We start from the raw sequence: 55519 nt of genomic DNA on the forward strand, positions 1-55519 counted from the left end.
GCATGTATTAGGCACGCCGCCAGCGTTCGTCCTGAGCCAGGATCAAACTCTCCGAAAAAGTACAAAACCGAAGTTTTGTTTTTCGTCAGCGTTTGACTGACTACCTATGAAGTATCATAGGATTTTTTATAAAAACTCGAATTAACAGGTACGTTTTGTCTTGTTTAGTTTTCAAAGATCATTTTCGTTATCGCTCGTAAGCGACTTTAATATCTTACCATTTTACATCAGTTAAAGTCAAGAACTTTTTTCAATTTCTTTTTTTAACCTCGTTGCTGTTTTGCGGCAACGAATAATAATATACCATCTGGATTCTTTCCTTGCAATAGTTTTTTTAAAAAAAGTTTCATTTTATGAAAAATAAAAAGCGCCATAGATAAAATGGCGCTTTGGTTGATGTATTAGCGGTTTCTCATTTGCGGGAAAAGCAGTACATCTCTGATTGATGGAGAATTTGTTAAAAGCATGATTAATCGGTCGATCCCGATTCCAAGACCACCTGTTGGAGGCATACCGTATTCTAACGCTTCAACAAAATCGTCATCCATTAGATGTGCTTCGTCGTTTCCTTCTTCACGTTCTTTTAATTGAGCTTCAAAGCGTTCTCTTTGATCGATTGGATCGTTTAGCTCTGTGAATGCATTTGCATGCTCGCGGCGTACGATAAACAGCTCAAAGCGATCAGTAAAGCGAGGGTCTTCAGGATTTTTCTTAGCTAATGGAGAAATCTCCACTGGATGTCCGTAAATGAATGTAGGCTGAACCAATGTTTCTTCTACTTTTTGCTCGAAGAACTCATTGATAATATGACCTACTGTCATATTTTTCGTGATTTCAATACCATGATCAGCCGCATGCTGTTTTGCTTCTTCAACAGACATCTCCTGCCAGAAGTCTACACCTGTTGCTTCTTTGACCGCTTCAACCATATGAAGTCTCTTCCATTCAGGTTTGAGATCAATTTCATCTTCTCCATATTGAATGGTTGTTGTTCCTAACACCTCTTGGGCAATATGAGCAATCAGGTTTTCAGTCAGATTCATGATGTCTTTGTAGTCTGCGTATGCTTCATACAGCTCGATCATAGTGAATTCTGGGTTGTGACGAGTTGATACACCTTCATTACGGAATACGCGGCCAATCTCGTATACTTTCTCTAGACCACCGACAATTAGGCGTTTTAAGTGCAGCTCGATCGCAATACGCATATAAAGCGGCATATCAAGTGCATTGTGATGAGTAATGAAAGGACGCGCTGATGCACCACCAGGGATGCTGTGCATTGTTGGTGTTTCAACTTCTAAGTATCCTTTAGAATCTAAGTATCTTCTCATGGATTGAATGATTTTGCTTCGCATGATGAACGTCTGCTTACTTTCTGGATTTACAATGAGGTCAAGGTAGCGCTGACGATAGCGTTGTTCAACATCTTTTAATCCATGATATTTATCAGGAAGCGGTCGAAGTGCTTTCGTAAGAACCTCAAAGCTGGTCGCTTTAATAGAAAGTTCTCCTACATTTGTTTTAAAAACAGTCCCTGTTACACCGATGATATCGCCTAGGTCTGAGCTTTTGAATAATTCGTAAGCTTCTTCCCCTACACTATCTTTACGAACATAGATTTGAATTTGTCCTTCTAGGTCTTGAATATGTGCAAAGCCAGCTTTTCCTTTTCCGCGCTTTGTCATCATACGTCCAGCGATTGTTACTTGAGCCGCTTTTCCTTCTAAGTCTTCTTTAGAATACTCGTCATATTCAGCGATAATTTGCGCAGATTGATGAGAACGGTCATATCGTTCACCGAATGGATCGATACCCTCTTCTCTCATTTTATTCATTTTGTCACGTCTGACCTGGAATTGGTCATTTAATTCTTCGTTATTAAGCCCTTCATTACTCATTTATATCACTCCAATAATGTATTTTGCAGAGAAAAGCAGAAAAACTGCCAGTACATGCACTAGCAGTGAGCTACAAAAAGAAAGATAGTCTTATCCTACTTTTATACTTTGAAGCTCTTTTGCCTCGGCTTCGATCGTAAAGTCATCAAGAACTTGTACAAGCTCCGCTCTCGTTTCACTTTGATTGATTTGATTTCTCACGTCCGCATTGCCTCGGACACCTTTTAAGTACCATGCTGCATGCTTTCTCATTTCTCTGACAGCCACATGCTCGCCTTTCAGGTCAATGAGTCTGTCTAAGTGAAGTTTGCACACTGACATTTTCTCACGCACGTTTGGCTCTTCTTTCAGTTCACCCGTTTCTAAATAATGAACCGTTCGATAGATCATCCACGGGTTTCCTAGTGCGGCTCTTCCGATCATGACAGCGTCCACACCCGTTTCATCAAGCATACGTTTTGCATCTTGAGGGGTTTTGACATCGCCATTGCCGATGACAGGAATGGATACAGATTGTTTAACCTCTTTCATGATATCCCAATTCGCTGTTCCTTCGTACATTTGCACGCGTGTCCGTCCGTGAAGCGCAACCGCTTGTCCACCTGCTCGTTCAACAGCACGGGCATTATCAATAGCAAAGATATGGTCTTCGTCCCAGCCCATTCTCATTTTCACTGTAACTGGTTTGTCTACAGCTTCTACGACAGCAGAGACCATTTCATAAATTTTGTTTGGATCAAGCAGCCATTTCGCTCCTGCATCACATTTCGTAATCTTCGGCACAGGACAGCCCATGTTGATATCAATAATATCCGCTGTGGTATTCTTGTCTACAAACTTTGCCGCTTCGACGAGTGTGTCTTTTTCCCCTCCAAATATCTGAAGGCTCAAAGGCTTTTCCCGTTCATCAATGTATAGCATACCCATTGTTCTTGCATTGTTGATCAGGATCGCTTTGTCACTGACCATTTCAGCGCAGACTAAGCCCGCTCCAAACTCTTTCACCGTCAGTCTGAAGGCAGAGTTGCACACACCAGCCATTGGTGCGAGCACTACTTTGTTTTTAATCTCGATATCTCCGATTTTAAACATTTTTCCCCCTCCTTTCTTCTTCAAGAATTGGCGAAAGTTCTTCCACCGTTATATTTAAAGCATCTGCTATTTGACCAACCAATTGGTTTGTTGGTAATCGATTGCCTCGCTCAATTTCTCCTAAGACAGAGACAGAGATGCCCAGTCTTTTCGCGAACCCTTCCTGAGTATACCCTTTTAGCTTTCGGTATGCACGAATTCTTCTACCCCACATGTCTTTTTCCATATGCTTACACCTTCTTGGTCTGTTACGGCATTTATTTGCACTTCGCCGATTTCTGGGCAAATCTCACTCATCGGAACAAGAACGAATAAACGTTCGTACATTCTAGGATGCGGCACTACAAGTTGTTCTGTTTCAATATTTTCACGATTATAAAGTAAAATGTCAAGGTCAGCCGTTCGCGGACCCCACCTCACTTCTCTTGTTCTGCCTAACTCTTGCTCAATTTTCTGAGTAAGAGACAGTAGTTCCTCTGGACGAAGTGAAGTGACAATTTTCACGGCCATATTTAAAAAATCATCTTGGTTTTCGTAGCCTACAGGTGTTGTTTCATATATCGATGAAATTAATTCCACTTGAACCTCTGGATGTTCGTGCAGTTTTTTGACGGCTTCTTTTAAATAGGTTTCTTTTTTACCTATGTTTGAGCCTAGTGCGATGTATGCCGTGTTATTCATGTGCGTGATCTCGTCATTTCAATTGCAACGGACTGATAGTGACCTGGAATTGGCGGATCTGGCTTGATCACCTTCACTGTACATTCCTGGACTGTCGGAAAGTCCTTTAACACTTGGTTTGCAATTCTTTCTGTCAGTGTTTCAACGAGATTGACCGGCTCACCTTCTACGATGCTTTTGCAGATTTGGTAGAGCTCTGCATAGTTGATCGTCTCATTGAGGTCATCAGTTTGTCCGGCTTTACTTAAATCAAGTGAAGCTGTTAAGTCCACGCGGAATCGCTGCCCTAGTTTGTTTTCTTCTGCAAATACACCATGGTACCCGTAAAATTCCATTCCGTTTACATATACTTTATCGATGATAAGCGCCTCCCTTATTCAGCATGGCATCCATCATTTTTGCCATTCTTGCAATTTCTTTTACATCATGTACACGGACCATCGCACTGCCCTTTTGAATCCCAAGACAGACCGTCGCACCTGTTCCTTCAGTACGTTCTTCAGGCGGCAGATCTAAGACAGCACCAATGAATCGTTTTCGAGATGTAGCTAACAGCAGTGGATACCCAAGGTGACAAAAATGTTCGAGCTCATTCATGACCTTCAGGTTGTCCTCTTTATTTTTCGCAAATCCTACACCTGGATCTAATATGATCATGTCATCGCGGACACCCGCTTGCTGGGCAATTTGGACACTTTCTTTCAAATCGGCGATCATATCTGAAATCAGATGTGTGTAGTTTCGTTCTGGCCGATTGTGCATTAAAATGATTGGGACATTGTGCTTCGCTGCCACATGTGCCATTTGGGGATCTGCCTTTGCTCCCCATACATCATTAATGATGGAGGCTCCAGCTTTCACCGCTTCATCTGCAACACGGGCTTTATACGTATCAATAGAGATGGGTACATCTAATTCTTTTGTGATCTTCTCAATGACCGGAATGACTCTTGAAAGCTCCTCTTCTTCCGAGACAAGTGCCGCTCCCGGTCGAGTCGATTCTCCGCCAATATCAATAATATGTGCCCCGTCTTCTATCAGCTGCGCTGCATGAGCCAGCGCTTTATCTACTTGATTAAACTTTCCTCCATCTGAAAAAGAGTCAGGTGTGACATTTAAAATGCCCATGACTAATGTCTTTTCTTCATAACTAAGGGTATGGTGCTTGGCCTGTATGATTTTAGGCTGTTTTATCAATTGTTGTGTCATTGTGTCCACCTACTCTTTATGGTCTTGACGTTCTTTAGTGTATTGCATTCTTAACTTTGTTGAAATTGTCCAGCTGTTTTTGGGATAGTGGGTTTCTCCAATACCCCTGAAAGGTACAACCCCCTGAACAGAATTGGTCATCCATGCCTCATCAGCAGAAAGCAAATGTGAGACTGGGTATCGCCCTTCCTTTAGCGAAGCCCCCATAGCGCGGAGCGTTTCCATACAGTATCGACGCGTGACCCCATTTAAAATGCCTGTATCAAGTGACGGTGTATAGATCACATCATCTTTTCGCCAAAATATATTCGAGGTAATGCCTTCTGCCACATCATCTTCTTTTGTTAAAAAGATGCCTTCTAACGACGGGTCATTCCCCACTTCTCTTTTAGCGAGCAAGTTGTTCATATAATGATGAGACTTGAGGCGTCTTGGGCCTTCCGGTGTATTTCTTCTCGTTTGAAGAATGACTCCCTTTTTCTCATCCAAAATAGATTCTGGACGGAAAGGAGAAATCATGACAAAAACGACAGGCTCTTCATAAGGATCTGCAGAGAATCCGTTTCCTCTGCCCGCAGAAACATTCAAGCGAATTCTCGCATGGCCGCCGGCTATTTGGTTGTTATTCAGTAAGGTATGAATGATGTCGAGTACAAATGGTTTCTCTATTGTGGATTCGATGCAAAGGTCACGTAATGATTGATTGAGCCTTTCAAGATGCCAATCCAACAGGAAGACTTGTCCTGCCAGGCTGGTAAATGTTTCGAATACACCGATGCCATATAGAAAACCATGATCAAAAGGAGAAAGAGTCGCGTCTTTCTCCTCTATATACTGACCGTTCAGATAAATGATCATGCGTTTACTTCATGCCCCTTTTTACGATAGGTTTCAATGAAATTTTTCAGCATTTCTTTTCCGAAGGACGTCATAATTGATTCAGGATGGAATTGCACACTTTCAATCGGCAATTCTTTATGGCGAATCGCCATGAGCTCGCCTTCCTTTGTGCTGGCTGTTGCGTCAAAGCACTCTGGCAGCGTCTCGTTTTTGACAATTAATGAGTGATATCTCGTTGCAACGAGCGGATTTTGAAGTCCTGTGAAGACACCTTTTCCGTCATGTTTAATCTCTGACGTTTTACCGTGCATTAAGCGCTCTGCTCGAACAACATCCCCGCCAAAGACTTGTGCGATGGATTGATGGCCTAAACACACACCGAAGATCGGAATACTTCCTGCAAAGTGCTTGATTGCCTCCATACTAATTCCCGCTTCATCAGGACTGCATGGCCCTGGAGAAATCATGAGAAAATCCGGCTTGAGCTCTTCGATTTCTTGAATGGTGACTTGATCATTCCGTTTCACGATCAATTCTTCTCCAAGCTCACCTAAATACTGGACCAGGTTGTACGTAAATGAATCATAATTATCAATCATTAAAATCATACTCTGCTCACCTCTAACTCAAAATAGTCTCTTCTTTGCTCAACTGTATTGCTTTTTTCACTGCATAGGCTTTTTTAATGGATTCTTTGTATTCGTGTTTTGGGACAGAATCTATGACGATCCCCGCACCTGACTGCATAAAGGCTTTTCCTTCTGTACAATACGCAGTCCGAATAACGATATTAAAGTGCATATCTTGATTGAATCCAAACCAGCCTATAGATCCAGTATAAAGCCCACGTCTTGTTGGCTCAAGTTCTTCTATGATTTCCATTGTTCTCACTTTTGGAGCACCTGTAATCGTTCCACCTGGGAATACAGCTCTCATGACATCTACCGCGTCACATTCATCACGCAGCTCTCCTTGTACATTGGATACAATATGCATCACGTGTGAATATTTCTCAATCGCCATAAATTCGTTCACTTTTACGGATCCATAAGTAGATACTCGTCCAAGATCATTCCGCTCAAGGTCAACGAGCATCACATGCTCTGCGCGTTCTTTTTCATTTTCAATCAGTTCTTTTGCCAGCGCTTGATCCTCAGCGTCGTCTTTGCCTCGTGATCTTGTTCCAGCAATTGGTCTTGTTTCTAGCTGAGTTCCTTTTTTCTTAATAAGCAGCTCTGGAGATCCACAAACAATCTGGAAGTCAGGCGTATGCAGGTAAGACATATAAGGAGATGGATTCACTTGACGTAACGTTTTGTATAAATCATACGGATGAGTGTGAAGCGGTTCATCTTGTCTGATAGATAAGTTCACTTGGAACACGTCACCGTTTGCGATATATTGCTTAATTTTCTCTACTGCTTCCCCAAAGGTTTCTTCAGTAAAAGGTGCTGCTGGTACAAATTCCGTGGAAGATTCATTGACAGGTGATTGTGCTGATTCTTCAAAAGAGCTTGTCCACTTTCGCTTCCATTCTTCAAGCCTTTGATTCGCTTCACTCATTGGTTCTGCTTCCTCTGTGTGAGTAATCAGCCACAGTGCGTTCTCTTCATGATCAAAAACTGCAACATCGTTAAACACGAGGAAATAAAGGTCTGGTGTTTTAAGATCATCAATTGCCAGCATCTTAAAATGCTCGATGTATCTAGCATAATCGTAGCTTAAAAACCCAATCGCTCCGCCTTGAAAGTCGGGGTATTCGTCGATTGTTTCGGTTTGAAGGGTTTGAAACCAATCCGTAAACGCTCTGAATGGATCACCTTCTTTGAACAATACCTCATCTTGATAATGGATGGTCGTCATCCCATCTTTCCCCTTCGCTTTAGCGATCGAGTGAATACCAGCAATGCTATATGAACCGCCGCGTGCACTTTCTAGAAGCACATGATGTGTTTCACGAGCAGTTAATTGTTCGTATCTTTTCAAGAATGCATCTTTCGTAAAAGGAATTTTGATGCCCATCGGCCTGCGTTGTGTCATGTTATCATCCTTTTTCATTTTCATTAATCTTATTGTAATGCAATCCAATTTATTTAGAAAATAGTATTTGCTTTCCATCTTCAGAATTCATGAAAAAACCCCAGCAAATGCTGGGGTGATTGGTTTAATCAAATTGATAAAGAGGTGTACTGAGGTAACGCTCACCGTTACTTGGGATGATTGCGAGAACCTTTTTCCCTTTACCAAGCTTCTTCGCTGTTTGAAGTGCTGCGTAAATAGCTGCTCCGGAAGAAATACCGCCAAGGATTCCTTCTTCTTTCGCTGCTTTTCTTGCAAGCTCAAATGCATCTTCGTTTTTCACTTGGATGATACCGTCATATATTTCTGTGTTCAGGATTGAAGGAACAAAACCTGCTCCAATTCCTTGAATTTTATGCGGCCCCGGCTTTCCGCCTGATAATACAGGGGAATCTGTCGGCTCTACCGCATAAAGCTGGATCGATGGGATGGCTTCTTTTAGGACTTCACCAGCACCTGTAATCGTACCGCCCGTACCGACACCTGCAATAAATGCATCAAGTTCGCCGTCAAACTGTTCAAGAATTTCTTTCCCAGTTGTACGACGGTGAATCTCCGCATTGGCTTCGTTGCTAAATTGCTGAGGCATGAAGTAACCATGCTCTTCTGCCAATTCTTCCGCTTTTTTGATGGCACCTTTCATTCCTTCTGCACCTGGTGTTAAGACAAGCTCCGCACCATAAGCACGTAAAAGGTTGCGGCGCTCCTGACTCATTGTGTCTGGCATAACCAAAATCGCGTTGATTCCTTTAGCAGCTGCTACCATCGCAAGGCCGATCCCTGTGTTTCCACTTGTAGGTTCAATAAGCGTATCGCCAGCTTTTAGCGTACCTTTTGCTTCAGCATCTTCGATCATCGCTAAAGCAATACGATCTTTGACACTGCTGCCTGGGTTCATATATTCAAGTTTCAAGTAGACATCCGCACTGTCTTCATCTACTAAACGGTTTAATTTAACGACTGGTGTATTTCCTATTAGTTCAAAAACTGAATTTGCAATACGAGCCATCACTAACACCTCTATCTCCGAGTAATTTTATTGTATTAATATTAAATTATCAATTTCAAAAAATTTTGTCAATGCTTTTAGTCCTGCTCGCCATCGTAAAACCATGTGACTTTTGCTTCCTTCCACAGGGTTTTGACATTTGCCTTTTCACCTAGATCTTCCATCGCAATCTGCCTTTTAATCTGATCTTTGACTTCGTCATAGGAGAAAGAGCGGCCATTTAATTTTTCTTTTAACTGAATAATGGCATACCCGTTTTTGGTCTGAATCGGCTCTTTCGTCCATTCATCTGGCTGAAGCTTTTGAGCTTCTTGTATGTATAGGGCTGGGATACTTTCCTGCTCTTCTGTCACAAATCCAAGATCTCCGCCGTATGGTGAGGTGTAACGGTCGATTGAACGTTCAGCCGCTACGGCTTCAAAGCTGGATCCACCTTTTAAATCTTTCAATACATTTTCAGCCTCGTCCTTTGTCTTCACGACAATATGGCGAATGCGGTATGAATCATCATATTGATATAAGTCCTTGTTTTTTTCATAAAACGATTTCGCTTCTTTTTCAGAAACGACGGCATCTCTTGTTAAAAGCTGCTCTAATAAAATTTGATAACGAATCTGTTCTTTCCATTCCTTCTCACTTGTATGTCCATCTTCGTAGAAATTATTAGATACTGCTTTGAGCATAAGCAATTCACGATTGATCTCTTTCGAAGACACGTCCAGCTTGTTTTGCTTGGCAAGCTGATTGACCACCTTCTGATTGATCATTTGTTCAAGTGTTGCCTTTCCGTAGCGGTCTTCCATCTTCTTTAACCATTCTTGACGCGTTACCTTCTCTTTTCCAATCGATGCAATTTCTTCACCGCTCTTCCCGTTAGAAGAAGCCTGTGACATTTGTGACTTTGTTAATACATATGCAATGACAACGGCATTAATCATGAGCAACACGAGGATAAATGTCCATACCACTCTTGCTTTTAATCTCATCTTTCGTCTCCTTTCCATTCTAAAAAGAAAACCCGCTGCTTAGAGCTTAGCGGGTTAATTCTTCACGTAGCTCTTCTAGCTCTTCTTTTGTAAATACATACGTTTCGTTACAAAAATGGCATTGAGCTTCTGCTTGTCCGTCTTGTTCAATCATATCATCAATTTCGGCTTTCCCTAGGCTGATAATGCCATTTGCAAACCGTTCTTTTGAGCAGTTACAAGAAAATTCGACGGGTACAGTTTCTAAAATTTGAGGCTTTTCACCGAGTACTTCTTCTAATATTTCTTCTGGTGTCATCCCTTTTTCAATGAGTTTAGAGATTGGTTCAATGGTTGACAGGCGCTTTTCTAGTCTTTCAATAACAGCATCTTCTGTACCAGGCAGCAATTGAATGATGAAACCGCCTGCTGCGAGAATCGAATTATCTGGATTGACAAGGACGCCTACGCCTACAGAGGAAGGCACTTGCTCAGAAGAAACAAGATAATATGTGAAGTCATCTCCAATTTCACCCGATACGATTTCAGTTTGACCTGTAAAGTGGTCCTTCAGCCCGATATCTTTGACAACACTTAACGTTCCAGATGTTCCGACTGCACGTCTAACATCCAGCTTGCCATGTTCATTTAAGTCAAAGTGAACTTGTGGGTTTGAGACATATCCTCGCACCTGACCTTTTGCATTTCCATCAGCAATAATGGCGCCGATTGGTCCACCGCCTTCTATTTTGACAGTTAGCTTATTCTCACCTTTCAGCATAGCACCCATCATGACGGTTGCTGTCATCGTTCTGCCGATGGCAGCTGATGCAGTCGGCCACGTATGATGTCTTCTTTGTGCTTCGTTGATTGTATCTGTTGTGTTTGCAGCATATGCGCGGACTTTTCCGTCATATGCTAACGCTTTAACTAAGTAATCCATTTGATTTAAACCTCCTATAATACACCGACACGATTACGTTCATAAATGAGCTGCAGTCCTTTTAATGTGAGGAACGGATCGACAATATCAATGCAGTCTGATTCATTTCCAATCAATGTAGACAAACCGCCTGTTGCAATGACTTTCGGTGTTTGTTTGGCTTGCTGCTTCATCCGTTTCACTATTCCCTCGACTTGACCAACATATCCATAAAGGATGCCGGATTGCATCGCACTGATGGTGTTTTTTCCAACAATGTGATCAGGACGGACAATTTCAATTCTCGGCAGCTTCGCCGCTCTTGTATATAAAGCCTCAGTTGAGATGGTAATACCAGGTGCAATCGCTCCACCCATGTATTGTTTTTGTTCATTGATATAACAGTAGGTTGTTGCTGTTCCAAAGTCTACCACAATAAGAGGCGCCCCATATAGATGAATTGCTGCTACTGCATTGACAATTCGATCTGCACCGACTTCCTTTGGATTGTCACACATAATGTTTAATCCAGTCTTCATTCCAGGCCCTACAATTTGGGGTGTTAGGTGAAAATACTTTTCGCACATTCTTTCAAGTGCAAACATCATTGGCGGGACCACAGACGAGATGATAATCCCTTCTATTTGATCAAACATCAGCCCCACATAATCGAATAAGGCCCTAATGGACATACCAAATTCGTCTTCTGTTTTATGACGGCTTGTTTCAATTCGCCAATGGTAGTTTAGATCGCCATTATGATAAACACCTAAAACGGTATTTGTGTTTCCTACATCTATCACGAGTAACAACTTCATCACCACTTTGAATAGTTTCTCAAAAAGAGCATTTTTCGACTTTCTATCATACCATACACGAATTGAGTTCCATTTGTAAACAATTCGAAACCGATCCATTCATGAATCGAAATAAAAAAGCTGCCGGTGATCCCGACAGCTTTCACAGAAGGAGATTAGATCTCCTCATCTTCTTTTTTCTTGATGTTTACTTTCACATCATCGTTTTTCTCTTCGTCATCTGCGTATACACGCTCTGGAAGCTTTCCAGTTTCGTAAAGAGATTTAATTTGTTCAGCATCTAATGTTTCAACTTCTAGAAGGGCTTGTGCGATGATTTCTAACTTATCTTTATTCTCAGTGAGAATTTGTTTCGCACGTTCGTAGCTCTCCTTAATGAAGCGCTGAACTTCTTGGTCAATTTCGTAAGCGATCGCTTCACTATAATTCGGCTCATTGTTGAAATCACGGCCAAGGAATACTTGACCTCCTTGTGATTGACCGAATTGAAGCGGACCAAGTTTATCAGACATACCGAACTCTGTGACCATTCTTCTTGCAATGCCTGTTGCACGCTGGAAGTCGTTGTGAGCGCCTGTACTTACTTCACCAAACGTAATTTCCTCTGCAACACGACCGCCGAGCAAGCCGACAATCTTATCAAGAAGCTCTGGCTTCGTTTGGAAATAACGGTCTTCTCTTGGAAGCATGACCGCATATCCACCTGCCTGACCACGAGGAACGATCGTTACTTTATGCACCATGTCCGCTTCGTCTAAGATAAGACCAATGACGGTATGACCTGCTTCATGGTAAGCCACGATATTACGTTCTTTTTTCGAAATGACGCGGCTTTTCTTCGCCGGCCCAGCGATGACACGGTCAGTCGCTTCGTCGATATCACGCATATCGATTTTCTTTTTGTTTTGACGGGCAGCAACAAGTGCTGCTTCGTTTAGTAAGTTCTCAAGATCTGCTCCAGAGAACCCTGGTGTTCTGCTTGCAATGGCTTTTAAGTTGACTGACTCGTCAAGCGGTTTGTTTTTCGCATGAACTTTCAGTACTTCTTCACGGCCAATAACATCTGGGCGGTCAACCGTAATTTGACGGTCAAAACGTCCCGGACGCAGCAATGCAGGGTCTAGAATATCTGCACGGTTCGTCGCAGCAATGATAATAATACCTTCGTTGGCACTAAAACCATCCATTTCGACAAGAAGCTGGTTAAGCGTTTGTTCACGCTCGTCATGACCACCGCCAAGACCGGCTCCACGCTGACGCCCCACTGCATCAATCTCATCAATAAAGATTAAGCAAGGTGCATTCTTTTTCGCATTTTCGAATAAATCACGTACACGTGATGCACCGACACCGACGAACATCTCGACGAAGTCAGAACCACTGATGCTGAAGAAAGGAACGCCTGCTTCTCCTGCAGATGCTCTCGCAAGCAATGTTTTACCTGTACCTGGAGGTCCTACTAGTAAAACCCCTTTAGGGATTCTTGCGCCAAGCTCCGCAAATTTACGTGGATCCTTCAGGAATTCCACCACTTCTACAAGCTCTTGCTTTTCTTCATCTGCACCAGCAACATCTTTAAATTTCACACGTTTCTTCTCTTCTGTGTAAAGCTTCGCCTTACTCTTACCAAAGTTCATGACTCGGCTTCCGCCGCCCTGAGCTTGGTTCAATAAGAAGAAGAACAGGATAAAGATGATGATAAACGGAATGATGGTTGTCAGAACTTGCAGCCATCCATTTGTTTCAGGTGCTGGTTCTACTTTTACATCTGTATTCTTCAGTGCACTGTAAATTTGGTCAACACCTTGACCATCTGGAACATGGGTAATGAAGAATTGATCTTTCTTCGCGCCATCTAATTGACCACGAATTTCATAAACCCCTCTTACAGGCTGAATGGAGATACTCTCCACTTTTCCCGCACTTAGATTTTGCGAAAATTTGCTGTAAGACATGTTCTCAGGCTTTTGATTTGGGGATCCTAACCAACTAACGACCCCTATCACAAGTAATAAAATAAGTATATAAAAAATCGTATTACGAAAAACCCGATTCATTCCTTACCTCCTCCCACAGTAAGCACAACTATGTTCAATAGTATCATAGAAAATCATTCCAACACAACCAATAACCTCATGTATACGTATGCTGATCAGCCTTCGTAAACAGATGGTTTTAACACTCCAATATACGGGAGGTTTCGGTAACGTTCAGCGAAATCCAATCCATAGCCGACAACAAATGCATCTGGTACTTCAAATCCAACATAATCTGCTTTGATGTCTGCTTTGCGGCCACTTGGTTTATCAAGCAATGTCACAATTTTAATGGAATTTGCTTTACGGTATCGGAAAAGCTCTACCAGATAGCTCAAAGTTAACCCACTGTCGATGATATCTTCCATAATCAAAATATCTCTTCCTTCAACAGAAGTATCTAGATCCTTAATGATCTTTACTTCTCCAGAAGATACGGTAGACTTTCCGTAGCTAGATACATCCATAAAATCAAGTTCTAAATATGTATCAATGTGTTTGATCAGGTCTGCCATGAATGGAAGAGCCCCTTTCAAAACACCAATAGCCAGGGGAAATTTACCATCATAATCGCTGGTTAATGTTGCACCCAGTTCCTTCACTTTTTGCTGGATCTCTTCTTCTGAGATCAAAATCTTTTCAATATCTTGTTTCATGCTTTTGCTTGCCCCCTACAAATTTTCGTGCTGTCTATATTGTAATACAATGAGATCGCTGTTTGTCATATCAATTTCTTCAAAAACAGATTTTTTCAGACCTGGGATCCAGATGATTTGATGATCCGAGTCAGTGACGATCGGCCAGCTGTCTCTTTCTGCAAGAGGCACTTTTTTATCAATAAATATATCCTTCACCTTTTTTGATCCATTCATCCCTTTAAGTTTGATTCGATCACCATTTTTTCGTGAGCGAATGATCAAAGGGAGACGAACATGATCTTTTTGAAGCAAGAAAAAATGATTTCCGTTCCGTGCATCCTTCGGAACATGATTTGATACGACGATAGACTGTCCATTTGGGAGAAAAAGCTCTTCTCCAAGCTCAACCTTTAAGTGAAGAGCATAAGACTGGTCTAATACATGCGATCGTTCAAAGGTAAACATACAGTGATCATAAGACTTGACAGCTTGTAAACCTTTTGGCAAATCTAATGATCCAGACGGTTGATCGGTATGAGATAACCAGTCCAAAGTCCCTAGAATATGCTGGTTTGAAAACGCTGATTGAGTGTTTTCATAAAGATAGTTTAATATTAGTTGAATGCCTCTTCTTTGTAAAGGCAAAGGCAGGTCAAGCAAAGGCTTCGTTTTGATCTCAATTTGCTTAGGCGATTGACTCATTATCACTTGGTTCATTTGTTCCTTTGTTAAAGCCTGCAAGTATTGCTCATCCTCAGTCAGCATGTCACTTACAAACTGAAAGCTTTCATGTACATGAGGTGCCTCTTCTTTTAACACGGGAAGAACGTGTCTTCTTACCCGGTTTCTCAAGTAGTCATCTGTATGATTGCTTTGATCAATGACATAGGGAACATGTTCTTTTTCACAAGCTTTTAGCACGTCGTCCTTAGAGTATCCAATGAGCGGACGAATCAGCCATCCATTTTGAAAAGGACGTTTTGCTTGGATACCCGCGAGTCCTATACCAACAGTTCCTCTCGCAAGTCTCATCAACATTGTTTCTACTTGGTCGTCTCCATGATGTGCAAGCGCTATAAATTGAGCGTTGTATTGCTCCATCAATTGACGAAAGAAAGCATATCTGCACTCCCTTGCAGCTGCCTGTTTGTTTAAGCGGTTTTCTTTTGCATATTGGGTGACCTGTATGCGGGACGATTCAAAAGGGATTTCGTGCTCCTTACAGTAAGCCTCAACAAATGCCAAATCAGCAAAGGACTCTTCTCCTCTGAACATGTGATCTACATGGGCTGCAATCAGCTGATAGGAACCTTTGCGACGCTTGTTAAGTTCATGCAGTAAGAGCATAGAATCCGGTCCGCCGGAAACCCCGACAATGACTGTCGTATTTTCAAGGTAAACATCATGTTTTTTCAAAAAAGATTCAATTCTATTCACAACTTCCTCCTCACAAAGAGCAGGTAATTTAAAGATATACATATCCTATCACTTTCAGTAGCTCCAAGCAAAGAAGAAGCCTGCTTTTTTACAGCTCTACAACAGGAACAAAACCACATATGCACAGTAAAGGGCGAGTACACTGCACACGATAAGAATGGTTTCAAAAAGTCCGCCTGATTTTTTACGTACTGACGTTCTTTTTGCTGCTGCAGCCCGCGATCGTGAAGCCACTTGTTGATTTTGATTAACAGCGGGTTTTGGCGCGTTTTTTTGCTGTTGCTTCTTTTGGCGCGTTTTTCTTGATTCAATCAGCTGTCCTTCTTTCAGCATCGCACTTTTCATGTCTGCTGCTGATTGATATTTACCTTGTAAAGCAGCCTTTAACACCCTTTCATATCGCTTTAATAAAGGATGTCCTTCAATGGCTCGATAAAGCTGCTTTTCTGGTTCTGCCCCTTTTTTGAATTCTTTCTTATACGCACAGTTAACCATCACCATGGCTAGGGCAAATAAATCATAAGCTGGTTCAGCTTTTCGTGAGCCGAATCCCCAATAGCCTCGATCAAAAAACTCGGTATACTCCTTAATTGCCCTGCCCGCTTTTGTCGTTCCTCCCACATCAATGCACCGGATCGTGGCCGGGGGACCAGAAACAATGAGATTATCAGGCTTTAAGTCACCAAAAATCCATCCTTCCTGATGTAAATGAGCCAGGCTAGATAAAAGCTGAATCATCAAAACAACGATCCATTCATCACCCTTTTGTTTCACAAATTCAAGCAGTAATGGGCCTCTGACATATTCCATCACGTAAAAGGAGCGTTTTTGAGGCATACCGGGATAAATCGCATCATCCATATCATAAAAAGAAGGCCCCATGGTTTTCACAGGAGCCTTTGAAAAGGATTTTAATACATTGACTTCAGATGCAATGAGCATACTGTCATCACTCACTTTAAGGGCCGCTTGCCCATGTGGCGATTCGGCCAGATAGACAACACCGTTCGCCCCTTTTCCAAGCTCTTTTACAATACGGTAATGATGGTGGTGCCATTTCCCTTGAATCACCGTGCCTAACGGGATGTTAGAAACCGAATTCATCATCATGCTCTTCCTTTGCTTCAAGTAGCCCTTTACGTGAGCGAACTGACTTGAAATGCTGAAGTGCTTCCCGAAGTGCTGGTCCCGTTGGGGTGATTCCTCCAGTGGTCAGTTTCGGAAAAATAGATGATAATGAATCGAATCGAGGCGTCCAATTCAACACAATTTCAGCATCTGAGTTTTTCCCGGGAAATACACACATCCCAAACTGATTTTCTCCAATTCTTGAATTTAAACTGATGGAAAGGTCGATAAGTGCTTCTTTGACAGTCGGCAGCTTTGGTTTCATACTTGCACTTGTATCAACAAGCACGAGTACTTGAAGGTGAACCGTCTCTCCTAACTCATCAACAACCTCCATTACTTCCCCGCGCTTATCAGGTGGAAGCTCTTCAATTTCAGTGTCTTTGCCGAGTATTTGCTGCAATTCTTTATTCACAACACCTTGTAAGGTTTGTGTCATCGCTTTTTTCGTGACCATTTGTACTGTTTGAGATAATTGCTGGACGTAGACAACTTGATGGATGCCTCCGCCTGCGAGAGCAATCCCCTCTACTTCTTTCATCGCTTCATGATCGTGTCTGTTTTCTTCCATAATGCCAATGACATTGACTGTAATCCCTTGTTCCTTTGCCAATGAGGCAATCGCAAGCGGATCTTCCCCGTGATTTGAGCAGCCATCTGTAATCAATAAGATTTGGTTGACGTGACCTTTTCGCATCTTCATTCCTCCTGGGATTGTAACTGAATGCCTATATCCCCATCATCGCCAGAAGAAATTCATATTATACGATATTTTAAGAAATCTCTTGTTTCTCAAGATAGAATGTACCTGTCGGAATGGAAGCCCATTTTGGTGTGTTGTGGTCGAGCCTGATGACAACAACCGTCATATCGTCATCAATTTGGCCTGCTCTTGTTCGAATGACCTCTTCCATTAATAAATCAGCAATTTCTTGTGGATCTTCTGTTTTAAAGCTTTTCATTTTCCGTTTCACCCACAGATCATGATTTTCAATATGCTTTGGCCCTTCAAAAATGCCGTCACTCATCATAATCAAGAGATCTCCTGCTTTCATCTGTTCGCTCACAACCTCGACTTCGAATTCATCAATAATGCCAATCGGCAAGTTGCTTGCTTGTACCTTCATCACCTGATCACCCCGTTTAATAAAGCTGGGTGTTGAACCAATCTTCAGGAACTTACAGCTTGCATCCTGTAAATCAATAATCGATAAATCCAATGTTGAATAGATCTCGTCCGTCGTTCGTAAAGATAAAATACTATTAATGGTTTTAATCGCTACTTTTTCATTGATACCTGACGCCAATATTTTTTCTAACAGCTTAATCGTCTCATTGCTTTCAAAATGAGCACGTGCTCCGTTGCCCATTCCATCACTAATAGCTGCGGCATACTTGCCTGCTCCAAGCTCCATCATGCTGTAGCTGTCTCCAGATACCAGTCCTCCGCCTTTTGCTGCATGTGCCACGCCTGTAGCCACTCGATATGATTTGGCAGAGCCAAATACAACGTGACAATAGCCTGTTGGATGCTCTGCACACTGCTCTGCTTTGACTAAAATCTGTTCTTCTAAAATATCTGAAAGCATTGGAGCAATGATTTTTTCACATTCCCCATGCCCTTGGCAATATGGGATTCTCATTTCAATATCGACATTTCCCTGCTCCAAGCTATAGATTTCTACTTGCTGAATTTCAATACCAAAGTGCTGAAGCGCTTCTATCATCTGCTCTTCTTGAATAAAATGCTGTTCTCTTTCTCGTTTTATTTCCCGGGAAAAATCCTCCATCACTTGTGAGACACCCATCAGCTGTTCAGCCACAAGACGCCTGCTGTCTTGGACTTTTTTCTTCAGTGTCTGGTTGGCTTTATAGTAAGCGATCTCCTCTTCAATCAATTCCTCGACATGTTTTGATTTTGAGCAGTGCTGACTAAATTTCTTTTTCAATTTTCGGTTATGCTCATACGTTTTTTCATCAGATTCATGCATAACTTGTTTCATTAGTTCATAGGTTGTATCAAAGTTCTGCACCCAGCATTTATTTTTCTTATAGCACGTTTGACAGGATCGTTCTGTGATCGTACTTAAAAAAAGATCTACATCCTCTTCCTGCTTCTTCTCTTCAGGAATGGATTCGTAAAATGTCGCAAAACTCTCAGACAGCGCATGAAATACATTAGAGAATTGGTCTACCTTTTTTGCTGTCACGTCTCGTACTTTCCGAGCATATTGCTGCTGTTCTTGTACATGTTCTACCGTACCAGGAATGTATTTCGCTACCTTGGAGGTGACTGATTGTGGCGTGAGCAAAAAAAGTGCAACCGCTATAAGTGATTCATACAATGTGGTCATGAGACCTGCTGACCCTTCCCCATACAGTGAAATGAGTAAGGAACCCACAATTAAGCCGATGGCCGCCCCTGCTTTCTTCCCTTCTTTCAGCAATCCGCCTAATAAACCTGAAAAGGCAAGAAGACTCATCTGATAAAGGTTTCCAATGTTGGCGAGACCGAGAATTAATCCTGTCACGACACCGACCGTACAACCAATACTGGCTCCGCCAATAAAAGCAAAGGTCAGCACTACATAACGTGACAAAATATGCTCTGCCTGCATCCCTTGAAAAGAGATCCCAGCAAGTCCAGTTAAAACTGAGGCAATTAAAATCATAAAACAAATAATTTCTTCGACCTTTAAAGAGTGTTTAATTTTCCTGACTGTAAAAATCGGCAGGCTTTGAAGAAAAATCAGTGTCAAAATGAAGGCAAGTCCTGCTTCGACACCCGCCATGACGTAATCATAGCTTTGCACAGCACCTTGCTCTAGGTAAACAAATGCTCCTCGGGTGATCAGCATCGAGAGAACAATGACAACCGGTAATGTTTTCACTGGGTCTTTAATGATGAAAGAAACCACCTTTGACATAAGGAGAAACATAAGTAGCGATGCAAACACAAACAATGCATTTTGAGGTGATATCGTCATCGCCCCAGCGAGTAAAGCGAGACAAGCAAGCATTGCCTTATCTCTTTTAATAAGCAGCATGGAACCAAAGAAAGGCAGAGCAAACGGCATAATTTCAGATAATATAAAGGCTCGTCCCAATAAAAAGCCTAGAACAACATAAATAAACCCTTTATAGAAAAAAAGAGAATGCGTGTGATGAAGAAACAGGTTTTTCAATTTTTTTAACCCTGCACTGATTCTTTCAAACCCCGCTCCTGTTAAATCAGTTCTTCTTTCTAGTTTTTCCATCTTCTCATCCCCCACCTGATATTCGTTGCTTGTCATTATAGCGAAGGTGAAAAAGAAATTTTGTCAAAAGAAGTTGTCGTTTCCATAAAACGTTCGACGCTTTATTCGTCAAAGAGGCATACTTTCATGAAAGTCGATGTCTTTCATCAGAATTTTACGAAAGCACAAAAAAACAGCTTTCCTATAGAAAGCTGTTTCGAAGATGACCCGTACGGGATTCGAACCCGTGTTACCGCCGTGAAAGGGCGGTGTCTTAACCGCTTGACCAACGGGCCTTGCTTTATGTTCTAGTTAAAAGGATAGCGGCGGAGGGGATCGAACCCCCGACCTCACGGGTATGAACCGTACGCTCTAGCCAGCTGAGCTACACCGCCATAATGATAATGCGCTAAGAAGCACAAGAACTATAATACAAAGGATTCGCTTGTCCGTCAATAGAAAGTTTTAAATTAAATGACGAAATCTCAAAAAATGTAGGATAGGTCATGAAAAAAAGCACCTGCTGAACAGCAGATGCTTTGTTGTAAAAATATATAGAAAGCAGCAACAAGTTAACCTCTTCTTGCTCCGCGCCCCCCACGTTTTGATTCCGTGTTACGTTTTAAAGATGTTAAGCGATCTTCGCTATCTTTTAAGAATTTGTTCATTTTTTGTTCAAACGATTCCTTCGGACGGAAATCATTTCTGCTTGGTCTTGATTGTTGTTGAGGACGATCTTTTGCTTTTTTAATGGACAAGCCGATTTTACCGTCTTTTTCAACGTTAATCACTTTCACTTCAACTTGTTCACCGACTTTTAAATGCTCATTAATATCTTTTACATAGTTATCGGCTACCTCACTGATATGAACGAGACCAGTTGAACCGCCTGGCAACTCCACAAAAGCTCCAAAATTTGTAATGCCCGTAACTTTCCCTTGTAACTTGCTGCCAACTTCAATCGACATAAAAAAAGTGCTCCTCCTTAGACTTATAAAAAAATCTCATTTGTTCAATTATACATAAACTGAATTTTAAGTGTCAACAAGGCTAATCGCTCTTATTGCCCACATCAAAGATTTTTTCGCCTTTTTTGGACATATAATAGTCCCGTCGTGCCAGTTCGAGTACGTATTCCTTGCTTTTCAGCTTCTTAATTTCATCAGAAATATCTTCCTGCTTTGTTTGTAATTGCTTCAACTCTTTTTCGAGCGCAACCTTCTTCTCTTCTTTTTCCTTTAGTGAAGACGATTGCGACCAGAGGGCACTTGTCACCAAGACAGCAAACATGAGCACGATCACACCAAACACGGTAAGCCTTCTAAGGAGTCCGCGACGTTTGCGTTTTAAGCGCTGTGCTTGCTGTTCCATTTGTTTTTGGTAATCATTTTGAATTTGTGCGATATTTCTTTTTCTCTTGTTCAAGGTTGAAGGCCTCCTCTCTTACTTTGTCCAGAATTGTTTCCATTTCGTTTTGATGGTACCAGATAATTTCTTGGCCCCTTGTAAAATTCCTGCTCCTTTTGAGAAAAACAATCTCATTGATGTTCGCCATTTTTCGGGAATCCGATGAATAATGGTCACATTGAGTAACCAGATGAGCGGATAACAAACAATCGACAGCACCTTCCACACGAGCCGAAACGTAAAACGAACTAGACGTAAGAGCGAGTGGAGCAAGAACAGAATAGCACTTATGACCAATGTGATCATCCAGCGGATCGGCTGGAAGACAATCGACATGACCAGCCTTTTCAGGAAGAGAACGGTCTGATATACACACATCATGATAAACTTGAGAATCTTGAGATACAGCTGTTTCATCAATGCCTGATACATCGAGAAACCTAGAGCAACGGCTAGAAAAATATAAAGCCTGAATTCTCCCTCATTTGTCAGCAGCAGGACGTAAAAGAATAAGAGACCCTGCACCATCCAAAAAAGGAGATCGTGTATAGCCAAAAGCCATTTTGCTGTTTTTTCCCGGTTCACAAACAGCTTGTACGTATCAAGCGATGCGCCCAGCCAGATGCCCATCGCCGCCATGGAAAGCATCGTATAAAACTGGACTGTCAGCGTCATTTAAACAGCTTGCTAAAAAATCCTTTAGCTTTCTCCCCGTGCTGCTCATCAACATAGATTAAATCAAAGACACGCCCTTTGATCGACACAACGCCCTTTTCGACGTCTAGATTCTTCATTTGCAGATTTTCTCCGCGGATGGCGAGAATCCCCATGACCGTCTCTAGCAGAAATTCCTCACTATCAAAGCTTTCCACTTGTTTGACACCAGTGATATCTAAATGCTTTCTGTTTCGCATTGTGACATTGTGCTCAGCGTCTGATGACAGCTTCGTGCCTTGAGGTTGATTATAATATTGATTCATTTATACATCCCCCATATCTCATACTTGCATGTTACTGCATTGTATGTGATAAGAGGGTCATTTAGAACAAGCCCTATTCTGCTGTTTTTTCTTCTTTTAGCACAGTATACATGCCAGCCGCTTCTTCTTTTTTCGTCGTGTCCTTTAACTCGTTGACTTGAACAGTCACTAGTTTTTGACCAAAGCGGATTTGCAGCTCATCTCCTTCTTTCACGTCAGAGCTTGCTTTCGCCTGTGTTCCGTTAATAGAAATTCTGCCTTGATCAGCTACTTCTTTTGCCAATGTTCTTCTTTTAATTAAACGGGACACTTTTAAAAACTTATCTAGTCTCATGTATGTTCACCTCTTTCTATACGTTTCGCATCGTTCCAGAGATCGTCCATTTCCTCTAGCGTTAAGTCATCTAATGAACGTCCCATGTCCTTTGCTTTTTGTTCGATATGCTGAAAACGCCGCATGAATTTTGTGTTGGCAGAAGCGAGCGCCGTTTCAGGCTCTAGGTGATAGAACCGTCCAATATTGACGAGAACAAACAAAAGATCTCCAAATTCATCTTTCATCTGCTTCGTTGCACCTTCGTCTGTCTTCTCTGCCACTTCAACGAGAAATTCCTGCTTTTCTTCTTCGTATTTGTTCCAAATATCTTGAACATCTGTCCAATCAAAGCCTACCTTGGCGGCTTTCTTTTGGAGCTTATATGCCTTTGTTAGTGCTGGAAGTGTCGCCGGAATCGATTGCAAAATAGAACCGGTCCGCTCTGGCTTCTCCTGCTGCTTGATTTTTTCCCAGTTGGCCACCACATCTGCTGCCTCAGAAACATTCGTGTCACCAAACACATGGGGGTGTCGCCGAATCATTTTTTCTGTGACATGCTGAATGACGTCATCGATTGAGAAATAACCGTCATCTTCGCCTATTTGAGCGTGAAGTAATACCTGCAGCAGCACATCGCCGAGCTCTTCCACCATATGATCTGGGTCATCTTCATCTATCGCTTCAAGCAGCTCATAGCATTCTTCAATTAAATATGGTTTGAGTGACTCATTGGTTTGTTTTTGATCCCATGGACAGCCGCCCGGACCTCTTAATGTACGTATGACGTCACGGAAGGTGTCAAATTGTTGATAAAGCAGCTGTTCTTCTTGAATCGGAGGAACATAAACACTTGTTAAGTTATTTATCGACACATCTCGATCAAGTTCAAATAAAGGAACGGCAGTAATCTGTTCCTGACTGCTTCCAGCTGCAGTCACAATATAAACTTCATAATCGTCAGGGAGCTTTTCCATCAGCGTGAGCTTCACATTCGATGCTGTCATCTGATCATATACCTGACAAATCAGGACGTGCTGGGTTAATTTCAGATCATCCGCTCTCATATCCCCAGCATCAACGAATTGTAATCCTTCGATGGGGTCAATCTGCAAGGAGTTGAATGTCGCATCTAAAAAGCTTTGTCCACCAGCGACAGACACCTCAATCCCGCTCTCTTTCTGCCCGGCGACAAGCAGCTGTACGGTCTTTTCTGCCACAAATGGATGACCAGGTACTGCGTACACAATGTCTTTTTCCGCTGCCTCTGCAAATAATATTTCGGTAATTTCCTGATACACCTGATCAAACTGATCGTGCTTTTCATAAATTTCATCAAAGAAGGTGAGAGATGGGACCTCCTGCATTAACTCTGCGGTAAGCGGATGATCCTGCGTTCTCATATATACTTCTTTCGCCTGCTTCAGCTGCTTATATACACCGAGCGTCAGCTGATCCATGTCGCCTGCCCCGAGACCGACGACGGTAATCTTACCTGCCATTTTGATTCCCTCTCATCTGTTTAAAATATAAAACCTTTTTTCCTAATGGAATGAGTCTCCATTCCTCTACCGTGAATACTTCTAGCTTAAGAATACTATATAAAAAGGCGAAACCACCAATAAAAACTGATGTCAGGCTCTCTAAAACGGAAAACGGACGTTTTTCGAAAGGGATCACCCAGGAAAACAAAGCCTGATATCCCATTAAGACCACAGCCATGAAGGCGGCTGATAAAAGAATTTTCACTGGGAATAGCTCTCTCAATGAAATCCATCCTTTATGCTTCAAATAAACGGCATTGAGCACGGCTGCTGTGAGAAAACCACATACAGTTGACCATGCGGCACCGTGGATGCCAAATAACGGAACAAGCGCAATCGTTAGAATCCATTTCACCAGCACGCTGATGATCACCACAACAGCGGGATACACAGTATGTCCGAGCCCTTGCAGTAAAGCCGCCTGCGTAATGGCAATCGACGTAAACGCAATCGATATACAGAATATTTGCAGGGCATCTGTGCCTAAATCATTACGAAAAAGCATTGTATTTACTGGTGATAAAATACAAATCAGCCCAACAGCTGACCCAATCCCTAATACCGACGTGGTCTTAACCGATGACCGCACTTTTTGCCGTATCGTTTCATGCTCCCCATTTCTCATGGCTGCCGATAAAAATGGCACAAGAGAGGTTCCGATGCTGATGGCAAACACCGTCCCTAGCTGCAAGAACGGCTGACCTCGGTCATACACACCTTTTGCCGCCTTTGCCGCCGCTTCACTGAGACCCTCACTGCGCAGCAACGCATACAGATGAAAAGCATCAATCATTTGCATCCATAAAATAAGCAAGCCGCTGACACAAATCGTCAATGTATACAGCACCAAACTCTTCAAAATATCTTTTTTTCGAAGTGTCGCCTGTTTGCCTGACATACTTGCAGCAGACTGTTTTCGATAGGTCAACCAAAGGAAAAGAAGCAAAATGAGCGACGCCGCACTTCCTGCGATAGAAGAGAACACCGCGCCCGCCCCTGTTTCATAAAGCGAATAGCCGTGCCTCACGAAATAAAAAGATAAAACAAGCAGTACGCCTACCCTAATGAGCTGCTCTATCAACTGAGAAACAGCCGTTGGAAGCATCAGACCGTCACTCTGAAAAACTCCCCTCAGCATCACAGTGAGCGGCAGAAATAGAAACACAAAAGCACTCATCTGGATGAGCAGAATTAATTGACTATCTGCCATAAGGGTCGCCATTGTGCCTGCTCCTATGTAAAGACAAAGAAATAAGACCAAGCTCAGTAAAGTGATATATACCAAGGATACCCTTGTAATGATCCGCCGATTCTCTTCCCCATGCTCACTCAGAAGCTTGGACACCATGACAGGAAAACCTGTTGTACCAAGCATGATGGCAATACCAAGGAAAGGATATACCTGCTGATAAATATAAAACCCTGTGTCCCCTACGATGTTTTGAAACGGGACACGGTAAACGGCACTTAGTACCTTTGATAACAAGCCTGCGATGGTCAAAATTACCGCACCCTGGAAAAGCCAATGCGGCTGATTCACAGCATTTTTCATGGATGACTCCTTTAAAATAGATCTACAGTTAAACGAACTCATTATATCATACGTGAATGAAAAGCCGTTTCTTTCTAAGGAGTAGACGGCACATGTCCCGATTTGTTTCATCCCATATAAAAAACCGACAAAATCAAATGATTTCATCGGCATTTTTTCGTTTTATCAAAATGATATAGAGTTATTAGACCTAATGTTCCATTTGACGGGCTAAGAAGCCAGCTGCCGTTTCTGCCGCTTTATGCTCCACTTCTCCCATTGAACGCTCTTTAGAAAATAAGACGACGGCGCCAATCGGATCTCCGTTTGCAACAATAGGTGCAATGGTATAAGCAGATACGTCATCATCAATACCATCGACAAGTTGAATTTCTTTTTTGCTTTCTTCTAAGACAGAATTACGCTGATCCATTGTTCGTTCAAGTAAATCACTGATGGATTTGTTTAAGTACTCTTTTTTCGAACTGCCGGATACAGCAATATACGTATCTCGATCACAGATCAGGATGGAATGACCCAAACTGTCGAATAATGCATCAGCATATTCCTTCGCAAAGTCTCCTAGCTCACTAATCGGCGAATACTTCTTCAAAATCACTTCTCCATCGCGGTCGACGAAAATCTCAAGCGGATCTCCTTCCCGGATGCGCAATGTTCTGCGAATCTCCTTTGGAATAACCACTCTACCTAGATCATCGATACGGCGTACAATTCCAGTTGCTTTCATTCACTGCTGCCTCTCTTTCGTTTGATGATGTGTTGGGTGAATGGAACAAAAGCGTCCACTTTATGCAACATTCACCACTTGACCCTGAGTTTAGTATCCGTCACATCAAACGTAATATACACGAGAGACAAACAAAATTTTATGAAGATGGAATGGTTTCTTTTTTCACATCTTGAAGGCCTCGAAGCATATTAAGAACAACCTCAAGCCATTCCTCCGTTTTCTTGCCTTTCGTTTGGACAGAAATAATCAGCTTGCTGCCTTCCATTCCCAACCCAATTTCACGTCCATATTTACTGCCAAGCTCAAATAATTTTTGACCGTCGATTTCACTGCTTGCTTGCTCATCAAGGGTCATTCTGACAATGCCTTTCTCCATCTTGATCAGCTCGACACGTTCCTGGACAGCGTACACCTTCATTGTCGCAATCGTAAACAAGTCTGCCACTTCTTGCGGATATTCACCAAATCGGTCGATCATTTCATCCTGAAGCTCTTTTCGCTCTTCAATCGATCCAATTGCTCTGAACTGTTTATACATCTCAATCTTCTGCTTGCCATCCGAAATATAAGTGTCTGGGATGTACGCATCAATTTGCAGATCAATTTCTGGCTCGAATTTATCTTGAGCCGTTGTATCGCCTCTTCTTTCCTCAATGGCTTCTTTCAGCATTTGAGAATAGAGGTCGAATCCAACCGAATCAATGAAGCCATGCTGCTGAGCCCCAAGTAAGTTCCCTGCTCCTCGAATCGTTAAATCACGCATCGCAATTTTAAACCCAGATCCAAGCTCTGTGAATTCTTTAATGGCTTGAAGTCTTTTCTCTGCAACTTCAGAAAGAACTTTATCTTTTCGATATGTGAAATAAGCATATGCGACACGATTCGAGCGGCCTACTCGTCCTCTTAGCTGGTACAGCTGAGAAAGCCCCATTTTATCTGCATCGTGGACGATGAGCGTGTTCACATTTGGAATATCGACTCCCGTTTCAATGATGGTGGTACTGACCAATACATCAGATTCACCTTCAAGGAAATTAATCATCACTGATTCCAGCTCGTTCTCACTCATTTTCCCGTGCGCATAACTAACTTTTGCGTCTGGGACTAGCATAGAGATTTCGTCTGCTTTTCGTTCGATATCTTCAACACGGTTGTAAAGGAAGTACACTTGACCGCCGCGTGCTAATTCTCGCTCAATTGCTTCTCTGACTAAAGCGCCGTTGTACTCAACCACATAGGTTTGAACAGGGAATCGGTTTTCAGGCGGTGTTTCAATAACCGATAAATCCCGCACGCCAAGCATGGACATATGAAGCGTACGCGGAATTGGCGTAGCCGTTAATGTCAGTACATCGATATTGGCTTTCATCTGCTTAATTTTCTCTTTATGCGTCACACCAAAACGCTGTTCCTCATCAATGATCAACAGCCCTAAATCCTTGTAGACGATATCTTTTGAAAGAAGACGGTGTGTGCCGATGACCATATCAATCGTCCCGTTTTTCAGCCCTTTTAACGTTTCAGTTGTTTCTTTTCTTGTACGGAAACGGCTCAGCTGCGCGATTTTGACAGGGTAGTCTTGGAATCGGTCCATGATTGTATCAAAATGCTGCTGCGCTAAGATAGTTGTCGGAACTAGCAGGGCTACCTGCTTCCCGTCAGCAATCGCTTTGAAGGCCGCACGAATAGCCACCTCTGTTTTTCCGTAGCCCACATCTCCACAAAGCAGACGGTCCATTGGACGTTCCCGCTCCATATCCTGCTTAATTTCGTGAATCGAACGGATTTGATCATCTGTTTCCTGGTAAGGGAACGCAGATTCAAACTGGCGCTGCATCTCATGGTCAGGCGAGAAGGCATATCCTTTGCTAGCCTCGCGTTCTGCGTACAGCTTAATCAGATCATCTGCGATGTCCTGTACGGATGTTTCAACTTTTTTCTTTACACGTTTCCAATCGCTGCCGCCAAGTTTGTACAGCTTTGGTTCTTTACCTTCTGATCCTACATATTTCTGCACCTGATCAATTTGTTCAACCGGTACATAAAGCTTGTCGCTTCCTTGATAATGAATATTTAAATAATCTTTATGAATGCCGCCAATTTCAAGCGTTTCAATTCCTAAATATTTACCGATCCCGTGGTTAATGTGCACCACATAATCGCCGACTTGAAGCTCTGAATAGCTCTTGATTCGCTCTGCATTGGTCAGCTTTTGCTTACGTGCCTGCTTTTTCACACGTTTCTTGAAGAGTTCACCTTCTGTGATCACAGCAATTTTTGATAACGGCAGTTCAAAGCCTGTTTGCAGCTCACCTTGTAAAATATACACCTGTCCGCTCACAAGCTCAGCGTCCGGTTTAGCAAGAGCAGCTTCAATGTCATAATCATGCAGAACAGACGATAGCTTTTCTGTCCGCTCTTCATCCGCACCTAAGAAGACAACTGTGTACTGCTGTTTTTTATAGCGTTCAATTTCACTCGCCAGCACATTCATCTGCCCGTGGAAATTCTGCATTTGCTTACTAGATACATTGACGATATTTTGCGGATTTGTCTGCTGGACATGTCTCAGGAACAAGGAGTAGTACAGAATGGACCTTGATTGCTGATTGATCAGTTCTTGGAACGGGAAAGAAAGAGATAAATCATGAAGAATGTTCCCTTCTTCAAGCAGACTAATTGTCCAATCGGCTTCTTCCTGTTCAAGCTGTTCTTCCATCTCCTGAATTCTGCTGATTTCATCTAAAATAATAATCGTATCCTGCGATGTGTAATCTAGCAAACTAGCAGGCTTTTCATAGAAATAGGCTAGGTACTTCGTCATTTCCTGTGTCACGATGCCTTCTAGCAGCTTCTCGCGGTCAGCAGAAATATTTTGATGAAGCAGCTCTTTTTGCTGATCTGAGTTGAATTTCTTTAAGCTCTTCGCCAGCCCTTGATCAAGCTGTTCAATGGCTCTCACTCGTTCAGGACCTCTCACAATCAGCTCTTTTGCAGGACCTATTTTGATTTCTTGAAGGGTTTCTAATGAACGCTGTGTATCTGAATGAAACGTTCGAATCGAGTCTACTTCTGTATCAAACAGTTCAATACGGATTGGATGATCTTCCGTTAACGCATAGATGTCGATGATTCCTCCGCGCACACTAAAATCTCCGGGCGCTGCAACCATCGACGTCCGGTCATAACCAATTTGTACGAGCTGTTTTGAAAACGCCTCCAAATCAATTTCTTCACCGATCTTTAAATGGATCTGACTCTCCTTCCAGAGCTCAACTGGCGGAAGCATCCTGCGCACCGCAGCAGCGGGAGTGACGATAATGGGATTTTCTCCATTCGCAAGCCGGTTCAGGACATCTAAACGCTGTGCTCTCAGCTCAGGGCTTGCCACTGCAATTTCTGAAGCGATAAGTTCATTGACAGGATAAAGAAGAACCGAGCGATCCGGCATCACACTTGCTAAATCATCTGTTACCTTCTGTGCCTGATATAAATTGTGAGTCACAATAAACATTGGCCGCTTCAGTTCGTCTGATATCGCGGCTGTAAATAAAGATCTGACGGAGCCTGATAGTCCGGCAAGCAGCTGTTCTTTTAACCCTTCCTTTAGTCCATTAAAAATGGACTGAAAATCATCACTTTGTTTGATAAATGATTGTATGTTTTTCATTTGGCTCCTCCTCCCTGTTTGTTTAAAACAGAAAAACGCTTTGGTCTAATATCTACACCAAAGCTTTTTTATTGAATAAAAGTATGATACTGATGGTAATCAGGATTTCTTTCGAGCGCCTCTTGGCAATCCTCACAAATGGTTTGTACATGTAAATCACCATTTTCCCTATAAGAAATCATATCGTTTCTTTCCTCATTTGTTAAGTGATGAAATCCAAGTGCTTCACTTTGGACAGCGGATTCATCTAGACTGCCAACCTTTACACCACAGTGGCGGCAGTAATAATGCAAAGCCATACGTGATCCTCCCATGCTGAGATTTTATGATCAGTATGTGCTTTGCTTATCATTCTTATACCTTCTTGTTAAAATCATTCATCACTTCTAAAAATGGCTTTTTTAAAGCTGCTTCACAGGCCTCGACAGACGATTGAATGGCTGATGCGATATCAGGCTGTTCCTCTTCTGAGAAACGTCCTAGTACGTAATCAACGACCTTCATGCCGTTTTGAGGACGTCCAATGCCGATACGGAATCGGTCAAATTCAGGTGAACCTAAATGTTGAATCAATGATTTGATTCCATTATGCCCGCCTGCACTTCCTTTTGTACGTAAGCGAATTCGGCCAGTTGGCAAATCAAGATCATCATAGATCACTTTCAAATGTTCAAGGGGAATATCGTAATAGTCCATCAGCGGACGCACACATTCTCCTGATAAGTTCATATATGTAAGCGGCTTTACAAGTAGAACCTTTTGCCCCGAAACAAACCCAGTTCCAAATTGTCCATGGAATTTTGATTGATTTAAAGGAATGTCCCATTTTTTCGATAGTTCATCTATTGTCATAAACCCGACATTATGTCTTGTTTTTTCATATTCTTTTCCTGGATTACCCAATCCAACGAATGCAATCATGAAACCAATAACCTCCTTTGTCACACAGCACACGCCTAAAAAATGAGCCAATCAGATTGCCTCATGTAAAACGTATGAATTCTTTTCATTCTAGCACAAAAGACGCAACCGCGGGAGGGTTACGTCTCTAAATGACCAGTTATTCTCCATCGTCATCCTTTTCTTTAATAGCCTCAGGCTCTTGCGGCTCCTCTTCGCTATCTGGCTCAGGAACCTCTGATTGCTGAGGCGGCAGAATGGATGCAACGACTTCTTCTGGATCGTTATTGATTTGATAAGATGACTGAACAGGCAGATCAGCAACTGTTAAGACATCATTGACTTCTAAGTTTGTAATATCAGCTTCAATATTCTGCGGGATATCTTTTGGTTTCGCTGTAACAGATAGTTCAAATAGTGGCTGCTGAAGCACACCACCATCTTTTACCCCTTTAGACTCGCCAATCAGCTGCACTGGTACATCCGCGTCAATTTCACGCTGTAAGTCAACGACTTGGAAATCAGCATGGACAAGTTCGTTTTTCAGCGGATCTGTTTGTAACTCTGTCACCATCACAGATTTCGTTTCACCACCCACGTCTAAGGTAATGATTGTATTCTTCCCTTCATCACGTAAGGTTTTTAATAAGTCGATGCTGTCTAATGAAACAGCCAGGCTGTCTGTATTTTTTCCGTATATGACACCAGGAACGTGTCCTGAATGACGGATTTTTTGCAGTGTGGAACGTTTGAAATCAGTTCTTTTATTTGCTTTTAAAGTTGCCATATTCAGCACCATCCTATTTCTTTTTTGTCACTACTCTCATAATTACCCATAACCGAATCATTTTAAACATGTTTGCCTGTGATTGATGAAAGCAAAAAGACCCTAAGCTGATGCCTAGGGCCTTTTCCATAATAAAATTAGCTGAAAAGGTAGCTCACAGATTCTTCTTCATGTACACGGATGATGGCTTCTGCAAGCAAAGGCCCAACTGAAAGCGGAATGAATTTTCCAACTTTCTTGTCATCAGTTAATTGAATACTGTTTGTCACAACTAATTCTTTAATTTTAGAGTTTGTGATGCGTTCTACTGCTGGTCCAGACAATACTGGGTGCGTACAGCAAGCATAGACTTCAGCTGCTCCATTTTCGACTAGCGCATTTGCTGCAAGTGTAATGGTACCAGCTGTATCAATGATATCATCAATCAAAATAGCTGTTTTGCCTTCAATGTTACCAATAATGTTCATGACTTCAGCAACGTTTGGCTTTGGACGGCGTTTGTCGATAATTGCGATTGGCGCTTTCAGGCGGTCTGCCATTTTACGCGCACGCGTCACACCACCGTGGTCAGGAGACACAACAACGATATCATTCAAGTTCTTCTGTTCGAAATAGTTTGTTAAGATTGGCACAGCCATTAAGTTATCGATTGGAATATCAAAGAAACCTTGGATTTGCGGCGCATGAAGATCAAGTGCAATAACACGTGTAGCACCTGCTGTTTCAAGCAAGTTTGCAAAAAGCTTCGCAGTGATTGGCTCACGAGGTTTTGCCTTACGATCTTGACGTGCATATCCGTAATAAGGGATCACAATATTGACAGTTTTCGCAGAAGCGCGTTTTAGCGCATCCACCATAATGAGCAGTTCCATAATATGCTCATTGACTGGCGCACTTGTTGATTGAATGACATAACAATCACAGCCGCGGATACTTTCTTCAATATTGATTTGGACTTCACCGTCACTAAAACGTTTAACAGAGCTCTTTCCTACATCAACTCCGATACGATCGGCAATTTCTTTGGCAAGTTCAGGGTTTGAATTCAAAGAGAATATCTTTAAATTCGCATCAGCATAACGATTAGACATGGTAAACCTCCGGGTATTTGGATTATTTTTTATGAATATTTTTCACATAATCTTCTTTATTGACTTGTCTTGCTCTAGCAATAGACAATGCATCCTGCGGTACATCTTCTGTAACTGTTGAACCGGCTGCAACATATGCCCCTTTTCCGACAGTGACTGGTGCAACGAGATTTGAATTACAACCAATAAAGGCGCCGTCTTCAATCTTCGTTAAGAATTTGTTTTTCCCATCATAGTTGACTGTAATGGAACCACAGCCAAGATTTACATCAGTTCCGACCTCTGCGTCTCCAATGTAGCTTAAATGAGATGCTTTGCTGCGGTCTCCGAAAACTGTTTTCTTGATTTCGACAAAATTCCCGATTTTCACTTCATCGCCAATTTTCGACAACGGGCGAATATGAGCAAACGGTCCAATTGTCACATCAACTCCAACCTCACTATCGCAGACGACAGATTGCTTAATGACTGTTCGATCTCCGACGATGCTGTCAACAATTTCAGTGTTTGGCCCAATAGTGGCGTCTGCACCGATTTTTACATTCCCTTTGATGACCGTCCCAGGATAAATAACTGTATCTTCACCGATGACAGCATCTGGCGAAATATACGTGTTCTCAGGATCAATCAAGGTCACACCATTCTTCATATGCTGATGATTAATACGTCGCTTCATGAATTGCTCTGCTTGTGATAGAGCGATACGGTCATTAACTCCAAGTGTTTCTTCAAAATGCGGTGTTTGATAAGCTGCAACTGTTTGCCCTTCATTTTTTAAAATTTCAATGACGTCTGGCAAGTAGTATTCACCCTGTGCATTTTCATTCGACACTTGCTCAATCACACGGAAGAGATCTTCATTTGAAAAGCAATAAGTCCCTGTATTAATTTCATTCACTTGACGCTCTGCATCGTTCGCATCTTTATGCTCCACAATTTTTACGACAGCACCTGTTTCGTCACGAATAATTCGGCCATAGCCTGTCGGATCGTCCGCATGTGCTGTTAAAATAGTGACTTTCGCTTGATGTTTTTGATGCTCGCTTAACATGGCTTCCATTGTTTCCGCTGTCAATAATGGCGTATCACCACAAATGACAATGGTTGTTCCCTTTTCCTGCGCGAGGAACGACTTTGCTTGTTTGACGGCATGAGCTGTTCCCAGCTGTTCTTCTTGAAGTGCATACTCACTTCTGTCTCCAAGCTGCTCTTTGACGTCCTCTGCTCCATGACCGACAATCGTCACTAGCTTGGCTAAAGAAAGCTTTAACGCTTCATCTGCCACATGCTCGACCATTGGTTTTCCGCAAACTGGATGAAGTACTTTATATAGCTTCGACTTCATTCTCGTCCCTTTTCCCGCTGCTAAAATCACTGCGAACCGCTTATCCATTGATTGGCCTCCAATATCCCTATTATCCATAGAAAAATATATCCTAAATAAAGACTGATTTCAAGGATACAAAAGGAAGTACAATAATTTTCTAACAGATGAAAGACTTAAGAAACAAGAGAAAGAACGCAAAAAAGACAGCATTTAAAAGAAAACATTCATTTTCTCTTAAAGCCGTCTTTTTAGGTTTAAGTATGATTAAGAAGCTCCAGCTTCTTCATATTCAATTGTCTCTTCCTCTTCGCCTAAGCGATGATATTCATTTAATACAGCATCTTGGATTTTACCCCGAGTGCTTGAATTAATTGGATGTGCAATATCGCGAAACTCTCCATCAGGCGTGCGTTTGCTAGGCATTGCAACAAACAACCCATTGTTTCCATCAATCACACGAATATCATGAACAACAAATTCGTGGTCCAGCGTGATGGATGCAATCGCCCTCATGCGACCATCGGTATTCACGCGGCGTAATCTTACGTCAGTAACTTCCACAGTAGTTCACCACCTTTTCCCAATATAAAAGCATTACTTAGGTATTCAACGATCGTGGTGATTCTCCTGCTCTTTTTTTAAACTTTTTTTGAAATATCGGGATATTTATACATTATTTGTCATATTCGTGACGACGCTTACATCCTCAGCATGAAAAAAGACATCATGATGATGTCTTTCCCTGCATATGATGAAACCAAACGGCTTTCATCGAGAGTGCCTGTTTATTTTACTAGTGCAACTACTTCTATTTCTACAAGCGCATCTTTTGGAAGTCTTGCCACTTCCACGCATGAACGAGCTGGCTTATGTGTATGGAAATACTCACCGTACACTTCATTCACTTCAGCGAATTGTTCCATATCTTTGATGAAAACAGTTGCTTTCACGACTGTTTCAAAGGAAGCACCTGCTGCTTCAAGTACAGCCTCAAGATTACGGAATACTTGATGTGTTTGTTCTTTAATATCTCCATTAACAAAATCTCCAGCTGGGGTTAATGGAATCTGCCCTGAGCTGTAAAACATGTTATTGACAATAATTCCTTGAGAGTAAGGTCCAATGGCTGCTGGTGCATGTTTGGTTTGAACAACTTTTGTCATATCAATCTCTCCCATTCAAATACATGTTTAATTAAAACTTACGCTTTCGAATGAAAAAACTCGTGGAAATTGCCTTCATTGATCTCAATGATTTTTTGTTTCATATCAATAGTTGAAAGCTTTAACAACGAGACATATTCATCGACAAGACGTTCATCTACGCCTTCATCTTCTAAAAGAACACCGATCCCTGCAACATTTGCATTAAATTCCTCAAGCAAATTCATCATGCCGTTAATGGTTCCGCCCGCTTTCATAAAATCATCAATGATCAACACATTGGAGCCTTTATCTAAGCTGCGCTTTGCAAGGGACATGGTTTGAATTCGGTTAGAAGAACCTGACGCATAATTAATACTGACAGTTGATCCTTCGGTTACCTTATTATCTTTTCTAACGATCACAACAGGCACATTTAAATAACCCGCAACAGAATAGGCAATTGGAATCCCCTTTGTCGCAACGGTCATGACGACATCAATCGCACGGTCCGCAAAGATGGTCGCAAACAGCTTACCGATTTTCGCAAGAATCGATGGATTGCCTAAAACATCGGTTAAATATAAATAACCGCCAGGAAGTACACGTTCAGGAGTTGATAATGCCTCTCCGATATCGTTTACTACGTCATCTGCTTCTTTTAGGTGAATTTTTGGAATATATTTCACTCCGCCAGCAGCGCCAGGTACAGTAAGCAATGTGCCGATTCCCTGCTGTTCGAAGGTCTGTTTGATAATCGTTAAGTCTTCACTAATGGAGGACTTTGCAGATTGATATCGCTCTGCAAAAAAAGTTAAAGGTACTAGTACGTGCGGGTGGGCTAACAAATAATTTGTTAAGTCCACCAATCTGCCGCTTCGACGAAACTTCATGAACTTACCCCCAGAACCCGAATAATTTATGAATAATATAACTTAATATACGGATTTAATCAAGGGCATTTTGTTCGCCGATCATGCGGACAGCGTATACTTGATCACAAAATCCTCTCAGTCCGTTATATATTCTTTGTACCTTCGATTCATATTGAATCAGGCCAAATACAGTTGGGCCGCTTCCACTCATTAATACAGCATCAGCACCGAAACGCTTCATCTGTCTTTTGATCATATCTACTTCCGGATACATCTTTAATGTCACAGACTCCAGAACGTTACCGAGTGAGCCGCACATCTCTTTATAATCTTTCGCTTCAATGGCTTCAATCATACGCTGTACATTTGGGTGTTCTACTTTGCTTGCGTCATATTGTCTATAAACTTCAGCTGTAGATACCCCAATCACCGGCTTCGCTAAAATCACCCAGCAATGCGGCGGTGTCGCGATATGCTTCAGTTTTTCTCCACGTCCTGTCGCTAGTGCTGTGCCTCCGTGTACACAAAAAGACACATCTGAGCCGATCTCCGCTCCAAGCTCAGCTAGTTCATCTAACGTGAGATTTAACTTCCACAAACGGTTTAAACCGCGAAGCGCTGCTGCAGCATCACTGCTGCCTCCAGCTAAACCTGCTGCCACAGGAATTGCTTTTGTGATGACAATCGATACCCCTTTTTGAATACCGAACCTTGTTTTGAGTAATTTAGCCGCCTGATAAGCCAAGTTACGCTGATCATCTGGCACAAATCGATTATGAGATGATACACGGATTTCATCTTTGTCCAGCTCCGTCAGCTCAAGTCGATCTGCAAGGTCTATTGTTGTCATCACCATCTCCACTTCGTGATATCCATCCGGTCTTTTTCCATGAACATCAAGTGAGAGATTAATTTTTGCCGGTGCTTTTTCTAAAATACGCAAACATTTCACCTACTTCTCCATCTAAACATAAGTATCAATATTGTATCACATTTGATGGATCTGATGAATATTGGCTTTTACGCCCAGCACACTGACTTTTTCAACAAAAAAAGCCAGAGACACCCGAGGTATCCCTGACCATTTTTCTATCGTTGATTCTCATCCTGAGCCATGTGCTGCTGAGCTAATTCGATGGCACGTTTGACCATATTACCTGCGTCACGTGCACGAATTTCTCCCCAGCCTCCATTTTTGACGGTATCATAAAATCCAAGATCCTTCGCCAGCTCGTATTTGAACTCATCTGACATAATGCCTCGGCGTCTACCCAAACGAAACAGCCCCTTTAGTCGAGAATTCGAATCAGTGCCACTGCTTTTGTGGCTTTCTTATTTTGTATCGAATCCTTTCTTTTACCCCTTTCAAAAAATGGACAGACTCCCATTCAGAAAAAAAGGCAAAACAAAAAGCAGTAAACAAAAAGTTCACTGCCCATTAATAGGCGACTGAGCTAGCGGCATCATCGAACGTTAATTCGACCGTCTCAGTCAGTATATCTGCATAACTGTAAGAAACTCTTTCAAACGAATTCTCATCTTGATCTAATTGAATCACAAATACAGAAGGGTACGTTTCAGCTAAAATGCCCGAACGCTCAATTGTTTTACGGCGGCCTCCGTTAGCCTTTAACGTCAAACGTTTACCTAAGTTACCATCAAGCGATCTTTTGATGTCGGACAAAGTCTTCGCCATTGCATCCACCTCACTGAGATAATTATACAACAACGGCCCATTTTTGTCAAATAAAAATTAAATTATATCAACCAACACGAGCCATTGTCAACAAAATAATTTTGACAAACTTCTACCTTTTCTCCTCCCTATTTTTCTCAAATTCCGGTGAATTATGTATCCATTTGAAATTTCTTTTTACACATAAAAAAAACCTGACTGAAATCAGTCGGGTTATGTCGATTCATGGTCTTTTTTATATGGCATACCTACCCTTAAAACACCCTTCGTCTCGATGCCTCCGAGACCTTTTTCTCTTGTTAATGTATTACGAAGCACATCCCACACATTGATTCGATCTACAAATGGAGTGAAGCTGATCTTCGCAACGATATAGACGGGGTCGAGCGCATGGATGTTCACACGTGAAGGTGAGCTTGCAAAATTGGCACCTGCTTGAATCAATGATTCGAAATGAGATTGACAGGCGCCCGCAAAGATCACAAGCTGATCTAAATGAGGAATTTTCTTTCTTGCTTTTTGAACCGTTTCAACGAAATGACGAGAATGGCGATAAGCACCGATATCATTTACGCCGCCCTTTTGCTTGGAATACGCATCATGCCCTGTAATGACCAAAATATCAGGCCGATATTGATCAAGTAACGAGTCGATCACGCTTGGCATTTTCTTCTCATGACAATGCACTCCGTACACAGGCACACCAATTCGTTCATATACATCTAAGCATTTCTTTAAGTATGAAGCATCTCCATCTAAATGAAGGACCTTTCCAGGCATGTGAAAATACTGCTCCTGATGCTGATATTGTCCAGAAGTATAATACTCTTGTTTTTCACGCAGCAGCTGATAATCCTGTCTTAGTAAGTCGAGCGATTCATTAATCTTCCGTTCGTCGTCCTTCTCCCTTGTCAGCTGCTCCTCTTTTTGAATCAAGACGAGATCCGACATCTTAGCATCAGCAATCAGCCTCACTTCATTCCCATGCAATATGGCAGTGGCTTCGTGCTGATCTGTCTCATCAATTCGAATGATTCGAAACATAATATCCATTTGATAGGATGCCCTCGTCACCATATCTCCTATTTGAAATTGCATGTTTTTCACTCCACAATCAGGCTCATATCCTGTTGGTATCGTCTTGCCCTAAACATATTCATCTTTCATATGTGCTGTTCTTTCTAGCCTATGCCTGAACAGTTGAAGTGGTGAAGAACAAAAGAAAAAAGCCCTTACGATAGGGCTTTTTGTAAAACATTCGACAATCTGGCAAATTCCTCAATGGATAATGATTCTCCGCGGCGCTTTCCATCAATATCTGCTGTTTGAAGAGCTTCCTCGATGATCGCTTTATGTTTTTTTCCATCAGGAAAATTGTTCATCAAATTATTCATCAATGTTTTCCGGCGCTGGCCAAAGCTCGCTCGGATCAATTGAAAGAAAAACGCATCATTTTCTACTGAGACAGCAGGCGTTTCACGAACAGTCAGCTTAATCACAGCCGAATCAACATTTGGCTGAGGAACAAAAACCGTTTTAGGCACAACCATCACCGTTTTTGCTTCCGTATAAAATTGAACTGCGATAGACAATGAATTGTATTCCTTTGATGAAGGGACAGCTGCCATACGATCTGCTACTTCTTTTTGCAGCATGACCACGATCCCTTTCAATGGAAGGTTTTCTTCAAGCAATTTCATAATAATCGGTGTTGTCACGTAATACGGAAGGTTGGCTACGACCATCACTTCTTTACAGTCAGCAAAATTTTCTTCGATGACCTTTCTCACATCCGCCTTTAATACATCTTGATGAATAATCGTGACATTATCATATGGAGAAAGCGTATCGTTTAAAATAGGCAATAAACGCTGATCGATTTCAAAAGCGGTGACTTTCTTTGCACGTTTAGCGAGCTGCTCTGTCAATGCGCCGATACCAGGCCCAATTTCAATGACGCCGGTCTCATCTGTAACCTCTGCGTGATCGACAATGCGATCTAAAATATTTGTATCAATTAAGAAGTTCTGCCCTAAGCTCTTTTTAAAAGAGAAACCGTACTTCTTCAGTATTTCCTTCGTTCTGACGGGTGTCGCAATATCTTTATTCATCGGCTTCCTCCTGCATGACGGTCTTTAAGGCCGCAATAAAATCATGTTTGGTTATTTGGAACATGTGAAGGCGCTTTTGCAGCTGCTTCGCATTGGTATATCCTATATTTAAAAGCACTCCTAGTCGTTCGCGGCGGCGTTTCGATGCTTCGCCTCCGATAAGGCCTGCGTCAAATAAGTCGTCTAATGTAATGTCACTTTCTGATTCTTCCATTTCTTCATGGACATGGGCAAGACATTCACGAATACTGTCCAAGGAAGCATGCTCGACACCAATTCCTTTATCCCGCTTCGCCTTCGCAAGATGCTTTGGCAAAAAAGCGTGCTTACAGCCAGGAACCGCCTCTGCGATGGTTTTACGGATCTTCTCACCAGGAAAATCAGGATCTGTTAAAATAATGACCCCTCTCGTCTCCTGAGCAAGACGCACTTGTTGTATGACTGTATCGCCAATGGCAGATCCGTTTGTTTCGATCGTATCTGCATCCACCGCCATCTTCACTCTGGCAGTGTCATCACGACCCTCCACCACAATGATTTCTTTGATTTTCATGTATTCCTCCGCTTGCAAAAACAATCTACATTTTTTGGTTAAAAAAACGAAACCTTTCATGCTGTTTTTGCGTCTAATTAATTAGAAAACAGTGCTTCTATTATAACCAAAAAAACAGAGGGTGCGCAAAGCCCTCTGTTCATATAAATGATTTGATGTGTTTATTTGAGTACTCTAATTTTCACTCGTTTATTTCCCCATTGATAAGCTGCCGACTTACTTGGGACGAACACATCAATTTTATTCCCTTTTATAGCAGATCCAGTGTCTGATGCAACGGCATAACCATAGCCTTCCACATATACTTTTGAGCCCAGCGGAATGACACTCGGATCAACTGCTATGACCTTTGCACCCGGATTCGCTTTTAAATCAAAACCTGTAGACGTTCTGCCCGTACATCCAGCACAGCTCGCTGTATAGGCTGTTGACGCCACATAAAATTCTTTTCCTGAAGACTCATTGCTTCGTGAAACCACAGGGGACGCTGTAGGCTCCTTTTTGGTCACTTGTGTACCAATAGCCACTAAACGGTCCTTACTATCTTTTTCGGTCACTTCTTTAATCAATTCTTTAGACACCACTTTGCCGTTTTCTTTCACAATGGCATAGTGCTTCTTCAATTTACCTTCTTCACCTTTTTTAAGTACCTTCTCTTTCCCTTTTTCAAGAGAATGGTCCTTTTTATGTTTGGTATCAAAAGCAATTTTCTCTTCCACTACATCGGTGACTTTTTCCACCCGAGTGATCTTTATATCTGCGCTCTTTTTAGAAAGGTTACTATGTAACGCAGGCTTGATCTTATCGTGCTTCTTGAGCTTCAGCTCTTGTTGCTTTAAAAAGTCAGCGACCGTAGTCGAAGTGGTCCACACTTTTTTATCTTTTCCTCCATCATTTAAGCTGACCTGGAAGGCCTGCTGAACCACAAGATTCATATCCTTTGTTAACTTGTCATTCTTTCCTGGAGTGACTTGATCGTGCTTCCCAATATCTATCTTCTCATTCTTCAATAATGCTCCAACCGTCTGATCTGTTGTCCATATCGTTTTCTCTTTCCCATCTAGGGTCAGATGAACCGGTATAGCCGCATCATACACAATGTTCATGTTGTCTTGAATCTTTGTATTTAGACTTGGAGAGATATGATCCTCCGCCTTGGTCCTTATGCCAAGGTCTGAAAGCAGCTGTGCTACTGTCTCTTCATGTGTACGAATTGTCTTCTCTTTACCATTGATTGAAATGGTAATAGACTGCTTAGTGAGCTCATGCGCACCGTAAGCCGTCCCAGTTCCAGCTAAAAGCAAGCAAACAACTAGTAATAAAACCTTGCCTTTTCCTAGCTTAACAGAAAACAGATTTTTCATTTTTTGTACGATGAAAAACGCCTCCTTCTCCTCGGAGAGATTATATAGAGTATCTCAAAACCTGTCAACCCTTCCACCCACTGTACAAAAATGCTCGATTGTAAACCTATTATGGGAGATTTATGGAAAGAAGGGAAGAAAGACTTATCGACAACTTATCCTATGAGGAGGCGCAAACGTGTAGAACTTTTTCGTTATGTTTCACAATTGGACAAGCTTAAACAAGGATTGACATCATATACTGTCAGTTTATACGGAAAACTTTTTTTGCATTTTTTGTTGTCAATTCGGCAAGCTCTTCAAAGCTGATTTCTCTCAGCTCCGCAATTTGTTCTGCGATATATTTGACATAACTTGGCTCGTTACGTTTCCCCCTAAATGGTACTGGCGTTAAGTATGGGCAGTCTGTTTCAATCAAAAGCCGGTCACTTGGTATCTCTTTTACAACTTCTTTTGGCTTTTTGGCATTTTTAAATGTCACGGGTCCACCGAATGAGATGTAAAAATTCATATCCATACACACTTTTGCAGTTTCTAAGCTGCCCGTAAAGCAGTGCATAATACCTCCAACCTCAGCTGCTCCCTCTTCCTTTAAAATCGTCACGACATCTTCCGTTGCGTCACGGTTATGAATAACAATTGGAAGATTCACTTCCTTCGCAAGAGCAATTTGGCGTCTAAAGACTTCCTTTTGTACATCTTTTGGTGACTTGTCCCAATAGTAATCCAGACCCATTTCTCCAATCGCAACCACTTTTTCGTGTTGAGATAAATCTTTAATCCAAGCCAAATCTTCATCTGTCATATCAATAGCATCGACTGGATGCCAGCCGATAGCTGCATATATGAAATCATACTCTTCAATTAATTCCATCGCTCTCGTAATTGTCGGACGGTCAAACCCCACCACCACGATTTTCTCAACTTTTTCGCTTTTCGCTCTTTCGATCACCTGCTCTAAGTCTTCCTTATATTGTTCTGCATTCAAGTGGGCATGTGTATCAAATAACATTGTTGATTGCTCCTTTCGACAATTCTCCTAAAAAACAAAAGGTGTTCGACGAAATGTTACACGTGGAACACCTTTGTTGATTTATAAAATTTTTGTTCCATTTGCTAGAGATTGATCTACTTCAAGAACCTGCAATTTCCCGCCTGTTTCCCCAGTTAAAATCATTCCCTGGGAAATTTCCCCTCTGAGTTTAACTGGTGTAAGATTCGCTACGCAAACGAGCTTTTTCCCTACTAATTCTTCTGGTTGATAGTGTTTGGCAATCCCTGAGACTATTTGTCTTTTTTCAAATCCAAAATCAAGCTGAAGCTTTAAAAGACGATCCGCTTTTTTCACTGGGGCTGCTTCCAAAACCTGTGCGACTCGAAGATCGACTTTCGAGAAATCATCAAATGCAATTTCAGCTTCCAGCTCAGGTAATTCCGTTTCTTCGATTTCCACTTTCTCTTCTTCTACCTTAGGTGTACTTCCCTGCATTTTTTCTTTAATGTAGGCTACTTCTTCTTCAACCTCTAAACGCGGGAACAAAGGCTCGCCTTTTTGTACCGTCGCATGTTGAATTGCACCAAATGATAGGATACTATCCCAGCTTTTGAGCTTCTCTTCTTCAATTCCAAGCTGGAAGAAGATTTTCTCAGGTGTTTTCGTTAGGAATGGCGTTAAGAGGACTGCTGTGATTCGAAGTGATTCTGCTAAATGATACATAACAGAATGCAATTCTTTTCGTTTTGTTTCATCCTTTGCCAGCACCCATGGAGCTGTTTGATCAATATATTTATTGGTTCTGCTGATTAATGTCCAAACATTTGAAAGAGCCACAGAGAATTCAAGGTTTTCCATCGCCTCTTCATAGGCTTTGACGGTTTGCTCAGCGACTGCTTTCAGCTCTTCATCAAACTCATTAACAGGGCCCTTATAGCTGCTTAAAGTGCCGTCAAAATATTTTTGGACCATCGCAACTGTACGATTAAGCAAGTTACCTAAATCATTGGCAAGGTCATAGTTTACACGTTCCACGAATCCTTCTGGTGTAAACACACCATCCGCACCAAATGGTACTTCGCGAAGCAGATAATAACGGAGGGCATCGAGGCCATAGCGATCAATTAATGTGACCGGATCTACCACATTCCCTTTTGATTTAGACATTTTGCCATCTTTCATGAGCAGCCAGCCGTGTGCGAAAATTTGCTTCGGTAGAGGCAGATCTAATGCCATCAACATAATCGGCCAATAAATCGTATGGAAGCGTACAATTTCTTTTCCTACGAGATGTACGTTGGCAGGCCAATATTTTTTATATTTCTCATCTTGATCTGTTCCATAGCCAATCGCAGTTAAATAGTTGAATAACGCATCAATCCATACATAAATGACGTGTTTTGGATTGTTAGGAACTTTAATTCCCCAATCAAAGGTTGTTCTTGATACGGCTAAATCCTCTAAACCTGGTTTAATGAAGTTATTAATCATTTCATTCTTTCTTGATTCAGGCTGAATAAACGATGGATTCTTTTCGTAATAATCGAGCAAACGATCCGCATACTTACTCATACGGAAGAAATATGATTCCTCTTTAATTAATTCAACAGGGTGTCCGCTGTCAGGGCTTTTTCCGCCAATGACTTCCCCTTTCTCATTACGCTCAACATCAACAAGCTGTGTTTCCGTATAGAATGTCTCATCAGGAATACTGTACCAGCCCTCATATTGATCTAAATAAATATCGCCTTGATCAAGAAGTTTTTGGAATACCTGCTCGATGATTTTCGTATGTCTTTTTTCTGTTGTACGGATGAAGTCGTCATTCGAAATGTCGAGTTTCTTCCATAATGATTTAATGTCTTCAACGACTGGATCTAAATACTCGATTGGTGTGATATTTTGTTCTTCAGCTTTTTGCTGAATTTTTTGTCCGTGCTCATCTGTACCCGTTAAATACATCACATCATAGCCTTGAAGACGTTTATAACGAGCCATAGCATCTCCTGCTACTGTCGTATAAGCATGTCCAATATGTAATTTTCCGCTCGGATAGTAAATAGGTGTTGTCAGATAAAACGTTTTTTTCTTTTCTGGCATGTCGGAACCTCCTGCGTGTGTGTAAATGTCAAAAACTCCCGCCCAATGGACGAGAGCGGTTATCATCATTACATGAAAATGTGTCAGATCAATTCATTTAATTTTGCACTTGTGCTTTCTCTATGATACCATCTTAGCCTTTAAGATCAAGCATATATACATAGAACAAGATGAAATGATCGAAAAAGATGAGTTTTTCGAAAAAAACGACAAACCCGTCGACATTTTGTCGAATATTGTCGTATGAAATCTATTTCCAGATTTACAATTGGCTAAATTAGGGCAAAAGTCTTGTTAATCTGAACTCGTCATTTCTTATATTTTCATAGAAAAAGCCTACAAAATCCTTATACATCAGTAGTTTCAAGGTCTTTTGACTTTAAGAGTCATATTTTACAAACAATAGTAAACAAAATGATTGACGATTTATGGAAACCTTGTTATGCTAGGAATGTAAGGAATTTGTCGAATAATGACGAAGATAATATTATTTTAGTAATAAGAACTTTTTGGGAGGAGAATGAAGATGAAATCTACAGGTATTGTACGTAAAGTTGACGAATTAGGACGCGTGGTGATTCCAATCGAACTTCGCCGTACGCTAGGAATCGCTGAAAAAGACGCTTTGGAAATTTATGTTGATGATGAAAAAATTATCCTAAAAAAATATAAACCAAACATGACTTGCCAAGTAACAGGTGAAGTATCAGACGATAACCTTAAACTTGCTAATGGTAAATTAGTTCTTAGCCGTGAAGGTGCAGAGCAAATCATTAACGAAATCCAAAACCAACTTCAATCACAAAAATAAGTTTCATATAAAAAAGGTTCTTGCACCGTTTGCAAGAACCTTTCTTTATTGTTCAATATGATAGGCATCGTATATCGTGCGCTTTGGTACACCACGCTCGACAGCTGTACGTTTAATGGCTTCTTTCGACGTTAATCCTTCTTCTATGTAATGGATCACATGTTCTTTTTCAGATAAGGACGTCCACCATGCTTCTTCATTCATCTCTTCTTCAGCTTGATCATTTCCTTGTACCACAAGACAGAACTCACCTCGAATTTGATTCTCCGCTGCCCATGTCAGCACAGATTCTAAATCCCCACGAATAAACTCTTCGAATTTTTTCGTTAGTTCTCTCGTAATGGCGATGTTTCGATTTCCCCACACTTCCTTCATCAAAGTCAGCGTTTCTTTTAATCGATGGGGCGCTTCATAGAAAATGATCGTTTCTTGGCGTTTCTTCAAGGCTTCAAGCTGCTTTTTCTTTTCTTTTTTTTGACGGTCGAGAAAACCGTAAAAGAAAAATGGCTGAGGCGCGATTCCTGATGCAATGAGTGCCGTTAGTGCAGCATTTGCGCCAGGTAACGGAATAACATAGCCTCCGATGCTAGTAAAATCTCGAACCACTTCAGCCCCCGGATCTGAAATCGTCGGTAAACCGGCATCACTCACGAGTGCGATATTTTTCCCTTCTTTTAGCCATTCGATTAACTTGTGGCCGCTGCTGTCTTTGTTATGCTCATGATAACTCGTTAAGGGTGTATCAATTTCGTATACATGACAAAGCTTTTTCGTTTGCCTTGTATCTTCTGCGGCAATATAGTCTACATCTTTTAACGTTTGTATCGCTCGGAACGTCATATCTTCTAGATTTCCAATCGGGGTTGGGACGAGATAAAGAATGCCCATGTCAGATTGACCATCAAAGCTTTTCTGTGTCTTTTTCATGTGCCGCCTCCTTTTCCATTCGCATTTCTTCTATATACATGTCTTTCTTTTTCCGTGTCCACGTTTTGAAACGATATTCTTGCTGCATGGCTTCTCTTTTGGTTGCAAAACATTCATGATAAAAAAGCTCAACCGGCCGTCTCGCTCTTGTATACTTTGCTCCTTTTCCACTATTGTGGGTCATCAATCTTTTTTGTAAATCATTTGTATAACCCGCATACAGGCTGCCATCTGCACATTTTAATACATAGAAGTAATGATTATGCTTCTCCATACAGTATCGTCCTGATTTCATCTGTATACTCCTGGTCTTCTCCATAAACAAAAAGAGGCGGGAGAATTTTCAGATCTGGTTTTCCATCTTTTATGCCCTCTACCAAGATAGTATTGGCTTCTTTCCCTTGTTTGGGATAAACAAATTGAATACGTTTTGGCTCAATTCGGTATTTCTTCATTAATTCCACAATCTCAAGCAGCCGTCCTGGTCGATGAACCATCGCCAGTTTCCCCCCTTGCTTTAGCAGCGTGGAAGAAACACGAATAACATCTTCTAATGTACAATGAATTTCATGCCGGGCAATCGCCAAGTATTCATTTTCATTGATTTCATCCTTAGAAGGTGTTTTAAAATATGGCGGGTTACATGTAATCACATCCACTTTATGGTTGCCGTAGCGTTCCGGCATATCATTCAAGTCACCACGAATCAATTCGATCTGGTGCTCAAGTTGATTATACTCCACACTTCTTTTTGCCATATCAAACAGCCGTTCTTGGATTTCAACACCCGTAATCGAGGCCTTAGAACGAGTCGAAAGCAGCAATGGCACGATGCCATTTCCGGTACAAAGATCAATGATTTCCCCTTTTTGGATTGGCACATAAGCAAATTTAGCTAATAACACTGCGTCCAATGAAAAGGCAAACACAGTTTTACTTTGAATAATCTTCATATCTTCGGCGAGCAGGTAATCTAAACGTTCATCTTCTCTTAACGAAACCATGATGTATCCTTTCTTTTCCTGTGAAAAAGGCTCCCGATTCAGCGGAAGCCTTTTCTCATTTTTTATTTAAAAATGACAGACAGAACAAACAGTCTCCCTCTTTACGAATGCTTCCATAATGTACATTACAAATATGGAAGCCCTCCTGATATAATCGGGCCAGGTTATCATGACCTTCTCCTATATCAGAATGACTTGCCTTCTGGGCAGAATCATTCTCTGCCTCAGACGATTTGTCTCGATCGGACTGATCCAGACGTTCACGCAAGTGCTGATTCTCCATCTGCAGCTGATGATTTTCTTCAATCACTTCACCGATATGATTTTTCAAATCACCTAACTGGCGATAAAGAGAACCGATTTGTTCTTCTAAATTAATTACCGTATCAAATAGTTCCTTTTTATCCAAGGTGGCACACCTCGTTACTCAGTTGTTTGTGCAGATACAACGCCTTCTTGTAATAATTCTTCCCATGTATATTCTATCACTTTTTCTTGCCCGGTTAATTCAACTTGCAAAATTCGTTCTAAAATATTGAGCCCTACTACCTTTGCAGAGCCATTAGACGTCTGAATCGTTTCGCCGATATCCGGTAATTGTTCCTTCGCTGTTTCATACTCATCATTCTCATATTTCAAGCAGCACATCAAACGGCCGCATAGTCCTGAAATTTTTGTAGGATTTAACGATAGATTTTGATCCTTTGCCATCTTAATCGACACTGGTTCAAAATCTCCTAAGAATGTCGAACAGCAGAGCATTCGCCCGCAAGGACCAATGCCTCCAAGCATTTTTGCCTCGTCTCTTACACCAATCTGGCGAAGTTCAATTCTCGTTTTGAAGATTGATGCAAGATCCTTCACTAGCTCACGGAAATCAACTCTGCCATCTGCTGTGAAGTAGAAGATGACCTTGTTGCGGTCAAATGTAAACTCAACATCGACCAGTTTCATTTCCAGCCCATGTTCACTTACCTTCTGAAGACATGTATCAAAGGCTGTCATCGCTGCTTCTTTGTTTTCCTCAACGATGAGCCGGTCTCGTTCGTCTGCTACACGAATGACTTTACGCAGAGGGAGAACCACATCGTGTTCATCTACTTTTTTGTTGGCGATGACCACTTGTCCGTACTCAACCCCTCTGACTGTTTCTACAATGACACAACTATCATTTTCTATATGAAATCCATTAGGATCGAAATAATAGATTTTGCCCGCTTTTTTAAAGCGAACACCAATTACGTTGTACAAGCTTATCCCTCCTGCAACATCAACACCAATTGCTCCATCAGCCCTTGGGCATTCACGTTGGATTGAAGTCTCTTTTTCGCTTCTAATACAGCAAGGATCTGGCTGGTCACCATCTGCTGTGTGGAATGCAGCGCATGCTGCTTCATTGTCTGGAATAAGTCTTGATAAATGACTTTATCTTCATTTCCTATTTGAATCGACAATACATCACGATATATAAATAAAAGCATATCCAGACCTGTTTCTTGAAGGTCTTTCTCTTTGAAAAAAGGCATCCATTGATCCTGTATATAAAAAAATGCATGTTCTTTTCGCTGGTGTAAGACTTCATACAATTTTATCACTTTCGCTCTAGACTCTGCAAACTGATCATTTCGACTTAATTCGAGTGCTTCTGCTAAATTATTGGTTAAATTCGACAAAAGCCTTGCGAGATGCTGAGATACGCCTTCTTGTAAAAGCTGCTGCTCCAAGGATTGTGGCTGCAGCGGCTGAAAGCTGAGCATCTGACATCTTGAAATAATCGTATCCAGCATTTTATGCGATTGCTCAGTGATTAAAACCGCCATCGTTTCCCGATTGGGCTCCTCTAGGAACTTCAATAAACTGTTCGCGGCATTGACCGTCATTTTGTCCGCATGAAGAATAATATACATTTTCCGGTGAGATTCTACACCCGCTTTTGTAAATTCCTCCTGCAGTGCCTGCACTTGCGCCTTCTTAATTGATTGTCCGTCAGGCTGCACAAGATGTAAATCGGGATGGTTTCCTGATGCAATCCTTTTGCAGTTTTGACAGGATTCACATGGTTTCACTCCTGATTCCAAACAAAAAAAGCTCTTAGCCATCAGCATCGCTGCATCCAGCTTACCGGTTCCTTTTTTCCCTTCAAATAAGTAGGCATGCGCAAGTCGGTCTTTTTCAATACTATTAAAAATCAGCCGCATGACGCGCGGCTGCAAATCATTCATGTCATCCCAGCTAATTGCCATGTTATCACTCTCTATGTGTAAAGGTTAATCAATAAACCTTTTATTTCTCCAATACGTTCAAGCAAATCAATAGATGGTTTCTCTTGGTCCATCATTTCCTCAGTTAATTCAATCAGCTTTTCATCTAAGGCTTTGACTAAAGCAAGTGTACGTGTGTTGCCATAAATGTCAAAGCTCCTTGATGTTTCTATATTTAATCCATTATCGACTGTCTCTTTCACAAAGCGCTTCACCAGTCCTTTAAACCTAGCCAAATCCTTTAGGTTTCGTGACTTCGCCAGCTTTTTACCGAACACTTCGATATCACTGAGCATGACCGTCAGCTGTTCTAAGCGCAGTTTGCCGCTTTGCGTCTCCATCGAAGCTTTAAAGGAAGCAGATGTCTGGTTTCCTTTCAATGCTTGAAGTTCACGCTTTTCTAGACGCAGCCGCATATCTTGATTAATTTTCACAGCAACCCATCCTTAAAATTGATGAAATTGTTCAACTGGCAGAATAAATACAGTAGCTCCGCCAACTTCAACCTCAACAGGGTATGGTACGTATGAATCTGCATTTCCACCCATTGGGGATACAGGCGCGATCATTTGATCACGTTTACGGCAATTTTCTTTTATAAGCTGTAATGCTTTATCCACTCGGACATCATCACAACCAATAATAAAAGTCGTATTCCCAGACTTTAAAAACCCACCAGTTGAAGCTAATTTTGTCACGCCGAAATGATGTTCAGTCAATATTTTCAACAACTTGCTGCTATCTTGGTCCTGTACAACGGCAACAATTAATTTCATTTGATTGGCCTCCTTTATTTTAGGCACAGATGACATGCCGATGTCTTCCTCTATATTATAACAACGATTGGGAATTAGGTCATATTTGATTTTGCTTTAATGTGTCCTGAATTAATTGGAGGACTTCTTCATAGACAGCCTGCATCGGCTGAGACGCATCCACTACACGGAATCGTTCTGGTGATTGTGCAATAAGCAGTTCATAGCCTTCTCTGACCAGCTGGTGGAAATTCAGCGTCTCCATGTCTAATCGATTCTTTTCTCTTCCCTGGTTGGCATCAATTCGCTTTAGCCCTTCCTCAGGTGTAATAGAAAAATAAATGGTCATTTGCGGCATCGTGCCATTAATAGCAAAATCGTTAATTGATTTTACTGCTTCAATCCCAAGCCCTCTCGCATAGCCTTGATAAGCAAGGGAGCTATCAACAAAACGATCACATAAAACTGTCTGCCCGCGCTGTAATGCCGGTTCTACCTTCTCAGCCAAATGCTGCCTTCTTGCGGCTGCATATAGCAAAGCTTCTGTTTTCGCGTCCATTTTTGTGTTTTTTTCATTTAAAATGACTTCACGAATCTGTTCTGCAATGTCAATGCCGCCAGGCTCACGTGTCGCCATCACTTCATATCCTTGGCGTTCCATTTCTTCATACACTTTTCGAATCACTGTCGTTTTTCCGGCACCCTCTGGCCCTTCAAACGTAATAAACATACCGCTCATAGTGTCTCCTCTTCTATATAAACATATAATTTTCTCTGATGAATCACCTGACTCGCTTGAACATGAACCTGATGTCCAAGCAAACGGCTTAAAGCCGCGATTTGATCGCTTTCAATACATTCTCCCTTAACGATCAAAGGAATACCCGGTGGATAAGGAATAACCGATTCTGCACTAATCCGGCCTGCTGCATGTTCAAATGGGACGGCTTCTATATCCTCTCTATGCTCATTGTTTTCAATAGCCAGTGCCTCTCTTTGGATATGATCTTTTCCTTTGAGAAATGAATTGCTTTGATTAAGGGCCTGCTCTATTCGGTTAAAAGGAATATCCTTCTTCTGTTCTAAACCAAAGACAAGTAAAACCTGATGTTCGTCCGCAAGCTCTGGGTGAACCTCCACTGATTCAAGCACTCGTTTTAGTTCATAACCCGTCAGCCCTTTTGTTGATCGAATCACACATTTTAATGGATCGTTAAAAAGCAATTCAGACTCGACTACTTCAAGCTGAGGTATACGGTTGAACTCATTTTTCAGCTCTGCCAGCCCTTTCATCATTCCATCCAGGATCTCTTTTTTCTTGATCTCCTCGACATAGGCCCTTGCCACATCTAATGAGGCCATAATTGGATAGGATGGAGAACTGCTTTGAAGCATCGTGAGGAATGTTTTCAAACGTTTTGCATCCATTCGTCCCCCCTGAAGATGAAGGTAGGAACCCATCGTCATGGCTGGAAGGGTTTTATGTGCTGATTGTACCACCACGTCAGCTCCATAGGAAAGAGCAGATGGAGGAAAAGCGCCGCCTAATACAAAATGTGCACCATGTGCCTCATCAACCAAAACGATCATGCCTGCTTCGTGGCACATGTGAATCAGTTTTGATAAATCAGCTGCATGACCATAGTAGTTCGGATAAGTCAAAACGATCGCCCGGCAATTAGGATGTTTGGCTATGGCTTTTTTGACTGTTTCATCTGTCACATGTGTTGGAACATGTAGATGTTGATCTATCTCAGCTTCTACCATAATAGGCGTTGCTCCTGCAAGCTCAATCGCATGGTAAACAGACTTATGACAATTTCGCTGGACGAAAATCTCATCTCCCGCACGACAGGCTGTCATCACCATCGCTAAATTTCCGACAGTTGTCCCATTCACAAGGAAAAAGCTTTGATCTGATCCATATAGCTTTGCCAATAAATGTTCAGCCTCTTGAATCACACCAGTTGGATGATGCAGATCATCTAATCCTTCAAGCTCTGTTACATCCAGCTGAAGAATTGAGTCATAATAAGTCCGTGCCTCATCAAAAAAGACATCTCCATTGTGATGTCCTGGAACGTGGAAAGAATAAGGTTTCTTTTCCGCATGTTGTACTAATGCTGTATATAAAGGTGTTTTCAAACAAATCGATCCTTTTCACTTTCGATATCTTATGTCTATTATAACGTTCATACAAGGGAACCGAAAGATGGATTCTCATTCCTTTATTGGCTGGTGATTTGTCAGCTGCTGTTCTGCCTCATACATGCTGTTTTTCAATTGAGCTCGTTCTTGGCTTCCATGCTCTTTCACCTGTAACGTTTCCTGTAAGGTTTCTGCTAATTGGCGTTGAACCTTTTTCAACGTATCTATAGGTGCAAAAGCTGCTTCTTCAAGAAGTTCTCCCTGCTGCTTTGATACCTTTTCGTATGTTTTTTGGATACGATTCTGAAGAGCTGAATTGGCACGCTGCTGAATATGCGTTAACGCAATCGACATTTGGTTGATCCATAGAGGAATGGATGCAGAAACAGTTGATTGAATGTGATTGGCCAATGTATGATTCGTATGCTGGATCATTCGAATTTGGGCATTACATTGCAACGCAATTTGCCGGCTTAACAGCAAATCATATTTCCGTTCCTTCAACCTCTCCATATACTCTTCTGCATTGAATTCCTGACTCATCATTTGCTCCTCTATAGTCCGATTACCAATATGCTGTGTATCTGATATGATCTGCTTTTCTAAAGTTGTCATTTTCGCTTCAACTGCTGCAACCTGCATCGTCATCTCTTGGAAATAAGTTTGATTTTCTTCAAATAAACGCTCTAATAACATATGATCCGAGATTAATCCGCCTTTTGCGTAACGAAGTCTTGCTGATAATCTCTCGATCTGTGATTTTGCATGTTGAAAACGCGATATGATTTCCTGAGTAGAACGCTTCTCCCGCTGAAACAACTTCAAAAAAAAGCCCTGCTTCTTTGGCAGTAAATCCTCAGGTTCTACTATATGCAGCTGGTGCAAAAAGGCCTCAAGCACGTCTCCTATTTGATCGATATCTTTTTTCTCAACATATTTCATCATTTGTTGTGATTGTTCCAATAATCGTTCCTGAACACGTGTACCATAGAAAAGCAGTTTTTGCAGATTGTCAGGGATCTGCTCAGCACGCTGTATGGCTTCTTGTTTCTCCTCATCAGATAAGGTATCAAACACCCGAAACTGAAGATCTGTAGTGGAAGCAGTTGATGATCGGATGTGATCTTCTGATTTCATTGCGTTTGACTCCTTTCATTATTTCTTTATCATTTTATCTGCCACTTCTAGCTCAATATGAAGAGCTTCTATGTCTCTTCCTAATACTTGCTGCAAATCATTCGTCAATTGCTTTTGCAGCTCTGTCAGCGTCACTCGAGTTTGGCTAAGTGTCATTTCCAACTCATGACTGCGATCAGGCTGATTATACAATAGTGCATATTTTTCAGTTAGTTCAACAACAGAATCCAAGCTTTCGAAATAAAAACGCTGTGCATCATAAAACCGGTTCGGCTCTTTTTTTGTAATCGTATAGATTCGTCGTGCAAGTCTGAGAATTTCATAATTATGTTTGATCGTTTGTACGTTTTTCACAGCAAATAAAGCTTTCTTTAAACGTACAAGCTTTTGTCCTGCTTCTTTTAAATGCTGTTTGATATATACATAATCACTACGAGACAGTCCGTGTTTTTTTAAAAACAACTGGAAAGCAATCCATCTGCTCCCTGCAAACATCACGCCCCACCCTATCATCGCATACAGTATCGATAATCCAACATGATGATGGAAAACCCCAATACTGACGGTTAAAATCACAAGCGAAAAAAAAGTAGAGAGGATGGCCCATATAAATGTATAAAAAATTGATTTCATGTTCATCGACTCCTATGAATAATCAGGCTCTCTGTTTATCTTATTATTAATTACGGATGATGTCCAAACTAAGTTCCAAAAAACAGGCCCAATCCTTCATGGCTCATAAAAAAAGACCATCTAATGGTCTATGAATACAAAGGCGGCGTATGAAGATTTTTAAGCTTTCTAACATAATCGGCATAGCTGGGATCCGAGGTCGATGTAGAAATTAACTTTCGCTCACATTCTCGGCACAAAAACTGATGATATAAATAAATTCCCTTTGTTTTTTTCTCTTCACAAATCAAACAAATCGCTTCTCGCTCTTTTTTGCTCATTGTGACACCTCCACTTATAGCTTCAGTATGCCCTAGCGCTTTCAATTGTATACAAAATTAAGAATGTTTCAGATGGTAGTTTAGTATATGTATCCATGTCAGATCGAGTGTTTGTTCCTTTTCTTAAAAAACAAAAAAGACCAGTTCCAAATGGAACTGATCCTGATAGAAGCTTGGCGGCGTCCTACTCTCACAGGGGGAAACCCCCAACTACCATCGGCGCTGAAGAGCTTAACTTCCGTGTTCGGTATGGGAACGGGTGTGACCTCTTCGCTATCGCCACCAAACCTGATGGAGAGAATGTTCTCTCAAAACTAGATAACAATGTTCATGCTTCACATTAGAATATAGGTTAAGTCCTCGATCTATTAGTATCTGTCAGCTCCACGTGTCACC

The 55519-nt window shown here is 41.6% G+C and carries 58 protein-coding genes, 2 tRNA genes, 1 rRNA gene and 1 pseudogene; 1 reads left to right on the forward strand and 61 read right to left on the reverse strand.

Annotated elements, in window-relative coordinates:
• Positions 1-401: 401 nt before the first annotated feature.
• The 47 genes and pseudogenes from lysS to metG all read right to left on the reverse strand — a co-directional run bounded on the left by lysS (position 402) and on the right by metG (position 45127).
• Positions 402-1901: a lysine--tRNA ligase gene (gene lysS, locus C9414_RS18520; RefSeq protein WP_107164243.1), complete on the reverse strand. Its 1500-nt coding sequence runs from the start codon at positions 1899-1901 to the stop codon at positions 402-404.
• Between the two features lie 90 nt (positions 1902-1991).
• Positions 1992-2993, reverse strand: a complete 1002-nt coding sequence (dusB, locus tag C9414_RS18525; protein WP_073980042.1) for a tRNA dihydrouridine synthase DusB — start codon at positions 2991-2993, stop codon at positions 1992-1994.
• A complete protein-coding gene (locus tag C9414_RS18530) occupies positions 2986-3219 on the reverse strand; it encodes a helix-turn-helix domain-containing protein (RefSeq protein WP_024425661.1) in 234 nt (77 codons plus the stop codon). Before C9414_RS18530 ends, dusB begins: the two co-directional genes overlap by 8 nt.
• Positions 3171-3674: a 2-amino-4-hydroxy-6-hydroxymethyldihydropteridine diphosphokinase gene (gene folK, locus C9414_RS18535; RefSeq protein WP_107164244.1), complete on the reverse strand. Its 504-nt coding sequence runs from the start codon at positions 3672-3674 to the stop codon at positions 3171-3173. Before folK ends, C9414_RS18530 begins: the two co-directional genes overlap by 49 nt.
• Entirely contained in the window at positions 3671-4033 is a 363-nt protein-coding gene (gene folB / locus C9414_RS18540; RefSeq protein ID WP_024425659.1) for a dihydroneopterin aldolase, read from the reverse strand. Before folB ends, folK begins: the two co-directional genes overlap by 4 nt.
• Positions 4026-4883 carry a dihydropteroate synthase gene (gene folP / locus C9414_RS18545; RefSeq protein WP_024425658.1) on the reverse strand — a complete coding sequence of 286 codons (858 nt, stop codon included), beginning with the start codon at positions 4881-4883 and terminating at the stop codon, positions 4026-4028. Before folP ends, folB begins: the two co-directional genes overlap by 8 nt.
• A 9-nt stretch (positions 4884-4892) precedes the next feature.
• A complete protein-coding gene (gene pabC / locus C9414_RS18550) occupies positions 4893-5741 on the reverse strand; it encodes an aminodeoxychorismate lyase (RefSeq protein WP_107164245.1) in 849 nt (282 codons plus the stop codon).
• Positions 5738-6331: an aminodeoxychorismate/anthranilate synthase component II gene (pabA, locus tag C9414_RS18555; protein WP_024425656.1), complete on the reverse strand. Its 594-nt coding sequence runs from the start codon at positions 6329-6331 to the stop codon at positions 5738-5740. Before pabA ends, pabC begins: the two co-directional genes overlap by 4 nt.
• A gap of 13 nt (positions 6332-6344) precedes the next feature.
• Positions 6345-7763, reverse strand: coding sequence for an anthranilate synthase component I family protein (locus C9414_RS18560; RefSeq protein WP_107164246.1), 1419 nt, complete (start codon positions 7761-7763; stop codon positions 6345-6347).
• 124 nt (positions 7764-7887) lie between these two features.
• Positions 7888-8811 (reverse strand): cysteine synthase A, encoded by a 924-nt coding sequence (cysK, locus tag C9414_RS18565; RefSeq protein WP_024425655.1) that lies wholly within the window; start codon positions 8809-8811, stop codon positions 7888-7890.
• A 77-nt stretch (positions 8812-8888) separates the two neighbouring features.
• A complete protein-coding gene (locus C9414_RS18570; protein ID WP_047202025.1) occupies positions 8889-9797 on the reverse strand; it encodes a peptidyl-prolyl cis-trans isomerase in 909 nt (302 codons plus the stop codon).
• A gap of 46 nt (positions 9798-9843) precedes the next feature.
• The gene (gene hslO / locus C9414_RS18575) at positions 9844-10719 is read right to left on the reverse strand and encodes an Hsp33 family molecular chaperone HslO (RefSeq protein ID WP_024425653.1); all 876 of its coding nucleotides are present in this window, start codon (positions 10717-10719) and stop codon (positions 9844-9846) included.
• 14 nt (positions 10720-10733) lie between these two features.
• The gene (locus C9414_RS18580) at positions 10734-11510 is read right to left on the reverse strand and encodes a type III pantothenate kinase (RefSeq protein ID WP_039175940.1); all 777 of its coding nucleotides are present in this window, start codon (positions 11508-11510) and stop codon (positions 10734-10736) included.
• Between the two features lie 161 nt (positions 11511-11671).
• Positions 11672-13573: an ATP-dependent zinc metalloprotease FtsH gene (gene ftsH / locus C9414_RS18585; RefSeq protein ID WP_047202024.1), complete on the reverse strand. Its 1902-nt coding sequence runs from the start codon at positions 13571-13573 to the stop codon at positions 11672-11674.
• Positions 13574-13668: 95 nt separating this feature from the next.
• Positions 13669-14208, reverse strand: coding sequence for a hypoxanthine phosphoribosyltransferase (gene hpt / locus C9414_RS18590; protein ID WP_008357399.1), 540 nt, complete (start codon positions 14206-14208; stop codon positions 13669-13671).
• Positions 14205-15627 (reverse strand): annotated as a pseudogene (tilS, locus tag C9414_RS18595) (tRNA lysidine(34) synthetase TilS). Before tilS ends, hpt begins: the two are co-directional and overlap by 4 nt.
• Positions 15628-15723: 96 nt before the next feature.
• Positions 15724-16731 (reverse strand): serine/threonine protein kinase, encoded by a 1008-nt coding sequence (locus C9414_RS18600; protein ID WP_107164255.1) that lies wholly within the window; start codon positions 16729-16731, stop codon positions 15724-15726.
• A complete protein-coding gene (locus tag C9414_RS18605; RefSeq protein ID WP_034325063.1) occupies positions 16715-17452 on the reverse strand; it encodes a vWA domain-containing protein in 738 nt (245 codons plus the stop codon). Before C9414_RS18605 ends, C9414_RS18600 begins: the two co-directional genes overlap by 17 nt.
• Positions 17453-17528: 76 nt before the next feature.
• The gene (gene spoIIE, locus C9414_RS18610) at positions 17529-20012 is read right to left on the reverse strand and encodes a stage II sporulation protein E (protein ID WP_107164248.1); all 2484 of its coding nucleotides are present in this window, start codon (positions 20010-20012) and stop codon (positions 17529-17531) included.
• A gap of 203 nt (positions 20013-20215) precedes the next feature.
• Positions 20216-20287 (reverse strand) — tRNA-Glu (locus tag C9414_RS18615).
• Between the two features lie 25 nt (positions 20288-20312).
• Positions 20313-20386 (reverse strand) — tRNA-Met (locus C9414_RS18620).
• 177 nt (positions 20387-20563) lie between these two features.
• A complete protein-coding gene (locus C9414_RS18625; protein WP_008357409.1) occupies positions 20564-20959 on the reverse strand; it encodes a S1 domain-containing RNA-binding protein in 396 nt (131 codons plus the stop codon).
• Between the two features lie 82 nt (positions 20960-21041).
• Positions 21042-21416: an FtsB family cell division protein gene (locus C9414_RS18630; protein ID WP_003217952.1), complete on the reverse strand. Its 375-nt coding sequence runs from the start codon at positions 21414-21416 to the stop codon at positions 21042-21044.
• Between the two features lie 18 nt (positions 21417-21434).
• On the reverse strand, positions 21435-22073 hold the full coding sequence (yabQ, locus tag C9414_RS18635) for a spore cortex biosynthesis protein YabQ (RefSeq protein ID WP_039175923.1): 639 nt from the start codon (positions 22071-22073) through the stop codon (positions 21435-21437).
• Positions 22070-22378, reverse strand: a complete 309-nt coding sequence (gene yabP, locus C9414_RS18640; protein ID WP_024425646.1) for a sporulation protein YabP — start codon at positions 22376-22378, stop codon at positions 22070-22072. Before yabP ends, yabQ begins: the two co-directional genes overlap by 4 nt.
• Before the next feature lie 73 nt (positions 22379-22451).
• Positions 22452-22712, reverse strand: a complete 261-nt coding sequence (locus tag C9414_RS18645; RefSeq protein WP_008341839.1) for an RNA-binding S4 domain-containing protein — start codon at positions 22710-22712, stop codon at positions 22452-22454.
• A complete protein-coding gene (gene yabN / locus C9414_RS18650; protein WP_107164249.1) occupies positions 22709-24193 on the reverse strand; it encodes a bifunctional methyltransferase/pyrophosphohydrolase YabN in 1485 nt (494 codons plus the stop codon). The genes C9414_RS18645 and yabN overlap by 4 nt, the downstream gene beginning before the upstream one ends.
• Entirely contained in the window at positions 24183-25787 is a 1605-nt protein-coding gene (locus tag C9414_RS18655) for a putative polysaccharide biosynthesis protein (RefSeq protein ID WP_107164250.1), read from the reverse strand. Before C9414_RS18655 ends, yabN begins: the two co-directional genes overlap by 11 nt.
• Positions 25788-25977: 190 nt before the next feature.
• Positions 25978-26514 carry a stage V sporulation protein T gene (spoVT, locus tag C9414_RS18660; RefSeq protein ID WP_003217990.1) on the reverse strand — a complete coding sequence of 179 codons (537 nt, stop codon included), beginning with the start codon at positions 26512-26514 and terminating at the stop codon, positions 25978-25980.
• Positions 26515-26653: 139 nt separating this feature from the next.
• A complete protein-coding gene (gene mfd / locus C9414_RS18665) occupies positions 26654-30187 on the reverse strand; it encodes a transcription-repair coupling factor (protein WP_039175917.1) in 3534 nt (1177 codons plus the stop codon).
• 68 nt (positions 30188-30255) lie between these two features.
• Entirely contained in the window at positions 30256-30486 is a 231-nt protein-coding gene (fin, locus tag C9414_RS18670) for an anti-sigma-F factor Fin (protein WP_003217967.1), read from the reverse strand.
• 55 nt (positions 30487-30541) lie between these two features.
• A complete protein-coding gene (gene pth, locus C9414_RS18675; protein WP_024425643.1) occupies positions 30542-31108 on the reverse strand; it encodes an aminoacyl-tRNA hydrolase in 567 nt (188 codons plus the stop codon).
• A gap of 139 nt (positions 31109-31247) precedes the next feature.
• Positions 31248-31874: a 50S ribosomal protein L25/general stress protein Ctc gene (locus tag C9414_RS18680; RefSeq protein ID WP_039175914.1), complete on the reverse strand. Its 627-nt coding sequence runs from the start codon at positions 31872-31874 to the stop codon at positions 31248-31250.
• A 137-nt stretch (positions 31875-32011) separates the two neighbouring features.
• On the reverse strand, positions 32012-32965 hold the full coding sequence (locus tag C9414_RS18685) for a ribose-phosphate diphosphokinase (protein ID WP_024425641.1): 954 nt from the start codon (positions 32963-32965) through the stop codon (positions 32012-32014).
• Positions 32966-32987: 22 nt separating this feature from the next.
• A complete protein-coding gene (glmU, locus tag C9414_RS18690) occupies positions 32988-34358 on the reverse strand; it encodes a bifunctional UDP-N-acetylglucosamine diphosphorylase/glucosamine-1-phosphate N-acetyltransferase GlmU (protein WP_047203889.1) in 1371 nt (456 codons plus the stop codon).
• A gap of 198 nt (positions 34359-34556) precedes the next feature.
• Complete coding sequence (spoVG, locus tag C9414_RS18695) at positions 34557-34853, reverse strand: septation regulator SpoVG (RefSeq protein ID WP_008357439.1); 297 nt, start codon at positions 34851-34853, stop codon at positions 34557-34559.
• 224 nt (positions 34854-35077) lie between these two features.
• On the reverse strand, positions 35078-35455 hold the full coding sequence (ridA, locus tag C9414_RS18700) for a 2-iminobutanoate/2-iminopropanoate deaminase (RefSeq protein WP_024425639.1): 378 nt from the start codon (positions 35453-35455) through the stop codon (positions 35078-35080).
• Between the two features lie 38 nt (positions 35456-35493).
• Entirely contained in the window at positions 35494-36327 is an 834-nt protein-coding gene (gene purR, locus C9414_RS18705) for a pur operon repressor (protein ID WP_024425638.1), read from the reverse strand.
• Positions 36328-36382: 55 nt separating this feature from the next.
• The gene (gene ispE / locus C9414_RS18710) at positions 36383-37252 is read right to left on the reverse strand and encodes a 4-(cytidine 5'-diphospho)-2-C-methyl-D-erythritol kinase (protein ID WP_019743558.1); all 870 of its coding nucleotides are present in this window, start codon (positions 37250-37252) and stop codon (positions 36383-36385) included.
• A gap of 146 nt (positions 37253-37398) precedes the next feature.
• Positions 37399-37584: a small, acid-soluble spore protein, alpha/beta type gene (locus C9414_RS18715; protein WP_012008653.1), complete on the reverse strand. Its 186-nt coding sequence runs from the start codon at positions 37582-37584 to the stop codon at positions 37399-37401.
• A 163-nt stretch (positions 37585-37747) separates the two neighbouring features.
• Positions 37748-38005: a biofilm formation stimulator Veg gene (gene veg / locus C9414_RS18720; RefSeq protein WP_024425637.1), complete on the reverse strand. Its 258-nt coding sequence runs from the start codon at positions 38003-38005 to the stop codon at positions 37748-37750.
• Positions 38006-38218: 213 nt separating this feature from the next.
• On the reverse strand, positions 38219-39103 hold the full coding sequence (yabG, locus tag C9414_RS18725; RefSeq protein WP_024427198.1) for a sporulation peptidase YabG: 885 nt from the start codon (positions 39101-39103) through the stop codon (positions 38219-38221).
• Between the two features lie 134 nt (positions 39104-39237).
• The gene (gene rsmA / locus C9414_RS18730; RefSeq protein ID WP_039175905.1) at positions 39238-40116 is read right to left on the reverse strand and encodes a 16S rRNA (adenine(1518)-N(6)/adenine(1519)-N(6))-dimethyltransferase RsmA; all 879 of its coding nucleotides are present in this window, start codon (positions 40114-40116) and stop codon (positions 39238-39240) included.
• A complete protein-coding gene (rnmV, locus tag C9414_RS18735) occupies positions 40109-40669 on the reverse strand; it encodes a ribonuclease M5 (protein WP_017359323.1) in 561 nt (186 codons plus the stop codon). The genes rsmA and rnmV overlap by 8 nt, the downstream gene beginning before the upstream one ends.
• Before the next feature lie 161 nt (positions 40670-40830).
• The gene (locus C9414_RS18740) at positions 40831-42033 is read right to left on the reverse strand and encodes a G5 and 3D domain-containing protein (protein ID WP_047203887.1); all 1203 of its coding nucleotides are present in this window, start codon (positions 42031-42033) and stop codon (positions 40831-40833) included.
• A gap of 244 nt (positions 42034-42277) precedes the next feature.
• Positions 42278-43045, reverse strand: coding sequence for a TatD family hydrolase (locus C9414_RS18745; protein WP_047203886.1), 768 nt, complete (start codon positions 43043-43045; stop codon positions 42278-42280).
• 81 nt (positions 43046-43126) lie between these two features.
• On the reverse strand, positions 43127-45127 hold the full coding sequence (metG, locus tag C9414_RS18750) for a methionine--tRNA ligase (RefSeq protein ID WP_058838217.1): 2001 nt from the start codon (positions 45125-45127) through the stop codon (positions 43127-43129).
• A 520-nt stretch (positions 45128-45647) separates the two neighbouring features.
• Between metG and C9414_RS18755 the strand changes: the two genes are divergently transcribed.
• Positions 45648-45938, forward strand: coding sequence for a transition state genes transcriptional regulator AbrB (locus C9414_RS18755; RefSeq protein WP_087975202.1), 291 nt, complete (start codon positions 45648-45650; stop codon positions 45936-45938).
• Between the two features lie 45 nt (positions 45939-45983).
• On the opposite strand, the gene rsmI is transcribed toward C9414_RS18755, so the two are convergent.
• From rsmI to rrf, 14 genes are all read right to left on the reverse strand, one after another.
• Positions 45984-46865, reverse strand: coding sequence for a 16S rRNA (cytidine(1402)-2'-O)-methyltransferase (rsmI, locus tag C9414_RS18760; RefSeq protein WP_107164251.1), 882 nt, complete (start codon positions 46863-46865; stop codon positions 45984-45986).
• Entirely contained in the window at positions 46840-47139 is a 300-nt protein-coding gene (locus C9414_RS18765; protein ID WP_039175889.1) for a GIY-YIG nuclease family protein, read from the reverse strand. The genes rsmI and C9414_RS18765 overlap by 26 nt, the downstream gene beginning before the upstream one ends.
• A complete protein-coding gene (locus tag C9414_RS18770; RefSeq protein ID WP_048239534.1) occupies positions 47126-47869 on the reverse strand; it encodes a tRNA1(Val) (adenine(37)-N6)-methyltransferase in 744 nt (247 codons plus the stop codon). The genes C9414_RS18765 and C9414_RS18770 overlap by 14 nt, the downstream gene beginning before the upstream one ends.
• A gap of 55 nt (positions 47870-47924) precedes the next feature.
• Positions 47925-48278, reverse strand: a complete 354-nt coding sequence (yabA, locus tag C9414_RS18775) for a DNA replication initiation control protein YabA (RefSeq protein ID WP_039175883.1) — start codon at positions 48276-48278, stop codon at positions 47925-47927.
• 14 nt (positions 48279-48292) lie between these two features.
• Positions 48293-49120: a competence/sporulation regulator complex protein RicT gene (ricT, locus tag C9414_RS18780; protein WP_024425628.1), complete on the reverse strand. Its 828-nt coding sequence runs from the start codon at positions 49118-49120 to the stop codon at positions 48293-48295.
• Between the two features lie 2 nt (positions 49121-49122).
• Positions 49123-50112, reverse strand: coding sequence for a DNA polymerase III subunit delta' (gene holB, locus C9414_RS18785; protein ID WP_039175879.1), 990 nt, complete (start codon positions 50110-50112; stop codon positions 49123-49125).
• Between the two features lie 11 nt (positions 50113-50123).
• Positions 50124-50564: a YaaR family protein gene (locus C9414_RS18790; RefSeq protein ID WP_039175878.1), complete on the reverse strand. Its 441-nt coding sequence runs from the start codon at positions 50562-50564 to the stop codon at positions 50124-50126.
• Positions 50565-50576: 12 nt separating this feature from the next.
• Positions 50577-50906, reverse strand: coding sequence for a cyclic-di-AMP receptor (locus C9414_RS18795; protein WP_024425625.1), 330 nt, complete (start codon positions 50904-50906; stop codon positions 50577-50579).
• A gap of 79 nt (positions 50907-50985) precedes the next feature.
• A complete protein-coding gene (tmk, locus tag C9414_RS18800; RefSeq protein ID WP_058838215.1) occupies positions 50986-51624 on the reverse strand; it encodes a dTMP kinase in 639 nt (212 codons plus the stop codon).
• Entirely contained in the window at positions 51621-53030 is a 1410-nt protein-coding gene (locus C9414_RS18805; RefSeq protein WP_107164252.1) for an aminotransferase class I/II-fold pyridoxal phosphate-dependent enzyme, read from the reverse strand. Before C9414_RS18805 ends, tmk begins: the two co-directional genes overlap by 4 nt.
• 75 nt (positions 53031-53105) lie before the next feature.
• Positions 53106-54170: a toxic anion resistance protein gene (locus tag C9414_RS18810; RefSeq protein WP_107164253.1), complete on the reverse strand. Its 1065-nt coding sequence runs from the start codon at positions 54168-54170 to the stop codon at positions 53106-53108.
• A gap of 18 nt (positions 54171-54188) precedes the next feature.
• On the reverse strand, positions 54189-54803 hold the full coding sequence (locus tag C9414_RS18815; protein WP_107164254.1) for a 5-bromo-4-chloroindolyl phosphate hydrolysis family protein: 615 nt from the start codon (positions 54801-54803) through the stop codon (positions 54189-54191).
• A 128-nt stretch (positions 54804-54931) separates the two neighbouring features.
• Positions 54932-55123 carry a sigma factor G inhibitor Gin gene (locus C9414_RS18820; RefSeq protein ID WP_024425620.1) on the reverse strand — a complete coding sequence of 64 codons (192 nt, stop codon included), beginning with the start codon at positions 55121-55123 and terminating at the stop codon, positions 54932-54934.
• A 171-nt stretch (positions 55124-55294) separates the two neighbouring features.
• Positions 55295-55410, reverse strand: a 5S ribosomal RNA gene (rrf, locus tag C9414_RS18825).
• Between the last annotated feature and the right edge of the window lie 109 nt (positions 55411-55519).

This window comes from Bacillus sp. Nf3, assembly GCF_003028545.1.
In the GTDB taxonomy this organism is placed as follows: Bacteria; Bacillota; Bacilli; order Bacillales; family Bacillaceae; genus Bacillus; species Bacillus safensis.

What these genes read in the sequence shown, in the direction of transcription:
- yabN (WP_107164249.1), bottom strand. Translation starts at nt 24,193, where the DNA reads ATGGCAGGTAAGATTACCGTCGTCGGTCTCGGGGCAGGCGACATGGAT.
- C9414_RS18795 (WP_024425625.1), bottom strand. Translation starts at nt 50,906, where the DNA reads ATGAAATTAATTGTTGCCGTTGTACAGGACCAAGATAGCAGCAAGTTG.
- mfd (WP_039175917.1), bottom strand. Translation starts at nt 30,187, where the DNA reads ATGAAAAACATACAATCATTTATCAAACAAAGTGATGATTTTCAGTCC.
- C9414_RS18600 (WP_107164255.1), bottom strand. Translation starts at nt 16,731, where the DNA reads ATGAATTCGGTTTCTAACATCCCGTTAGGCACGGTGATTCAAGGGAAA.
- ridA (WP_024425639.1), bottom strand. Translation starts at nt 35,455, where the DNA reads ATGACAAAAGTTGTTCAAACCAAACATGCACCAGCAGCCATTGGACCT.
- yabQ (WP_039175923.1), bottom strand. Translation starts at nt 22,073, where the DNA reads ATGACGCTGACAGTCCAGTTTTATACGATGCTTTCCATGGCGGCGATG.
- C9414_RS18815 (WP_107164254.1), bottom strand. Translation starts at nt 54,803, where the DNA reads ATGAAATCAATTTTTTATACATTTATATGGGCCATCCTCTCTACTTTT.
- C9414_RS18745 (WP_047203886.1), bottom strand. Translation starts at nt 43,045, where the DNA reads ATGTTATTTGATACACATGCCCACTTGAATGCAGAACAATATAAGGAA.
- spoVT (WP_003217990.1), bottom strand. Translation starts at nt 26,514, where the DNA reads ATGAAAGCAACTGGAATTGTACGCCGTATCGATGATCTAGGTAGAGTG.
- rsmA (WP_039175905.1), bottom strand. Translation starts at nt 40,116, where the DNA reads ATGAATAAAGATATTGCGACACCCGTCAGAACGAAGGAAATACTGAAG.
- C9414_RS18530 (WP_024425661.1), bottom strand. Translation starts at nt 3,219, where the DNA reads ATGGAAAAAGACATGTGGGGTAGAAGAATTCGTGCATACCGAAAGCTA.
- rsmI (WP_107164251.1), bottom strand. Translation starts at nt 46,865, where the DNA reads ATGAAAAAGACACAGAAAAGCTTTGATGGTCAATCTGACATGGGCATT.
- C9414_RS18765 (WP_039175889.1), bottom strand. Translation starts at nt 47,139, where the DNA reads ATGGAGAAGCATAATCATTACTTCTATGTATTAAAATGTGCAGATGGC.
- pabC (WP_107164245.1), bottom strand. Translation starts at nt 5,741, where the DNA reads ATGATCATTTATCTGAACGGTCAGTATATAGAGGAGAAAGACGCGACT.
- ftsH (WP_047202024.1), bottom strand. Translation starts at nt 13,573, where the DNA reads ATGAATCGGGTTTTTCGTAATACGATTTTTTATATACTTATTTTATTA.
- folK (WP_107164244.1), bottom strand. Translation starts at nt 3,674, where the DNA reads ATGAATAACACGGCATACATCGCACTAGGCTCAAACATAGGTAAAAAA.
- holB (WP_039175879.1), bottom strand. Translation starts at nt 50,112, where the DNA reads ATGGCAATTAGCTGGGATGACATGAATGATTTGCAGCCGCGCGTCATG.
- purR (WP_024425638.1), bottom strand. Translation starts at nt 36,327, where the DNA reads ATGAAGTTTCGTCGAAGCGGCAGATTGGTGGACTTAACAAATTATTTG.
- C9414_RS18755 (WP_087975202.1), top strand. Translation starts at nt 45,648, where the DNA reads ATGAAGATGAAATCTACAGGTATTGTACGTAAAGTTGACGAATTAGGA.
- C9414_RS18605 (WP_034325063.1), bottom strand. Translation starts at nt 17,452, where the DNA reads ATGCGAAAAGGTCACGTCAACCAAATCTTATTGATTACAGATGGCTGC.
- folP (WP_024425658.1), bottom strand. Translation starts at nt 4,883, where the DNA reads ATGACACAACAATTGATAAAACAGCCTAAAATCATACAGGCCAAGCAC.
- spoIIE (WP_107164248.1), bottom strand. Translation starts at nt 20,012, where the DNA reads ATGGAAAAACTAGAAAGAAGAACTGATTTAACAGGAGCGGGGTTTGAA.
- yabG (WP_024427198.1), bottom strand. Translation starts at nt 39,103, where the DNA reads ATGCAATTTCAAATAGGAGATATGGTGACGAGGGCATCCTATCAAATG.
- yabP (WP_024425646.1), bottom strand. Translation starts at nt 22,378, where the DNA reads ATGAATCAATATTATAATCAACCTCAAGGCACGAAGCTGTCATCAGAC.
- C9414_RS18820 (WP_024425620.1), bottom strand. Translation starts at nt 55,123, where the DNA reads ATGAGCAAAAAAGAGCGAGAAGCGATTTGTTTGATTTGTGAAGAGAAA.
- C9414_RS18645 (WP_008341839.1), bottom strand. Translation starts at nt 22,712, where the DNA reads ATGAGACTAGATAAGTTTTTAAAAGTGTCCCGTTTAATTAAAAGAAGA.
- C9414_RS18810 (WP_107164253.1), bottom strand. Translation starts at nt 54,170, where the DNA reads ATGAAATCAGAAGATCACATCCGATCATCAACTGCTTCCACTACAGAT.
- pth (WP_024425643.1), bottom strand. Translation starts at nt 31,108, where the DNA reads ATGATTGCATTCGTTGGATTGGGTAATCCAGGAAAAGAATATGAAAAA.
- C9414_RS18685 (WP_024425641.1), bottom strand. Translation starts at nt 32,965, where the DNA reads ATGTCTAATCGTTATGCTGATGCGAATTTAAAGATATTCTCTTTGAAT.
- hpt (WP_008357399.1), bottom strand. Translation starts at nt 14,208, where the DNA reads ATGAAACAAGATATTGAAAAGATTTTGATCTCAGAAGAAGAGATCCAG.
- pabA (WP_024425656.1), bottom strand. Translation starts at nt 6,331, where the DNA reads ATGATTTTAATGATTGATAATTATGATTCATTTACGTACAACCTGGTC.
- veg (WP_024425637.1), bottom strand. Translation starts at nt 38,005, where the DNA reads ATGGCGAAGACTTTGTCCGACATCAAAAGATCGCTTGATGGTAACTTA.
- C9414_RS18625 (WP_008357409.1), bottom strand. Translation starts at nt 20,959, where the DNA reads ATGTCGATTGAAGTTGGCAGCAAGTTACAAGGGAAAGTTACGGGCATT.
- rnmV (WP_017359323.1), bottom strand. Translation starts at nt 40,669, where the DNA reads ATGAAAATCAAAGAAATCATTGTGGTGGAGGGTCGTGATGACACTGCC.
- C9414_RS18740 (WP_047203887.1), bottom strand. Translation starts at nt 42,033, where the DNA reads ATGAAAAATCTGTTTTCTGTTAAGCTAGGAAAAGGCAAGGTTTTATTA.
- C9414_RS18680 (WP_039175914.1), bottom strand. Translation starts at nt 31,874, where the DNA reads ATGGCAACTTTAAAAGCAAATAAAAGAACTGATTTCAAACGTTCCACA.
- fin (WP_003217967.1), bottom strand. Translation starts at nt 30,486, where the DNA reads ATGGCTTTGCATTATTACTGCCGCCACTGTGGTGTAAAGGTTGGCAGT.
- hslO (WP_024425653.1), bottom strand. Translation starts at nt 10,719, where the DNA reads ATGGATTACTTAGTTAAAGCGTTAGCATATGACGGAAAAGTCCGCGCA.
- C9414_RS18770 (WP_048239534.1), bottom strand. Translation starts at nt 47,869, where the DNA reads ATGGTTTCGTTAAGAGAAGATGAACGTTTAGATTACCTGCTCGCCGAA.
- tmk (WP_058838215.1), bottom strand. Translation starts at nt 51,624, where the DNA reads ATGAGCGGTATGTTTATTACGTTTGAAGGGCCAGAGGGTGCCGGAAAA.
- glmU (WP_047203889.1), bottom strand. Translation starts at nt 34,358, where the DNA reads ATGGATAAGCGGTTCGCAGTGATTTTAGCAGCGGGAAAAGGGACGAGA.
- dusB (WP_073980042.1), bottom strand. Translation starts at nt 2,993, where the DNA reads ATGTTTAAAATCGGAGATATCGAGATTAAAAACAAAGTAGTGCTCGCA.
- C9414_RS18655 (WP_107164250.1), bottom strand. Translation starts at nt 25,787, where the DNA reads ATGAAAAATGCTGTGAATCAGCCGCATTGGCTTTTCCAGGGTGCGGTA.
- metG (WP_058838217.1), bottom strand. Translation starts at nt 45,127, where the DNA reads ATGCCAGAAAAGAAAAAAACGTTTTATCTGACAACACCTATTTACTAT.
- cysK (WP_024425655.1), bottom strand. Translation starts at nt 8,811, where the DNA reads ATGGCTCGTATTGCAAATTCAGTTTTTGAACTAATAGGAAATACACCA.
- C9414_RS18560 (WP_107164246.1), bottom strand. Translation starts at nt 7,763, where the DNA reads ATGACACAACGCAGGCCGATGGGCATCAAAATTCCTTTTACGAAAGAT.
- lysS (WP_107164243.1), bottom strand. Translation starts at nt 1,901, where the DNA reads ATGAGTAATGAAGGGCTTAATAACGAAGAATTAAATGACCAATTCCAG.
- C9414_RS18570 (WP_047202025.1), bottom strand. Translation starts at nt 9,797, where the DNA reads ATGAGATTAAAAGCAAGAGTGGTATGGACATTTATCCTCGTGTTGCTC.